Source organism: Neogemmobacter tilapiae (genome assembly GCF_014652215.1).
GTDB classification, from domain to species: Bacteria; Pseudomonadota; Alphaproteobacteria; order Rhodobacterales; family Rhodobacteraceae; genus Neogemmobacter; species Neogemmobacter tilapiae.
Genome location: NZ_BMYJ01000002.1, coordinates 55719 through 108794, shown reverse-complemented (window position 1 = coordinate 108794; position 53076 = coordinate 55719). Strand labels below are relative to the sequence as shown.

Sequence of the window (53076 nt, the reverse complement as noted above, 5' to 3'; positions counted from 1 at the left end):
TTTAGGCGGATGATGGGCCGATCGCCCATCCTAGATCACCTGTTCACACCCGCCGGAGACGGATCACCACATCGACGCGGGCCAGTTCGGTGCCTTCGGGCAGGTCGGGCAGGCGGGCAAAGGCCAGCTGTTCGGCCGGGGCATCGGTCAGGGTGCCGGTGTCTTCCCAGAAGAAATGCGGGTGATCATCCATCCGCGTGTCGAAATAGCTTTTCGCGCCATCGACCACGACCTCTTGCATCAGCCCTGCCTCGCAAAAGGCGCGCAGCGTGTTGTAGACGGTCGCAAGGCTGACCCTTTCGCCGCAACCTTCCGCCGCCGCAAACAGGCTTTCGGCGGTGACATGGCGGTGACAGCCGTCGCCCACCAGCAGATCGGCCAGAACCAGCCGCTGACGGGTGGGCCGCAAGCCGCCGCGCATCAGCCATGTTGCGCCTTGCCTGCCTTGATCTGCCTGCGGGTGGGTCATCGGTCTTCCTTCGTGCTGGCAGGCAATATAGGCCAGCCCCCGGCCCGCGACAATGGAAATGCGCCCGGCCTTGCCAGCCCTTTGGCGCGGGTGATAGACGAAGGGAAAAGCAGGGGACAGCAGCACATGGCCGGATTTCCGAACCACTTTGACCGGGACGATCTTTTGAAATGCGCGCGGGGCGAGCTGTTCGGGCCGGGGAACGCGCAACTGCCGGAACCGCCGATGCTGATGATGGACCGGATCACCGATATTTCGGGGGATGGGGGCGAATTCGGCAAGGGCCATGTGGTGGCCGAATTCGATATTCATCCGGACCTGTGGTTCTTTGCCTGCCATTTTCCGGGCAATCCGATCATGCCGGGCTGTCTGGGTCTGGACGGGCTTTGGCAGTTGACGGGGTTCAACCTGGGCTGGCGCGGCTGGCAGGGGCGCGGCTATGCCTTGGGCGTGGGCGAGGTGAAGCTGACGGGGATGGTTCGGCCGGACCGCAAGAAGCTGACCTATTACGTCGATTTCACCAAGGCGATCCAGACACGGCGGCTGACGATGGGCGTGGCGAATGGCCGGGTCGAGGCGGATGGCGAGGTGATCTATCAGGTGACGGATATGAAGGTGGCGCTGAGCGAGGCTTGAGGCTTACGGTTGCATAACCGATCCGGCCCCGATGCGCGGCCTACGGCGCAGGGGTCAGCTTTTGCCCGCCCCTACCGCCCTGTTTCCCACGCCGCATGTTCCAGCCCCCACGTCCCCAAGGCATCCAGCGCCGGGATCAGCGTCCGGCCATAGCGCGTATAATCATATAGCACAAAACTCACCCCGCCCCGCAGCTCTGCTTGGCCTTGGATCAGCCCATCCCTTTCCAACTGCTGCAACTGTTCCGCCAGAACCTTGGCCGACACCCCCGGCAGCCGCCCCTTCAGTTCGCCAAAATGGTGCGGTCTTTCGCGCAGCAGCCACAGCACGCGCGTCTTCCATTTGCCTGCAATCACACGGGTCGCCACCAAGGCGGGGCAGTGCAGCAGCTTTTCGTCGGGGCGGGGACTCGTCACCTTTTGGTAACTCCTTGTCGGGCGCAGGAAGCGCCATTAGCTTGCCAGGCAAGGGAGAAAACCATGCCAGCGCCCACACTCTATGATTGGATCGGCGGGATTGAAACGCTGGAACGGCTGACCGCCGAATTTTACCGGCGCGTGCAGCAAGATGCTGAACTCGCCCCAATTTTTGCGGACATGAATCCGGACCACCCCGCCCATGTGGCGGCCTTTATCGCCGAGGTTTTTGGCGGACCGAAGACCTATTCCGAACAGCATGGCGGCCATCCTGAAATGGTGCGCCACCATCTGAACCGCCATCTGACAGAGACCCAAAGGCGCCGCCGGATCAGCCTTTTGCTGGATTGCTACGGTCAATCCGACGCGCCGCAAGACCCGGAATTTGCGTCCGCCCCTGTCGGCTATCTGGAATGGGGCTCACGGCTGGCCGTGATCAATGCGCAGCCGGGGGCCAAGGTGAACCCACATGCCGAAATGCCGCGCTGGGGCTGGGGCGAAACGGGCGGGCCCTATATCCCGAAAGGAACAAAATGATCGTCGAATATCTGCGCTATGCCATTCCCCCCGAACAGGTCGCAGCCTTTGTGCAGGACTATGACAAAGCGGGGCAGGTTCTGCGGCAATCGCCCTTCGCCTTGGGTTTCGAAATCAGCCAATGCGTGGACGATCCGTCGCAGTTCATCCTGCGCATCGAATGGACATCAAAACAGGACCATCTGGAAGGCTTTCGCGGCAGTGCTATTTTCAGGGAGTTATTGGGCCATATCCGCCCCTACATTCCGATGATTCAGGAAATGCGCCACTATCAGCCGCTGCCGGGCAACCAAGAGGCATACGCGCGCCCTGCCTATCCGCTTGCCCCCTCGCCGCCACTCGCCTAAACAAGCCAAAATGATCTTGTGGAGGCCGCCATGCGCCGCGTCGTCATCACTGGGATGGGTATCGTTTCGTCCATCGGCAACAATGTCGCCGAGGTAGAGGCGAGCCTTCGCGCCGGCAAGTCGGGCATCGTCTTTGCCCCAGACTATGCCGAACATGGGTTCCGCTGTCAGGTTCACGGCCAGCCGCAGATCGTGTTGGAAGACAACATCGACAAGCGCGACCTGCGTTTCATGGGCGATGGCGCGGCTTACAATTTCATCGCCATGCGGCAGGCGATTGAAGATTCTGGGCTGGACCCATCGGATATCTCCAACGAACGCACCGGGCTGATCATGGGGTCGGGTGGGCCTTCGACGAAGTCTTTCTTCAAGGCGCACAACATCGTCCGCGAAAGCGGTGCGCCGAAACGGATCGGGCCTTTCGGCGTGACCAAGGGCATGTCGTCGACGAACTCGGCCTGCTTGGCCACGCCGTTCAAGATCAAGGGTGTGAACTATTCGATCACCAGCGCCTGTTCCACCAGCGCGCATTGCATCGGCAACGGGACCGAACTGATCCAGATGGGCAAGCAGGACATCGTCTTTGCGGGCGGGGGGGAGGAACTGGACTGGACGCTGTCCTGCCTGTTCGACGCGATGGGGGCGATGTCGTCGAAATACAACGATGCGCCGACGACCGCGAGCCGGACCTATGACGCGACACGCGACGGTTTCGTGATTGCGGGCGGCGGCGGTGTGGTGGTTCTGGAGGAGCTGAACCACGCGCTGGCGCGGGGGGCCAAGATTTACGGCGAGGTGACGGGCTATGGCGCGACCTCGGACGGGTATGACATGGTTGCTCCCTCGGGCGAGGGTGGTGAACGGGCTATGAAGCTGGCGCTGTCAACGCTGCCGCGGGGCCGCAAGATCGACTATATCAACAGCCACGGCACCAGCACGATGGTCGGCGACGTGACCGAGGTGGAAGCGATCCGCCGCGTCTTTGGCAAGGGGAACACCCCGCCGATAGCCTCGACCAAGTCGCTGACGGGCCATGCCTTGGGTGGCGCGGGCGTGTGGGAGGCGATCTATTCGCTGATCATGATGAACAAGGGCTTTATCGCGGCCTCGGCCAATGTCACCACCTTGGATCCGGCGCTGGACCCTTCGGAAATCGTGACGACGATGCGCGACGGGGTCGATATTGACAGCGTTCTGTCGAATTCCTTTGGCTTCGGCGGCACCAATGCGACCTTGGTGATGAGCAAGTATACGAATTAAGGGGCAAAGCATGACAAGTTCCATGCAGGGCAAACGCGGGCTGGTCATGGGCGTGGCCAATGAACGGTCCATCGCCTGGGGCATTGCGAAAGCCTTGGCCGATCAGGGGGCCGAACTGGCCTTTTCCTATCAGGGCGAGGCGTTCGGCAGCCGGGTGCAGCCCTTGGCGGCTTCTGTCGGGTCGAATTTTCTGGTCGATGTCGATGTGAACAATGATGAATCCTTGGGGGCCTGCTTTACGGCGCTGAAGGACCGTTGGGGCAGCATCGACTTTCTGGTCCATGCCATCGCCTTTTCCGACAAGAACGAATTGACGGGGCGTTTCATCAACACAAGCCGCGAGAATTTCAAGAATTCACTGACGATTTCCTGCTTTTCCTTCATCGACGTGTCGCGGCGGGCGGCGGAGCTGATGCCGAACGGCGGCAGTCTGATCACGCTGACCTTCCAAGGGTCGAACCGGGTGACGCCGAATTACAATGTGATGGGCGTGGCCAAGGCCGCGCTGGAATCCTCAGTGCGCTATCTGGCGAATGATCTTGGGCCACAGAATATTCGCGTGAACGCGATCAGCCCCGGCCCGATGAAAACGCTGGCGGGCGCGGCCATTGGTGGCGCGCGTGCGACCTTCCGACATACCGAAGCGAATGCGCCGCTGCGGGCCAATGCGACGCTGGAGGCGATTGGCGGGACGGCGGTTTACCTTGCGTCGGATGCGGGGGCCTGCACAACGGGCGAGGTGATCCGGGTGGATGGAGGGTTTCATGTTCTGGGCATGCCACAGGCGGACAATCTGTAGTTGACCCTTATCCGGCAAGCCGTGGCGGCAGATGAAGCGGTTTTGCGCCGCTGTGTCGAAGCCGCCTTTGCGCCCTATGTCGAACGGATCGGGCGCAGACCGGCCCCGATGGATGCTGATTTTGCCGGGCAGATCGCGGCGGGGCAGATCCGGGTGGCGACCGATCCCTTGGGCCATGTGGTGGGCTATGTCACGTTTTTCCCGCAGGGCGACCAGATGCTGCTGGATGCGTTGGCCGTTTTGCCCACAGCGGCGGGGCGGGGTGTTGGCAAAAAGCTAGTCGCCTGCTGCGAAGATAAGACGCGGGCCGAGGGGCTGGCCAAGGTGACGCTTTGCACCAATGCAAAGATGGTGGAAAACTTGGCGATCTATCCGCACCTTGGCTATGTCGAGACGGGGCGGGGTGTTGAGGACGGGTTTGATCGGGTGTTTTTCGAGAAAAGCTTGGCCCCGGCCTAAACCACGTCGCCAATTGGTTAACTTTCAGATGACAGTTTTGCCATCTCGCCGTAGAATTACGGCAGTAGTAGTCTTGATACGCCAATAGCTTTTCAACCAATATGTAAGGAGCCATAATCATGGCCGTCATCCGTTACTTCTCCCCAGCCGCGGGCCAAGGGGCCAATACCTTTACCTTTCTGACGGCGCTTTTCGGCGGCGTCACCGCCTTCCGTTTGACTGACACCGCCCTGACGATCACATCATCTCAGGTCAAATCGACGCTTGCAGGAACAGAGCTGGGATATGCCTTTGAGGCAGGCTATCCCTTTCCAGTCCCTTTCAAGGGCGACCTAGACAGCCTCACGATGAAGTTGAACGACAGCAGCAACAAGATCATCTTCACTATTGAAAACTGGGACGCCAAAGCCAAAAGGATGTTCGATGCCTTCGAGGATGAGGACGAATTGGCGTTCTTCAACGTGTTTCTGGGCGGCAATGACCGTATCTTTGGAACGGGGTTTTCGGACGCACTGACCGGGATGAGCGGTCACGACATCATCAAAAGCGGTAAGGCCATAGATGCCGTTTCCGGTGGCAATGGGAACGACAGTTTGTACGGCGGGGCCGGCAATGATCAGTTGGCAGGCGAAACGGGCAATGACCTCTTGGTCGGCGGCGCGGGGGGCGATGTGATGAACGGCGGCATCGGGTCAGATCGCTTCCTGTTCAACACAGCCGCCATTGACGGCGTGCTGGACAACATCGGTGATTTCAACACGGCGGCGGACAAAATCTTGCTGGACAATGATGCTTTCGCGGCTCTTGGAGCGGCGGGGACTTTGCGCGCCGGGCAGTTCCGGCTGGGGACCGATGCGACGACCTTGAGCCAACGGATCGTCTACGACGCGGCTTCGGGCCATCTATATTATGATCGCGACGGATCCGGCGCTGCGGCCAAAGTCTTGCTGGCGGCCATGGATGATGGCCTGGCACTCACCCGGGCACATTTCCAGATCCTAGACTAAACTCTCGGGATCAGCGCGCCTTTCCTTCAGCGCCGGCTGAACAAAGGCGCGCTGATTTTCGCGGGACTGGCGGGTTTTGCGAAAATCGGTCTCCGCCAGCTCATGCGGCGTCATCTGCAAGACGCTTGCCCCCCGGCAATGCCATTTGAACGGGCGAGGGTCTGGGCTTTGCAGGCCGATGTTCCCTGATGACAGTGTGACCACAATCCCCTTATTCTGCTGGGGCCTTCTTCGATCAAGTTTGATCATTTCTTCAGCGAGGAGCAAGCCATGCCCACCATCCGCTATTTTTCATTTGCCCCCGGTACAGGCGCAAGCAGTTCGGAATATCTTTCGGCGTTGTTTGACGATCTGGTGAATTTCAAGATGACGGCGACCAAGTTCACCGTCATCACCGACGCCACTGTGACGACGATGAGCGGGTCGGGGCTGACCTATGGCTTCAAGCCGGGTTTCCCCATTCCCTTCCCTGCGCCGATTTCGGGGGAGTTGGACAGCATGATCATGAAGCTCAAGGCGTCAGGGAACACGCTTTGGACCATCGACAACTGGAACCTTCAGGCAAAAGATCTGTTCGATGCGCTGGATGCTTCGGATCAGCAGGCTTTTCATAACGCCTTTTTGGGCGGCAACGACCGGATGCTGGGCACGGGCTTTGGTGACGTGCTGATCGCTATGAATGGCAATGACAGCGTCTATGGCGGCGGCGGGGGCGATACGCTGGCAGGGGATCTTGGGGCGGATCAGCTGTTCGGCGGCAAGGGCAACGATTCCGCCCTTGGCGGCCTGGGGCACGACAAACTGTTTGGTGCGGCGGGGGCGGACAATCTGCAGGGCAGCGATGGGCGCGACAGTCTTTATGGCGGGGCGGGGTCGGATCAGCTGTTCGGTGACAACAGCAACGACCTTTTGTCGGGTGGGGCTGGGGGCGACATTCTGGTGGGTGGGACGGGGGCGGATCGCTTTCTGTTTGCAACTCCGGCGGTTGACGGGGTGCATGACAACATTGGCGACTTTAGCGTCGCCGTGGACCGGATCCTTTTGGACAACGATGCCTTCACAGCCTTGGCCGCCCCCGGCAATCTGGCCAATGCGGCCTTTCGTTCCGGGGCCAATGCGACAACGGCGGCCCATCGGATCCTGTATGACGCGGCCACAGGCCAGCTTTGGTACGACCGCGACGGATCAGGCGCGGCCGCCAAGGTGTTGGTGGCGGTGCTGGACGATGGGCTGGCCATCAACGCCAGCCATTTCCAGATTGTGGGTTAGGGGCTAACCCAGCCCTACCATCACGCTTCCCGCCAGCCCGCTAGCGGGATCGCCGGTGATGGTCAGGGTTTGGGCCGCCAGTTGCTCGGGGGCGTTGTCGGCAAACACCATGTCGCGTGCCAGACCGCTGCGGGCCAGCCGGTCCAGACTGCCGCCATAACGCGCATCGGCATAGACGGCTTTGCAGGCCGTCTCGGGCATGGCCAGTTGAGCGGTCAGCAGGCTGGCCTTGCCGCTGATGGCGGCCTCGGGCGAGGCGAAGATTTCAAAATGCATATGGGGATAGCGGCCGTCATAGCAGCCGGGGAAGATGGTGGTGAAATGCGCCTGTCCCGCCGCGTCGGTCACACCGACAGCCCGCAGCCAGTTCTGATCGGGCACATCATAAAGTGAATAGCGCCCCGCCGTATCGCAATGCCAAAGATAGATCGCGCGGCCTGCGAGGGGGGCACAGGCGGCGTTTACATCGACAAGCGTCAGGGTCAGATCCAGAGCGACGCCATCGACGCCCCCCTTGTAGGGGCCAAAACTGGGTCGCATATCGACCCGCTGGACACCGCTTTCGGCCAAGGCATTCACGGTCTGGCCATCCCGGACATTGGTGCCATCGGCGGGATAGGGCCCGGCTGTTTCGGATGGCGGCTTGACGCAGACCAAACCATCGGCCCCGCTGGCCGACAAGACCTGTTCCCCCGCCAGACCGCGCGAAAGCCAAAGCCCGCCACCCGCCGCCAGAACACCCGCCGTCAGGGCCAGCATGCGCCGCCGCCCGATCATGCGGGGCAGATCATGGGCAAGGCCCTTGTCGTGGTCGTGGTCGTGGGAATCGTCCTGCATCGCTGGCCTCTTGGCTGGTTCAGCATTCAAAACGCGCCCAGCGGCGCTTTCCGTCGCAGGATAGCAGGATTTCCCGGATCAAGAGATCAAGTCTGGTTCAACAAAATCGGGATTGCGGCCTTATTCGTTCAGCTTTTCCAGAACGGCGGGCCTATAGATGCGGAATTTTTGGCTGCGGCCATCAACCCAAGTGCAATGCACCCGCTTGTGTCCCGTGCGGTCCCGGTCCAGATCGCTGACCGTCATCCAAGGCCCGCCCGAACGCAGTTGGACCACATCACCAATGTCCAATGTCGCACTCATGACATCCTCCAATTGAGACATAGGGAAATTGAAACACGTCCAGATTGCAAGTCAAGCTGGCAAAAAGTCTTACCCAGAACAGGGTGAGTGGAAGTTGAGAGGGATTTGGAGCGGGTGACGGGAATCGAACCCGTGTCTCTAGCTTGGAAGGCTAGGGTCTTACCATTACACAACACCCGCGCTGCGGGTCATATAGCCAGTGACGCGCCCCACCGCAAGCGGTCAGGCGGCGGCGCGTTCGGCGGCGGGATAGGCCCAGGCCATCGTTACCCCGCGTGCCAAATTCAGCACCATCAGCGCGGCCCAAAGCCCGTGATTGCCCAGCAAGGGCAGCAAGATCAGCAAAGAGGCGGCATAAATCGCGACGGCCAGCAGCATACAGCGGCGCATTTCGCGGGTCAGGGTGGCCCCGATGAACACGCCATCCAGAATCCAACTGGCAATGCCGATCAGGGGCGCTATGATCAGCCAAGGCAGATACTGCCGCGCTTCGGCCTGCACCTCGGGCGCTTTGGCCATCAGGTCAATGATCTGCGGGCCGAGCGCCAGAAAGACGACGCCCAAAAGCACCGCGCCCAGCGCGCCCCACTTTCCGCTGAGCACCGTCGCCTGCCGCACCTGTGACGCCCGTCGCGCGCCAACGGCTTGGCCCACCAGTGTCTCGGCAGCGAGAGACCGTCCAAAGCATAGGCGGTGATTTCTAGGAACTGCAAAAGCACCTGATTGGCGGCAAGGGTGACATCGCCGAACCCGGCGCCCAGAAACATGAAGGTGGTGAAACTGCCCTGCAACAAGACACTGCGCAGCATGAGATTGCCGTTGACCGCCCACATCTGCAAGAGGGCCGCCTTGTCCCCCAAACGCGCACGGGCGGGCCAAAGGACTGCGCTGCGAAAGGCGGAGCGGCAGAGGAACAGCGCCAGCAAAAGCCCGGAGTATTCCGCGATAAGCGTGGCAATGGCCACACCTTCGACGCCCCAGCCCAGACCCAGCACAAACCACAGGTCCAAGGCAATGTTCACGCCATTGGTCCAAAGTTGCAGCCAAAGGATTCCGGCCGTTCTTTCCCGTGCGACAAGCCAGCCGGTCAGGGCATAGGTGGCAATCGTGGCCGGGGCCCCCCAGATACGGATCGCCAGATAGGTCTGGGCCAGGCTTTCCACTTCGCCGCTCGCCGGGGCCAAGGCGAAAGCGCCCATGATCAAGGGGACTTGCAAAGCGATCAGTGCCAAACCGGTGACGGCGGCAATCATCAAGGCGCGCAGCAGAATGGCGACGCTTTCGACGCGATCCCCTGCCCCTTCGGCTTGGGCGGCAAGGCCTGATGTGCCCATGCGCAGAAAGCCGAACAGCCAATAAAGGCTGGCCAGAATGATGGCCCCCAGCCCCACCGCGCCAATGGGGGCGGCTTGTCCCATCTGGCCCACGACGGCGGTATCGACAGCGCCCAGCAGGGGGACGGTGGCATTCGAAAGGACAATGGGCAGCGCAATGCGCAAAACCCGCCGGTCGGTGAGTGTCTGATCAACCGGCGATGTCATCGGGCATCAGGAAATGGCCAACGGCCTGTGCGACGGGTCGGTCGCGGTTGTCCTGCCAGCATTCGACATGAACAGACGCAAACCGCCGTCCGGCGCGGGCGATGCGGGCGCGGGCATAAATGTCGCGCGGCAGGCCGGGGCGCAGATAGTCGATGGTAAAGTCGATGGTTTTCGGCAGGCGTCCGGCAAAGGGTTCCGCGCCGGTTTCCATCCGCTCCCAACCTTGGGTCCAGCCCAGTTGGACGACGGCCGCCACCTCCATAAAGGCAGCGATGGCCCCACCGTGTAGGGCGGGCACCATGGGGTTGCCCAGCACATGATCACCATAGGGTAGGATCGCCGTCAGCTCATCCCCTCGGCGGTCAAAACGGATGCCCAGAAAGGCAGCATAGGGAATGCCGTCGGTCAGCCGGGCCAAGGCGCCGTCGCGGCGTTCTTTGATCACTTCGACGGGTTCGGGCTTTCCACGGCTCATGGCGCACGCTCCACCGTGAAGGTCGCTGTGGCGGTGGCGACGGGGCGTGTTTCATCCGCGTCATAGGCCACGGCGCGGACAAAGGCGACATGGCGGGTGATATGGTGGCATTCGGCGCGGGCGGTGATGCGCTGGCCGGGGGTGGCAGAGCGCATATAATCGATGCGCAGGTCGATGGTCGCCGTCGAAAGCGGATGTTCCGGATGGGCCATAACCGCGCCGGCGCAGGTCGTGTCCATCAGGGCCGAGACCGCCCCGCCGTGAATGACGCCGGTCGCGGGGTCGCCGACAAAGCGCGTGTCATAGGGCATCGAGAGCGCGGCGCTGGCATTGCCAAAGCTTTCGACCCGCATCGACAGGGCGCGGGCATGGGGCAATTCGGTCAGAAAAGCGGTGATCCGCTGCAAGTCATGCGTCAAGGTCATAGCGGATTTGTGGGCTGAATCGGGCCTTTCTGCAAGGCCCAGCGGTTGATCGAGGCGGCTTGCCGCCCTATTTGCCCCGCATGACGCAATGGAACCCTAAACTGAGCTTTAAAGAGATGTGCGCGCGTTTCGACGTGACGCCGCGGACCTTGCGCTACTATGACGAGATTGAATTGCTGTCCCCGGAACGCGCGGGGCGGGCGCGGTGGTATGGCCCACGCGAAGTGGCACGGATGACGCTGATTTTGCGGGGGCGGCGATTTGGCTTTGGGCTGGAAGAGATTCGACGCTGGCTGGAGATGTATCAAAAGCGGGGCAAAAAGGTGCAGCTGCGCAGCTTTGTCGAAGGGGCGAATGAACGGATGTCGGCGATCGAGGCCGAGATTGCACGTTTGAACACCGATCTGGATGAATTGCGGCAGTTGCGCGCGACGGCGGTGGCTGAACTGCTGGCCGACGCGCCTAAACCCAAGGTGTAATGCGGGTTGCCCCCGGTTCCGTCACGGCAAGTCCTTTTGCTAGCCTGCCTTCACCCTTGAGCGAAGGATTTGGGACGCATGAATATGACGATACGCCCGGTTTTGACCGAGACAATGACAATCCGCGAAATGTGCAATCTGTATCAGGTGACGCCACGGACGCTGCGGTTCTATGAAGCAAAGGAACTGCTGTTTCCGCACCGGCAGGGGCAGAAAAGACTGTTCACCCGGCGGGACCGGGCGCGGATGACGCTGATTGAGCGGGGCAAGCGGCTGGGTTTCAGTCTGGAACAGATCCGGCAATTGCTGGAGGTCTATGACAAGACGCGGGATGAACGGTTGCAACTGGAAATGGCGCAGCGGCTGGCGACCAAGCGGCTGGCCGAGATGGAGCGGGACCGGACCGAAATGGAAGGGCGAATGGCCGAATTGAAGGCGCAGATCGCCTATGGCACCGAAATGCTGCGCGCATGCGCCGAGGCAATGGTGGAGCCAGGACAACCGACGGCTGCCTGAGGTGGTCTGGACCATCGCGGATTTGCCGCCTAGTCTGCCCGCCAAAGGAGATTTGCGATGGTCAATGCCCTCTTGGAACCTTGGAACAGCCCCTTCGGTCTGCCGCCCTTTGCCGCCTTGCAGGATGAGGATTTTGGCAGCGCCTTTGATCAGGCGCTGGTCGAGGCGCGGGCGGCGATTGCCGCGATTGCGGATCAGGCCGAAGCCCCGACATTCGCCAACACGATTGCCGCGATGGAACAGGCCGATGGTCTGCTGGACCGGGTTTCCGGGGTGTTCTACAATCTGGCCAGTGCCGACAGCACCGAAGCGCGCGAGGCGCTGATGCGGGAATTGGCGCCGAAGATGAGCGCCTATTCGTCCGAGATCACAAACAACAAGGCGCTGTTCCAGCGGATCGAATCGCTGTGGGAAAGCCGCGAGGCGCAGGGGATTGTGGGCGAGGAACTGCGGGTTCTGGAACTGTATCGCCAGATGTTCCTGCGGGCGGGGGCGCGGCTGACGGGGACGGAATCCGAACGGATGACGGCGCTGATGGCGCGGCTGGCGGTCTTGGGAACGGCCTTTAGCCAGAACCTTTTGGCCGAGGAACGCGGTTGGTTCATGGCGGTTTCGGACGCCGATCTGGCGGGTCTGCCGGGTTTCGTGGTGGATGCGGCCAAAGCGGCAGGGGCGGAGCGCGGATTGGGGGCCGTGATCACGTTGAACCGTTCGCTGATTACGCCGTTTCTGCAATTCAGCCCGCGGCGTGATCTGCGGGAAAAGGCATGGCGTGCTTGGGTCGCGCGCGGCGAAAACGGCAATGAACATGACAATCGGGGCATCGTGACCGAAATTCTCGCCTTGCGGGCGGAACGGGCAGCGCTGTTGGGCTTTGCCAGCTTTGCCGATTTCAAGCTGGAGCCGGAGATGGCAAAGACGCCTGCGGCCGTGCGTAATCTGCTGATGCGGGTCTGGGAACCGGCCAAGGCGCGGGCGAATGTGGATGCCGCGATCTTGGAAAAGATGTTGCACGCGGACGGGATCAGCGGCCCGCTGGAGCCTTGGGACTGGCGCTACTATTCCGAAAAGCGGCGGAAAGCAGAGCATGATCTGGATGAGGCGGCGTTGAAGCCGTACCTGTCGCTGAACGCGATGCTGGCCGCCCAGTTCGATTGCGCGAACCGGCTGTTCGGGTTGGAGTTTCGGGAATTGGACGGCCCCTTCTATCATCCCGACGTGCGGGGTTGGGAAGTGACACGCAAGGGGGAGCATGTGGCGGTGTTCTTGGGCGATTACTTTGCGCGGTCGTCGAAACGTTCCGGCGCTTGGTGTTCAGCCATGCGGTCACAGCGGAAACTGGGCGGTGATCAGCGGCCCATCGTGGTGAATGTCTGCAACTTTGCCAAAGGTGATCCCTGCCTTTTGTCCTATGATGATGCGCGGACGCTGTTCCACGAATTCGGCCATGCTTTGCATCAGATACTGTCAGATGTGACCTATGGTTTCATCAGCGGCACATCCGTCGCCCGCGATTTCGTCGAACTGCCCAGCCAGCTTTATGAACACTGGTTGGAAGTGCCCGAAGTGCTGGCCCAACACGCCCGCCATCATGCGACGGGCGAGGCGATGCCCAAGGATATGCTGGACCGTCTGCTGGCCGCTGGAACCTATGACCAAGGCTTTGCGACGGTGGAGTTCGTGTCCTCGGCGATGGTGGATCTAGCCTTTCATGAGGGCCCCGCCCCCGCAGATCCGATGCAGAAACAGGCGGAGGTTCTGGCAGAAATGGGGCTGCCTAGGGCCATTCCGATGCGCCACGCGACGCCGCATTTTGCGCATGTCTTTTCGGGCGACGGCTATTCCTCGGGCTATTACAGCTACATGTGGTCCGAGGTGATGGATGCCGATGCTTTTGCCGCGTTCGAGGAGAGGGGCGATGCTTTTGACCCCGAAACCGCCGCCAAGCTGGAGAAATTCATTCTGTCGGCAGGCGGTTCACAGGATGCCGAGGCACTGTATCTACAATTCCGGGGGCGTATGCCGGGGGTCGAGGCGTTGCTGAAAGGTCGTGGCCTGCTGGCCCCTGTCTGAATTTATGCCGAAGGGGCTTGAGGATAGACGCCAAGTGAAGGATGGTCAGGGCCGAATGCAACGCCCTGACCGCCAAAGGTGCCCGATGAAACGTCTGAACCTTGTCATGACTTGTGCCTTTCTAGCCCTTTCGGCCTGCGGCTATCCCTATGTGCGGGTTTACGACGATGTGGACGACCCGTTCCATCTGCAACGCATGTCGGCGGACAGTATTTCGGGCCAATGGTTCGTGACCGCCAATATGCCCACAAGGCAGGATGACGGTTGCAGCCATATGACCGCCAATCTGGCAACGGTGGATGCGGGCCATGTCAGCATCACCTTCCAATGCGTCAAGAATGGCCAGACCATCCGCTTCGCCGGTATTGCCGATTTGGCGGGCTATCAGACATCGCGCTATGATGGGCTGATCCAATATGGCGATTACTGGGTGATTGATCGTTCGCCGGATGGGCGCACCTTGTTGATTGGCAACCCGGCCCGCGCTTCGGCCTATATGCTACACCGCGACCGGCGGGCAACGCCCGAAGAATATGATTGGGCGAAAGAGGTTCTGGGCAAGAACGCCTTTGACATCGCCGCCCTGCAACGGGTCAGCCATTGGTAGGCGAAGGCCCCAAGGTCCGCATCACCTATTGCAGCCAATGCAACTGGATGCTGCGGGCCGCCTGGATGGCGCAGGAGTTGTTGCAGACCTTTGGGCAGGATTTGGGCGAAGTGACCTTGGTGCCGGGCACCGGGGGAATTTACCTGATCCATCTGAATGGGGAACTGATCTGGGATCGCAAGGCGGATGGCGGCTTTCCCGAGGCGAAGGTGATCAAGCAAAAGATCCGCGATGTGATCTGGCCGGATCGTGACCTTGGTCATGTGGATCGGGCAAAGACCGAATAGCGACGGCTTTTGTCGCGGCTTGGCAAGGATAGCGGCGGCGCCCCGCTAAATTGGCGCAATGGAACAGGCCGACATCATCATCGTGGGTGCGGGCAGCGCGGGTTGCGTGTTGGCGAACCGTCTGTCGGAAAATCCCAAACTGCGGGTTCTGCTGATCGAGGCCGGGGGCACCGACCGCCGCTTTTACGTCAACCTGCCGCTGGGCTATGGCAAGCTGTTCTACAACCCTGCCGTCAATTGGATGTATCGCACGGAACCCGATCCGGGGCTGGCAGGACAAAGTGATCACTGGCCAAGGGGGCGGCTGTTGGGCGGCTCCTCCTCCATCAACGCGATGGTCTGGATCCGGGGGCACAAGGCCGATTACGATGATTGGGGTCAGATCGCCCCCGGCTGGGGCTGGGATGAGGTTCTACCCGCCTATCGCGCTTTGGAGGACAACGAGGCAGGCGCTGACGCTTGGCGCGGTCAAGGTGGGCCTTTGCACATCGCGGCGAACCGCACCGGGCTGCATCCGCTTGTGGGCAACTATCTTGCGGCTTGCGAAAGCGCCGGTCTGCCCCTGAACCCCGATTTCAACGGGGCCGAACAGGAAGGTGCCGGTCACTATCAGATGACAATCAAGGGGGCCCGGCGCAATTCCACGGCCCGCGCCTTTCTGCGCCCTGCAATGCGCCACCCCAATCTGCGGGTGATGACAAAGACGCAGGTGACTCGTTTGGTAATTGAACAGGGCCGCGCCACCGGGGTCGAGGTGCAGACGACGGCGGGGCTTCAAGTCATCCGCGCGAACGCCGAAGTGATCCTGTCGGGCGGGGCGATCAATTCGCCGCAATTGCTGCAATTGTCGGGCATCGGCCCCGGGGGGCTTTTGCAATCGCTGGGCATCCCGGTGATTCAAAACAACCCGAACGTCGGCGACCATCTCGCCGACCATCAGGGCATCAACTACACTTGGGAAATGACCGTCCCCACCTACAATCAGGCCCTGCGTCCCTGGTGGGGTAAGCTGTTGGCCGGGATGCAATATGTCTTCCTCGGCCAAGGCCCGCTTTCCAAATCCATCAACCATGCGGGTGGCTTTTTCCGCACCGAAGCCCACCTGCCCCGCCCCAATATGCAGCTGTACATGCAGGCCTTTTCCACCCTGCTGCCCAAGGCGGGGGAACGCCCGGTCCTAAGCCCCGATCCCTTCCCCGGCCTTTCCCTTGGCCTGTCGAACTGCCGCCCCACATCGCGCGGGCATATCCGCCTGAAATCCCCCGATCCGCTGGCCCATCCCACCATCACCGCAAATGCCTTTTCCACCGACCACGATATCGCCGAAATGCTGCTGGCGGTGAAATACCTGCGCCATCTGGCCGCCCAGCCCCCGCTGGCCCAGCTCATCAAACAAGAACTGCGCCCCGGCGCCGCCGTCCGATCCGACGAAGCCCTGATCGACGACTTCCGCCGCCGTTCCGGCACGGTTTATCACCCCTCCTGTACCGCCCGCATGGGCACCGATCCGGCAACATCGGTCACCGACCCAAGGCTGCGGGTTCATGGCATCCAAGGCCTGCGTGTCATCGACGCCTCGGCCTTTCCCACCCTCATCGGTGGCAATACCAATGCTCCGGCGATCCTGATGGGCTGGCGCGGGGCCGAGATGGTCGCCCAAGACTTATCCTGAGCATTTCTTCATTGACCGGATTAAGGCCCGAAACCGTCCCAAACCCATCGCATTTCGGCCATTTTACCCCGCTAAGTCGGCTCAGGGGATGTCTGAAAGCGGTAACAAGATGCAACTGGTCCGGAATTTCGCTGAAGATTCAATCTGGGTGGCCCGACCGATGCGGGTCGTTTATCTTTCCGCAGCCGACTTGTCCGAGATCGAAACAATGGCGATCCGGCTGTCGGGTCTAGGTGCCGGAATGAGCCATGCCGAAGATACCTATGCAGCGGTCGAAATGGTCATGGACCATCCGGGGGGCTTTGGTTTGCTTATCGCAGACTGCGACAGTTTGGGAGGTATCGAAGAAGGTGACAAATTGTTCCGAATGCTGGGCGAAAGCATTCAACAATTGCCTGTCATACTGACCGCGACAGATCTGGCCGAACAGGTCTTTCCCACCGACAAGAGCGCGCCAATCCGCTTGCGTGCCCCGCTGACGCCAGTAGCCCTACGCTTGGGCATAGAGCACGCCGCCCGTAGCCGCGAAGCCATGACGGCATGAAAAAGGGCGGCGCAAAAGCACCGCCCCCCGTCAGTACCACGGCCTGCTATCAGGCGATTGCCAGGTTCGTTGCGCTTTCGCGCCCGTCGCGGCTGGTTTCGATGTCGAACGTCACGGCTTGGCCATCAGCCAGCGAACGCAGACCAGCACGCTCCAGCGCGGTGATGTGCACGAAAACGTCTTTCTTGCCGCCTTCCGGGGCGATAAAGCCGTAACCTTTGGTGGTGTTAAACCATTTCACGGTGCCCTTAGCCATCGTGAATCTCCTCTATTTTCCGCCCGCGGAATTGCGGCGGACCGGCCCCGTCAGCGCAAGATCGAGCGTTGGCCAGATAGCAAACAGAGTCGATAGAGATAACGTCGCACTCGCCATATGGGGGCAGAACGTGAAAAAATCAAGAAAATTCGCGGCCTGCACCTTCTTGGCGGCAAAAAATTGGGTGCTACAAAGGGCTAACTTCGGCCTAACAAGGTCAACAACATCGATTGCTCAGGCAGCGTTAACGATTCGCTTACCAACAGCGTGGTTTACCAGTGAGATTGCAAGGACCAGTCAACGAGTCCAATGTGGATCAGACAATGAGGACGAAATGAGCACGGATTGGATCACCGAAGTTTTGCGCGATCTATTCCGCTTTGCCCAATTGAATCAGATGAACCGGCTCGCCCGCGATCTCGAATTGACGCTTCAAGGGCTCGAGGACGAGGCATCTTTGGCGACCCGGTCGAATATTGGGGCCGAATCAGAGACGGCCGAAGGCGAACCCCTCGATCAGCGCACGTGACACGGGCGGCGGGCCTTTCACCCGGCGCTTGGCTTGAGTATGTTGCACCCCATGCAACTGCCTGTGGCCACACTTTCTGACGATCAGGCGGAAGCCCATGACCGCATCAGCGCCGCGCTTTATGATGCGGGCATTGACCTTGAAGATTCGGCCCTGTCGCCAATGTCCGAAGGCAGCAGTCGTGTTCTGGCCGTGATGGGCAAGGCGGGTTCGGGCAAGACCTTGCTTTTGGCCGAGCTTTACAAGGCTTTGAAATCCGCCGGAGTTGATATCATTTCGGGCGATTATGAGGGTCGCCGGCGCAAGGACCGCCGCACGCTGGCCATTCTGGCCCCCACGAACAAGGCCGCCTCGGTCCTGCGGCTGCGGGGCGTGCCCGCAACAACCATTCACAGGATCCTTTATACGCCGGTCTATGACCCGGAGTATGAGCGCATTGCCGAATGGCTGACGGGCAACGGCACAAGGCCCGTGGTCGAGGGGCTGACGGATCTGGCGCTGGACCGGGCCAAGGCTTTTTACGATCAAGTCGCCTCTATCCCCGGCGCCCTAGCGGCAGCAGGCCTTCGCGGCAGCGATTTCATCAAGGGCTGGAAACGGCGCGAAGAGCCGCTGGATGTGGGCTTTGTCGATGAATCCTCGATGCTGGATGATCGACAGTTCGAAGATCTGAAAGAGATCTTCCCGACGCTGGTGCTGTTCGGCGATCCAGCGCAGCTGGCCCCGGTCGGGCAGTCAGGGCAGATGGTTTTTGAAAAATTGCCCGCCAGCAAGCGGCTGGAACTGCACCGCATCCACCGGCAAACGCAGGATAACCCGATTCTCGATCTGGCCCATGCCCTCTCTGACCCGGCCCTGGGCTTCGAGGAATTCGAGCGGATGGTGGAAAAGGCGGCGGCCAAGGATGACCGCGTTCTGGTGCAGGAACGGGTGGAAAGCGATCTGATGGCGCGCTCGCCTGTGCTGGTCTGGCGGAATGCCACACGGGTGCGGCTGATCACCGCCTTTCGTGCGGCCTTTGGGGCGCCGGAATTCGAACTGATCCCGGGCGAGCCCTTGATCTGCGACGGCATCGAACTGCCCTTGAAGCACAGGAAAAAGCGGATCGATCTGGAGGCCAGAGGACTGATCAAAGGGGCGCAAGTGATCTATCTGGGGCCTGGAAATCGGGATGGATTTGCCCGTCTGCATGTGATGGGTGCCGAAGACCCGCAGGTCAGCGCGGCATCCATTATCAAGATCGAAAAGCCGGACGAAGAAGAGCCGTTCATCCCGGCCGCGGCCAAGATGGGGGCGGCTTTTCTGCATGGGGCGGCGGTGACAATCCACAAGGCGCAAGGCTCACAATGGGAAACGGTCCAGGTCTTTGCGCCGGACATCTGGGCCGCCGCGGCGAGCGGTCGGGCCGAGGCGGGAATTGCCCTGTGGAAGCGGCTGACCTATGTGGCGATCACAAGGGCGGAACGGCGATTGATCTGGGTAACACGAAACCGCTTGGCAAAGCCTAGGGGCGGCCTGACGGTCGAAGACCTGCGCGCCGTGACGGCCCCCGCTCTAGCGCTTTCAGGGGGCGAGGAATAAACATGGAAAAGGGAGAACGGAAATGATCTGCGTCTTTGTCCAGTTTCGCTGCACGCCGGGACAGACCTATGCGGTGGCCGATGCGATCTATGACCGCGAGGTGGTGAGTGAACTGTACTCCACCAGCGGCGAATACGATCTAATAGCCAAGGTTTATGTGCCGGACGAGGCGGATGTCGGCCATTACCTGAGCGAGCGACTGTTCGACATTCCGGGGATACAGCGGACGCTGACGACGATGACATTCAAGGCGTTTTAGAACGGATCAATCAAATTCGATTGATTGGCTTTTTAGAGAACTGATTTTCCTTCCACCCAACTTAACGCTGCGGCGCTAGGCCGGTCCTGCACGGGCAGGAGGTTACATGCGAGTTCCGCAAAGTCACTGGTGGTTGTTGGATGGGCAGGGCGGAACGGGCCTTGCAGGGGCGTGGCTCCTGAGCCGTGGCATCGGTATCCGAGTGGGCATGATCGATGGGGGTGTTTGGTCAAGCAATCCCGATTTGACCACCCAAAAGCTGACAGCAAGCCCCGGCGATGATCATGGCACGCAAGTGGCCGGTCTGATCGTTGGATCGGATGCGAACGCGTTCGGCGGTATTGGCGGCGCGCCCGCCGCCGAATTGCAGGTAACCGCGCTCGATTTTGATCAACCGCTGACAATAGCCGATTTGGCGCAGGTTCTAGCCCAACAGTCAGCCGTTGACGTTTCGAACAACTCTTGGGGTTTTGTCGCGGCCTTGGCCGATAGCTTCACCGGGGCCGGGGTTGCGTTGTCTGAGGCTTTGGATCAAGCCCTGATGCAGGGGCGCGGCGGGCTTGGAACTGTGTTTGTCTTTGCGGCCGGTAATGGCACAGGCGATGTCGGCCTTCACAACCTGACTGGTGGGCGGCGCAGTATTGCCGTTGGGGCTAGTGATCAGGATGGAAAAATCGCACCGTTTTCGGCCAGCGGGGCCAATCTTTTCCTCACCGCGCCGGGGCAATGGCTGCTGACGTCCGATGGGCCAGATGGTCATGCCCAAGTGTCTGGAACCTCTTTTGCTGCCCCCTTGGTCAGCAGCGCGATTGCCCTGATGCTGGCGGTGAACCCGAATTTGGACTTTCGGGACGTCCAAAATATTCTGGCGCTGACTGCCCGTCCGGGTGAGGGTGCCGCCAATGCGGCAGGGCTGATCCACAGCGCGCAAATGGGATTTGGCCTGCTGGATGCAGAAGCGGCGGTGCGGCTCGCACGACATTGGACGGGTGGTCAGAGCCTAGCGAATCAGGAACAGTTTGCAGGCCTTCCAATCGACAGCGGCTTTCACGTCCGGTCGGGCATGCACTTGGAATGGGTAGAAATTGACTTGCATATCAAAGGAGAAGACCTTCGTGAGTTGCGGGTGTTTCTGATCTCGCCCAGCGGCCACGAAAGTCTTTTGCTGAACGGTGCGCCTGGCCTGACAGAATTCGATCACCTGTTTTCTGCCGCTGGCTTTCGCGGCGAAGACAGTGGCGGGCTATGGCGCATCCGCGTCGAAGGTGCCGCCGACGTCACTGTCGGGGCCTTGACGCTGTTCGGTCAGGTGGACAGCCCAAACGACGTGACCGTGTTGACGGATCGTTTCGCTGCACGAGTCCAAGCCGAGCCCAAACATCGCATGATTGTCGACTCGGACGGTGGTCGGGACATGCTCAATATGGCCGCCGCCAAAGGTGGGGCGCAAGTTGATCTGCATCTTGGCCGAGGGAAGTTGGGGAGCGTCACATTCGGGCTGAGTGGCTACGAAGACCTAATCGGCACGGCAGATGCGGATCGACTTGCAGGCGACAGCAGGCAGAACAGGCTGATCGGTGACGATGGTCGGGACTGGCTCTCGGGACGCGGCGGGGCGGATCGGCTGGAAGGGGGGGGTGGCCGCGATATCCTGATAGGGGGCCAAGGGGCCGATGTTTTTGTGCTAACGGATGGCGGGGCTGATCGCCTTGTCGATTTTGATCCAAAGGAGGACCGCCTTGCCCTGCCCCGAGGACTTCTTTGGTCTCTGAATGAACAAACAGGGCGGCTTTGGCTTTCGGACGGCCACGAGCGATGGCTGGCTGCTTTTTTGCCCGTGCAAACCCATTTGTCCGGTGACAGCATATTATGGTTATAGAAAGGGCCGGGTTTTGCCCGGCCCTTGGCATTTACTTCACCGTGATACGCCCATCGACGATAGGCGCATAGGGTCCAACCTTGGCCAAATATTCCGCTACCACGTCGGCCAGATCCGGACCAAAGTCGTAGGCATTGGCAGCACCGACGAACATCTTGAACCCGTCGCCGCCACCACGAACATAGTTGTTCGACACCAGCTTGTAAGTCGCCGCCGGATCAATCGGCCCCCAGGCATCCCCCCCGATCAGAACCTGCACATCGGAAATGCGGCTGCCCGCCGGGGCTTTCGGGTCCAGCGTGTATTTCAGACCCGCCACCTGCGCGAAACGCCCGGCACCTTCTTCCAATTGGCTTGCCCCGTTTTCCAGCGCCGCGACGACCGCCGCCCCGTCCACTTCGAAAGTGGACAGTGTATTCTGGAACGGCAGCACCGTCAGCACCTCGCCCATCGTCACCGGCCCGGTGTCAATGCTGGCCCTGACCCCGCCGCCGTTCTGGATGGCGATGGTCACGCCCTGATCCTTCACCCGGTCCAGCATCGCCTCGGCCACCAGATTGCCCATCGCGCATTCCACCGCCCGGCAGGTTTCGCGACTGCCGTCGATATCTGCGGTGCTTTCGGCGACCACCTTCGACTTCAACTCTTCAATCGGCCCACCCAGTTCCTTGACCCGCGCCTCAAGCTCGGCATCCGGCGTCACGCTGGCATCCAGCAGGATCGTATCCCCTTCGGCAAACTTCAGGTTCCCCGCATCGTCAAAGGTCAGAACCAGATGCCCCACATATTTCGAATAGGCATAGGCCTGCACCACAGGTACCAAGGCCCCGTTCTGCCCATCAACCCAGGTTGGATAAGGCCCGCCGCGTTTCGGATCGGTCGCTGAAAGAAGCGTATGCGAATGACCGCCCACCACCGCATCAATTCCTGGAACCGCCGCCGCAATCGCCATGTCCTTCACATAGCCCACATGGTTCAAGGCGATGATCTTGGTCACGCCTTCCGCCTCAAGCGCTGCTACATCGGCGGCCAGACTGTCGATCTCCGGGCTGAAAATCACCGCCTCGCCGGGGCTGGATGTTTCCGGCGTATCAATCGCAAGGGCCGAGATGATCCCGATCTTTTCGCCGCCCACCTCCAGCACGACATGGTTCTGGATCCGATCTTTCAGCACATTCGACTGGCTCACATCGATATTGCCGGAAATGATCGGAAAGCTGACCTTGTCCAGCAAAGGCACCATGCCTTCGGGCCCGTCGTCGAATTCGTGGTTGCCCACGGCCATCACGTCAAAGCCGATGTTTTCCATCAGCTCACCCACCAATTCGCCCTTATAGGTCGAATAGAACAGGCTGCCCTGATATTGGTCCCCCGCATCGACGACGATCACATTCTCGCCCGCCGCTTTCAGACCATCGCGCAATTCGTTGATCTTGGTCTTGACGCGCGCAATGCCGCCAAAGCATTTATTTTCAGCCGCTTCTTCAGCGGAGCAGGTGCTGTCAAAACCGTTGATCGCCTCAATCCGGCTGTGCAGATCGTTGATGTGAATAACATGCAGGGTGTAGTCAGCCTGCGCGGCCCCCGCCGAAAGCGCCAGAACAGCGGCTGTCGAATACCAGAAACGGGTCATGGAAACACTCCCTTGTTGGTTGATTGCGTCAACTCTGGAGCGCCCCGTTCACAGAGTCAAAAGCCTTTCCCCCTCGCTTCCCAAGTTTCTGCGACATGGGCGTGACATTGCCGAACCATTGACCAATGCCACGCTCCGGTGCATGGAAGGCCCATGCTGATCTACAAAATCTTTCGCCGCCCCGAATGGGATGCCTTCAAAGCCGCCGGGGAAACCCAAGGCGCGCCCATCGACCTGACGGATGGCTATATCCATATCTCGACCGCCCAGCAGGTGGCCGAAACGGCGGCGAAACACTTCGCCACCGAAAGCGATCTGGTTCTGGTTGCCTTGGATGATGCCGCCCTTGGCCCGGCCCTGAAATGGGAACCCTCGCGCGGTGGGGCCTTGTTCCCCCATCTTTACCGCAAGCTGAGCATGGCCGATGTCGTCTGGGACAAATCTCTGCCCTTGGGCGCCACTGGCCATATCTTCCCCGAAGGCCTGCTGTGACGACCTTGCTGGAAAAGGCGGGGCTGGCGCTCTTGCACCGGATCGACCCCGAACGCGCCCATCACCTGTCGCTTCTGGCTTTGCGCTCTGGCTTTATGCCTCTGCCCGGCCCCGTCACCAGCACCCGCCTTGCGACCACACTGGCCGGGCTTTCCCTGCCCAACCCCTTGGGATTGGCGGCAGGCTATGACAAGAACGCCGAAGCCCTGCCCGCCCTGATGCGCGCCGGTTTCGGCTTTGTCGAAGTCGGCGCCGCAACCCCCCGCCCACAGCCCGGCAACCCGAAGCCCCGCTTGTTCCGCCTGACCGAAGATCAGGCCGTCATCAACCGCTTCGGCTTTAACAACCAAGGGGCCGAGGCCATCGCCGCCCGTCTGGCCGCAAGGCCAAAGGGCGTGCCCGTCGGCCTGAACCTTGGGGCCAACAAGGACAGCACCGACCGCGCCGCCGATTTCGCCCAAGTGCTGACCATCTGCGGCCCCCATGTCGATTTCGCCACCGTCAACGTCTCCTCCCCCAACACCGAAAAGCTGCGTGATCTCCAAGGCCCCGCCGCCCTCACCGCCCTGCTGCAAGGCGTGATGCAGGCCCGTGCCGCCCTGCCCCGGCCCATCCCCATTTTCCTGAAGATCGCGCCCGACCTGACCCCGGCAGAAATCGAAGACATCGCCGACGTCGCCTTGGAAACCGGCCTTTCAGCCATCATCGCCACCAACACCACCCTGTCGCGTCAGGGTCTGAGCAGCATTCACAAGGACGAGACGGGCGGCCTCTCCGGCCAACCCCTGTTCCAGAAATCAACACGGGTGCTTGCGCAACTTTTCCAAGCCACAGAAGGGCGTATTCCGCTGATTGGTGTGGGTGGGGTTGGCAACGCCGAGCAGGCCTATGCCAAAATCAAGGCTGGGGCCTCTGCCGTGCAGATATACAGCGCTATGGTCTGGCAAGGGCTTTCGCTCGTCAAGGAAGTCGCAACGACTCTCGACCAACTTTTGGCAAGGGACGGACACAGCAGCATCCAAACAGCCATCGGGACCGAAAGTCACCTCTGGCTTTGATAATTCCATCGCTGATTTGGCGACATACGACAGAAACAACCCGCTCCGCATCGAAGCGTTGGATGCCGCTTGATGTCCATCCGATCAGGTGTTCAGCTTGGCCTCAATCGCCGCAAGCCGCGCGGCCAGCGCCGTATTTTCCTCGCGTGCCTTCGCAGCCATTTCCCGCACGGCATCGAACTCTTCCCGCGTCACGAAATCACGGTCGGCCATCCAGCGGTCGATCCAGCTTTTCATCGCCGTTTCCGCCTCGGTCTTGGCCCCCTGCGCCACGCCCATCGCATTGGTCATCAGTTGCGACATGTCGTCCAGAAACTTGTTGCGCCCCTGCATTGCGGCTCTCCCTATCACCTTTGCGCCAATATGGCCCTGATGCCCCCCACCCGCAAGGCAGGCCGGTTGACTTCCCCCCCTGCCCGCCCGAAAACCGGCGCAATCGCAGACGGCCCGGCGCAAAACAGTGGACAGCATGAACGGCATTCCCTTTCCGAACCTTTCGCCCGATTTGTTCGCCATTGACATCGGCGGTTTCCATCTGGCGCTGCGCTGGTATGCCTTGGCCTATATCTTTGGCCTGCTGATCGCCTGGTGGCTGATCGCCCGCGCTTTGCGTCGCACGCGGCTTTGGGCAAGCGACCCGCCGATGACCAAGGATCAGTTGGAACAACTGGTCACTTGGGCCATCGTCGGCGTCATTCTGGGCGGTCGCGTGGGATTCATGCTGTTCTATCAACCCGGCTATTACCTCGCCAATCCGGGGCAGATCCTGCAAGTCTGGAATGGCGGCATGTCGTTTCATGGCGGTTTTGCCGGGGTCGTTCTGGCCTGCTGGCTGTTCTTCCGGCGCGAAGGGATCGACCCGCTGAAAGGGGCCGATCTGATTGCCATGGCCACGCCCCCGGCCCTGCTGCTGGGGCGGCTGTCAAATTTTGTGAATGCCGAACTTTGGGGTCGCCCGACCGATCTGCCTTGGGGCGTGATCTTTCCGGGTGAAGCGGCGCAGAATTGCGCAGGCCTTGTCGCGGGCACCTGCGCACGCCACCCCAGCCAATTGTATGAGGCGGCATTGGAAGGCCTGCTTTTGGGCATCGTCCTGCTGTGGGCCGTCTGGCGCGGCGGCTTCCTGCGCTATCCGGGCCGCGTCATGGGGATGTTTCTGGCAGGCTATGGGCTGGCACGCTTTGCCGTCGAATTCGTCCGTCAGCCTGATCCGCAGTTCATCAGCGAAGGCAACCCTTTGGGTCTGGCCTTCCATCTGGGCGGCTGGGGCCTGACCATGGGGCAGATCCTGTCTCTGCCGATGATCCTTGTCGGCCTGTATTTCATTCTTAGGGCCAAGCATGACCCCGCTTGAGGATCTGCTGATCCGCCGGATCGCGGCCACCGGGCCGATGACGCTGCATGATTATATGGCCGAATGCCTACTGAACCCGGAGCATGGCTACTACACCACCCGCCAGCCCTTTGGTGCGACGGGCGACTTCACCACAGCGCCCGAGATCAGCCAGATGTTCGGCGAATTGCTGGGGCTTTGTTTGGCGCAGGCTTGGCTGGATCAAGGATCCCCCTCGCCCTTTACGCTGGCAGAGCTTGGCCCCGGTCGCGGCACGCTGATGGCCGACATCCTGCGCGCGACGCGGGGCGTGCCTGGCCTCCATCAGGCGGCCGAGGTCTGGCTGGTCGAGGCCTCGCCTGCCCTGCGCCAAACGCAGCGCCAAGCTTTGGGGCAACATCCGGCGCAATGGGCGGATCAGGCGGATAACCTGCCCGATCAACCCCTGTTCCTGATCGCCAACGAATTCTTTGACGCCCTGCCCATTCGCCAGTTCCACCGCGCTCCAGACGGATGGGAAGAAACGATGATGGGCCTAAAAGACGGCCAATTGACCCTTGGCCGCAACCCGGCCCTGCCCGTCGCAGCACTGGATCATCGGTTGGCGGATACGCAATCCGGGCAGATCGTCGAAATCTGCCCTGCTGCGCCCGCCATTCTGTCGGCCATCACCCGCCGCCTGGCCAAGGGCTTGGCCTTGATCATCGACTATGGCGATTGGCGGTCGTTGGGCGACACGGTGCAGGCTCTTGCCCGACATCAGAGGGTGCCTGTCACCCAAAGCCCCGGACAGGCCGACATCACCGCCCATGTCGATTTTCAGGCACTAGTGCCCCCGGGCCTAGCTTATCGCTACACCACCCAAGGGGCGCTGCTTTCTGCGCTGGGCATCGCCCAAAGGTCCGAAAAATTGGCAGCGAAACTGCATGGCCCCGCCCTTGAAAACCACCGAGCCGCAACCCGCCGCTTGACCGGGGCCACAGAAATGGGGACGCTGTTCAAGGCACTGGCCCTGTTCCCGGCCGACGCCCCGCCGCCCGCAGGATTTCCCGATGCTTGAAATCATCACCAGCGATGCCCTTTCGCCCATCCGCCACGGGTTCTTTACCCGCAAGGGCGGCGCTTCTTCGGGCATCTTTGCTGGGCTGAACTGCGGCACGGGATCTTCGGACCTTGCCGAAGTGGTGCAGATCAACCGCGCCCGCGTGGCCGAGGCTATGGGTGTTCCGCTTTCCCACCTAGCCAATGTGCATCAGGTGCATTCGCCCACCGTCGTCACCCTGACCGCACCGCAGCCCGAAGGCCTGCCGAAGCCACAGGCCGATGCCTTGGTGACGGCCACCCCCGGCATCGCCCTTGCCGTGCTGACCGCCGATTGCCAGCCGGCCCTGTTCGCTGATCCTGTCGCCGGGATCATTGGGGCAGCCCATGCCGGCTGGCGCGGCACGATGGACGGCGTGCTGGAGGCAACGGTGGACGCGATGGAGAAATTGGGCGCGCAGCGTGAAAACATCCGCGTGGCGATCGGCCCCACCATCAGCCAACGCGCCTATGAAGTCGGCCCCGAATTCGTCGAACGCTTTGTCGATGACGACCGCGACAACGCCCGCTTTTTTGCGCAAGGCAACGGCGACCGGGCGCTGTTTGACTTGCCGGGCCTTGCTCTGCATCGGCTGCGCGCCCATGGCGTCGGTCATGCCGAATGGACGCGCCATTGCACTTTTTCCGATGCCGAACGATTCTTTTCCTACCGCCGCACCACCCATGCCGGTGAGGCCGATTATGGCCGCCTAATTTCGACCATCCGGCTTTAGGCGTAAACGTTTCACAACTGCGGCACGCCCCTGCCCCAAGCTTGCCCCAAATCCCCGTGACAAGGGGATATCGAAATGGGGTGGGACCAGTGCAACAACTTTCCGTTAAACGCCGCTGGATGCGGTCAATCATCATCACCAGCCGCCGCAGCGTTGGCCTCACGCGCAGTCTGCGCCAGTCGCCCCGCAGCGACGAGGCCCATCCAGACCTCGCCGAAGCAATGCGCGAACGGCAAAAGCTGCGCCGCTTGCACTGAATCGGCGAAACCAACGACTTTCATCGCTTTCAACCTGTGCGTGAAAAGAAAACGTCGCTGATTTTCATCAAATTTTTGAACATTTGATCAGAATCAGAAATCTTTCAACAGTTTCAGAGCGTTGAAGGAATTTGACAAATCTGCCGCGGTCAAGCGGAATTTTGACAAATCTTAATCTTTCTGGCATACATGCCTGCGAAGGCTCTCGATGGTTGCTTTTCGGCCACGGGATCAGTGTCAGAATGGCGACCCCCGGTGCGATCCTCTGCGCACCATCTCAGGGGTCGCCTTTTCCGTTCATATCTGCCGTGCCGCTCTTGCCTCTACCACGTCGAAGGGAACGCCAGGCTCATCCTTGGCACAGCGGATCACGAGGCTGGTTTTGACGCTGGCAACATTCTCGGCCGATGTCAGTTTTTCGGTCAGAAATGTCTGAAAACTGGACAGGTCGGGGGCAACACATTTCAGAATAAAGTCGATCTCTCCATTCAGCATATGACACTCCCGGACCAGCGACCAAGAACGCGCCTGCGCCTCGAAGGCCATCAGGTCCGTTTCCGCCTGCGACTTCAGACGGACCATGGCGAAAACCCCAACCTCAAAACCCAGATCGCGGGCATTCACATCGGCATGATAACCCTTGATCAACCCGGCCTCTTCCAAGGCACGCACACGGCGCAGACAGGGCGGTGCCGAAATGCCCACCCGGCTGGCCAACTCGACATTGGTCATCCGACCATCGGCCTGCAATTCGGCCAATATCTTACGGTCGATGGCGTCGAGTTTCTGTCCGGGCATGAGGCTTTCCTTTTCAACAGCGTGTAGGATTACCTTTCTCGATCGCCAATCGCAAGAATGTTTCGCTGTCACGCAAGAAACGAACGTCATGCGCGGCAAGCATGACCGCAATTCCGGGGCTTTCGGGCGCCGCCCGGCTAACCTATATCGGATCAGCCAAAACGAAAGGTGCGCCCATGTCGACCCGCCACACCCGCCTGCTGATCATCGGTTCTGGCCCCGCAGGCTATACCGCCGCCGTCTATTCGGCGCGGGCAATGCTGAACCCGATTCTGGTGCAGGGCTTGCAACCCGGCGGGCAACTGACGATCACGACCGAGGTGGAAAACTGGCCGGGCGAGAGCCACGTGCAAGGCCCCGACCTGATGGAGCGGATGGAAGAGCATGCCAAGGCGATGGGGGCCGAGATCATCAGCGACTACATCACTAGTCTGGACCTGTCGGCGCGGCCCTTCACCGCGAAGGCCGATAGCGGCACGACCTATACCGCCGATGCGGTGATTTTGGCGACGGGGGCGCAGGCGAAATGGCTGGGGCTACCTTCGGAAGAGAAATTCAAAGGGTTTGGCGTTTCGGCCTGCGCAACCTGTGACGGGTTCTTTTACCGTGGCAAAGAGATTGTGGTCATCGGTGGCGGGAATACCGCTGTTGAGGAAGCGCTGTTCCTGACGAATTTTGCCAGCAAGGTGACGCTGATCCACCGGCGCGACAGCCTGCGGGCGGAAAAGATCATGCAGGACCGGCTGTTCAAACATCCCAAGGTCTCGGTGGTCTGGAATTCCGAAGTGACCGAGGTTCTGGGCGACACCGCCCCCCTCGGCGTTACCGGCGTTCGGGCGCGGAATGTCCAGACGGGCGAGGAAACGGTGATCCCCTGCGCCGGGTTCTTTGTGGCCATCGGCCATGCGCCGGCCAGTGAATTGGTGAAAGACCAGCTGGAGCTGCACAACGGCGGCTACGTCAAGGTCGAACCGGGCACAACCCGCACCTCGATTCCCGGTGTCTTTGCGGCGGGCGATCTGACCGACCATGTCTATCGTCAGGCCGTGACCAGCGCCGGAATGGGCTGCATGGCGGCGCTGGATGCGGAAAAATTTCTGGCGGGGCATTAAGAACATTTGCCGCCCAACACCCCGACCTGCGGCGCAGGTCGGGAAACTGACCTATTTTGCCTTCTGGGGCTGGAAACCCGTTCCAAATCCCCCATCGCCCCCGCATTTTCCGCCCTATTTCCGCCGATCCTTGCCGCCAGCGCTTGAAAACCCTGCAAAGTAAGGAGTAAACGCCCCGCCAAAGGCCCCTTTCGGGGCAGATTTGCATTCGTGAAAGGCACGACACAGATGGTTCCTTCCAACCACGCCCCGATTCCCGAACTTTACGTTTCACCCGAGGCCGCAAAGGCGCTCAAGAATGACGCAGGTGCGATGCCTTCGTGGGATCTGTCGGCCCGTCAGATCTGCGATCTGGAACTCTTGATGAACGGCGGCTTTTATCCGCTGAAAGGCTTCCTGACCGAGGCCGATTACAATGGCGTCGTCCACAACATGCGCACCGCGGACGGTACGCTTTGGCCGATGCCGGTGACGCTGGATGTGTCCGAGGCTTTTGCGGAAAAGGTGGAACCGGGCACCGACATCGCGCTGCGCGATGCCGAGGGCGTCATTCTGGCGGTGATGTCGGTCACCGACAAGTGGACCCCGAACAAAGCGATTGAGGCGGAAAAGGTGTTCGGGGCCGACGATCTGGCCCACCCGGCGGTGAACTATCTGCATAATCAGGCGGGCAAGGTGTATCTGGGCGGCCCGGTCAAGGGGCTGCAAGCGCCCGTCCATTATGATTTCCGTTCGCGCCGCGACACGCCGAACGAGTTGCGCGCCTATTTCAAGAAACTCGGCTGGCAGCGCATTGTCGCCTTCCAGACCCGCAACCCGCTGCACCGCGCGCATCAGGAACTGACCTTCCGCGCCGCCAAAGAGGCTCAGGCCAACCTGCTGATCCACCCCGTCGTCGGCATGACCAAACCGGGCGACGTGGACCATTTCACCCGCGTGCGTTGCTATGAGGCTGTGCTGGACCAATACCCGCAATCGACGACGCACCTGTCGCTCCTGAATCTCGCCATGCGCATGGGTGGCCCGCGTGAGGCGCTTTGGCACGCGATCATCCGCAAGAACCACGGGCTGACCCATTTCATCGTCGGTCGCGACCATGCTGGCCCCGGCAAGAACTCGGCGGGGAAAGACTTCTATGACCCCTATGCCGCGCAGGTTCTGGTGGCCGAACATCAGAAAGAAATCGGCATCGAAATGGTCGATTTCAAGCAGATGGTCTACGTGCAGGAACGCGCCCAGTATTTCCCGGTGGACGAAGTGCCGGAAGGCACCACCGTTCTGGACATCAGTGGCACCGAACTGCGCCGCCGCCTGCGCGAAGGTCTGGAAATCCCGGAATGGTTCAGCTTCCCCGAAGTGGTGAAACAACTGCGCCGCACCTCGCCTGCGCGTGACAAGCAGGGCTTTACCGTTTTCTTCACCGGCTTGTCGGGTTCGGGCAAATCGACGATTGCCAACGCGCTGATGGTCAAGCTGATGGAGATGGGGGGTCGCCCGGTTACCCTGCTGGACGGTGATGTGGTGCGTAAACATCTGTCCTCGGAACTGGGGTTCAGCAAGGAACACCGCGACATCAACATCAAGCGGATCGGCTATGTTGCGTCCGAGATCACCAAGAACGGCGGCATCGCCATCTGCGCGCCGATTGCGCCCTATACCGCAACGCGTCGCGCTGTGCGTGAGATGATCGAAAACTACGGCGCTTTCATCGAAGTGCATGTGGCGACAAGCGTCGAGGAATGCGAACGCCGCGACCGGAAGGGCCTGTATAAACTGGCGCGTGAAGGCAAGATCAAGGAGTTCACCGGGATCAGCGATCCCTACGAAATCCCGACCAAGGCCGAACTTGTGGTCGAAACGGAAAACGCCGAGGTCGACAACTGCGCCCAACAGGTGATCCTGAAACTGGAAAGCATGGGCCTGATCAAGGCCTGATCTTTAAAGAAGATGCAAAAGGCCGCCCTGTGACGTCGGGGCGGCCCTTGTTTTTTGGGGACAGCCGGGTCAGTGAGGAGCATGACTCGTCCGACCTACATCACTTTGTCTTCGATCCCGCCGCGCTTTCCCTTTTTGGGGCCAATTTTGCAGACATTGGTCGATCAGCAGGGGGCTAGTGCCCCCGTCCTGCTGTTCATACCCGAAAGCTATCGCCGCTTTCCTGATTGGGATGGAACCTTGCCGAAGGTGCCAGCGGGGGTAACGATTGTCCGCTGCGCGCAGGATCATGGTCCCGCGACCAAGGTTTTGCCGGCCCTGCAACGCTTTGCTGGACAAGAGGTAAACATCCTCTTTTGCGATGATGACAACCTATACCCCGCCGACTGGCTGGCCACATTTCTGCTCGCGGCCCAAGATCGCCCCGAAGTCGCGCTCTGCGCCCATGGAGCTGAACTGAACTCGTTGTTTGGTCGCACCCGGCCACCCCATCGCCTACCTCGGGCCGAGCGATGGGAAACCGACGAACTGGCGGCCCATCTGACTCAGAGCCGCCCGCCCCTGCCGCTGGCCAAACCTCTGTTCAAATCCAGTGGATTTACCGACACGCTGCTTGGCCGTGGTGGCGTTCTGATCTGCCCGAAATTCTTTGACTCGGGTATCTTTGATCTGCCGCCGGTGATCTGGACCGTCGATGATTTTTGGCTGTCTGGCCACTTGGAACTGCGCGACATCCCCATCTGGGTCGATCACCGCATTCCGAACCCCATGACCCATCCTTGCATGCATCTCGTGCGCCCGTTGCTGCACGATACCATTGAAAATCACGACCGTTGGGCAGCCAACAAGGCCTGCGTAAACTGGTTCCGCCAAGAAAAAGGTATCTGGCAACCAGGAGCACCCGATGAAATTTCTTCAGGGCGGCCCAGAACGACGATAAAAAAACCTAGGCCCAAACCTCCAACTCTCAGACAGCGTCTCAGACGCCGGCTGAAACGGCTGGTCAGTGGGCGTTAACGGGCGACAGATCATTCTGCAACGCTAGAGCAAAGGCCATCTGCCGGTCCACCACCAGTGCCAGACGTTCCCCATTCGGGCGATGCACCGAATACAGCGTATCGTGCCCCTCCGCCTGTTCCTGAATCTCTTCCGGCAGATCCGCGACTTTCACCGCCCGCACATAGACGATAGGGGCCTCGCCACCCGGAAGCGCGTTGAATTTCGTCTGCATGGTCTATCCTTTCTTGCCTGCGGAACGGATCGCGATGGTCTGCACCACCGTATCCGGCACCACCCGTTTCAGATCGACGTGCAACAGCCCGTGTTCGCTGAAGGCCCCTGCCACCTCAACCCCATCTGCCAGCACAAAGGCCCGCTGAAAGGCCCGAGCGGCAATGCCCCGATGCAGAAAGACGCGCCCCTGTTCATCCTCGCCCTGACGGCCGCGAATGACCAATTGACGATCTTCCACCGTGATCTGCAGGTCATCCTCGCGGAAACCGGCCACGGCCAAGGTGATGCGATAGGCGTTTTCGCTGACGGCTTCGATGTTGAAAGGAGGATAGCTGTCCCCCGAGGATTTGACCGCCCGTTCGACAAGGCGTTCCAGCTGGTCAAAGCCCAGCAGATAAGGATGGGCCCCGAAGGTCAATTTCGTCATGCGTGCGTCCTTGCATCAAGCGACTGTTCACGTCGGCCACCCGCTTTCCGGCATGACCTTGTCTTGAATATGGGGGGCGGATTTCAGCCGTGCAAGCCCGCATCCACTTGAATAGGGCCAATTAGACCCCAGATCATTTTCGCCACGGATCAAATTCCGCTATAGTGCATTTGCAAAGGGCGCGCCCTTTGCAATGTGCCAGCGATTCGGAAAGCCTGCCGCCATGAATGCATCGATGGAACTGAACCTGGAAGAGATGCTGCGCATCAAGCTGGAGGTTCTGCGCCGGGAACATCGTGATCTGGACGAAGCGGTCCACGCCCTTGAAACCTCGGGCCGCCCCGATGTGCTGACCCTGCGGCGGCTGAAAAAGCAAAAGCTGGCGCTGAAGGATCACATCGTCAAGATCGAGGATCAGTTGATCCCCGACATCATCGCCTGATCAGCCGCGCGCCGCCGCGCGCAAGACGCGATCCAGCACATCCAGAAACCTCGACCGGTCGGCCTTGCCAAAGGCTTTGCCACCGCCCTGCCTGAAAGGGTCAGCGCTGCGCAAGTCAGCCATCAGGTCGCGCATCGCCAATACATTCCCGATGTTCGCCCGCGTCAGTTCCTCGCCATTGTGCTTGACCACCCGTGCGCCGTTTTCCACACAGCGCGCCGCCAGCGGAATATCCCCCGTCACCACCACCGCGCCCGGCCGCGCCTGTTCGGCGATCCATTTGTCGGCCTCGTCCAGTCCAGCACCGACGAAAACACTTTCCACCAACGGGTTCGCCGAAGGCCGGATGCCGCCGTTCGACACTAGCACCATCCTCACGCCCAAACGCGTCGCCACCCGTTCCGCCTCGGCCTTCACCGGGCAGGCATCGGCGTCAATCAAAAGCACTGCGTCCATCATCCCCCGCCGATCAGCGCCCCCGCTGCAAAGACCAGTGCGCCCCCCAGAACCACCTGCAATGCCGCCCGCAGGAATGGGGTTTCCATATAGCGATTCTGGATCCATGCAATGGCCCAAAGTTCGACAAAGACCACCACCATCGCCACTGTCGTTGCGGTCCAGAAATCGGGGATCAGATAGGGCAAGGCATGGCCAAGGCCGCCCAGCATCGTCATGACGCCGCTGGCAAAGCCCCGTTTCCATGGGGAACCCCGCCCCGACAGCACGCCATCATCATGCGCGGCTTCGGTAAAGCCCATCGAAATGCCCGCACCCACCGATGCTGCCAGCCCCACCAGAAAAGTCGTCCAAGTGTTTTGTGTCGCGAAAGCGGTCGCAAAGATGGGGGCCAAAGTGCTGACCGACCCGTCCATCAGCCCTGCCAGACCCGGCTGCACCCATGTCAGGATGAACTGACGCCGCTCGCCCTGATCCTCTGCCGCGCGCGCACCCCCGTCCAGATGCTCACCCTCCAGCGCCTCGGCCCTTGTCTCATGTCCCGCCTCGGCTGCGGCCAGATCACCCAGCAGCCGCCGTGTCGCCGCATCGCTGGCCCGTGCCGCCGCTTGTTCATAAAAGCGTTGCGCCTGCACCTCCATCGCCCGCGCCTCGGCCCGGATCGCCGCCAGCCCAAGCGATTGGTTCAGCCAAACGGGACGGCGCGCATAAAACCCCGCCACATGTTCCCGGCGGATCAGCGGGATCACCTCACCGAACCGCGCCCGATGCAGGTCGATCAGCCGCTGCCGATGCCCGTCCTCCTCAGCCGCCATGCCGTCAAAGACCGCCGCCGAGGCTGGATACTCCTCCCGCAGCCTTTCCGCATAGGTGCGATAGATCCTTGCATCGTCCTCCTCCGACGAAATGGCCAAGGCCAAGACTTCCTGTTCCGACAGATCGGAAAAACGACGGCGTGATGCGAGACCGGGCAGCATTGAAACCTCTTAGAATGTTTCTAAGTTATACCCGTGGCCCAAAGCCGCAACCCCAATTCCGCAGCGGTAGGCTTGCCGCAACGGGTTTCACTCGCTACGCTCACGGGAAAGAGAGCAGATCATGACCGCCGTCGTCGAAAAAATCCATCGCGGACGCAAGTTCGATCAGGTGCTGCAAGGTGCCCGAACCGTGTTTTTGCGGGATGGTTATGAACGCGCTTCGGTCGATGACATCGCGCGTGAGGCCGGGGTCAGCAAGGCCACGCTTTACGCCTATTTCCCAGATAAGCGTCTGTTGTTCCTTGAGATTGCGCTGACGGAATGCACGCGCCAAACCGAACAGGCCGCAGCCGAGGTTGAAGACGACCGTCCCGCGCGCGAGGTTTTGCTAGAGGCCGCGCAGAAGATCGCCGAATTCAAACTGTCGGATTTCGGTTTGCAGATGTATCGAATCGCCGTCAGCGAGGCTGAGAAATTTCCTCAGATCGGGCGGGCGTTTTATGAGACCGGTCCGCAGGCGGGCTGCGGGTTGCTGTGCAACTATTTGCGGCAGGCGGTGGACCGCGGCGAATTGGTGATTGAGGATCTCGATTTGGCCGCGAACCAGTTTGTCGAACTGTGCAAGGCGGGGCTGTTCAACGAACGTCTGCTGGGGGTGGATCGCAAGACCACCGCCAAGGCCATCGAGAAAACGGCGAAAGCGGCGGTTGAGATGTTCATGGCGCGCTATGGTGCCAAGGTGGACGCCTAGGACCTCAAGCCTTGTCGCGCACGACAAGGCTGTTGCCGCTGCCCTGCTTCACCTCGAACCGACCCGTCTTTGTTAGAAGATCCGACAATTTGGCGCTGCCATAGGTGCGTGAATCGAAATCAGGCTTTGCTTTCACGATGAACTGGCCAATCTGCCCCAACCCAAACCATTCCTGATCCGGGTCAATTTTCTTCATCGCATCAAGAACTAAAGGGATAACCTTGGAAGGTGGATCTTTCTTCGGGGCTTCTGCCATTGGCACCTGAGTTGGCGCTTCGGCTTTTTTCTCCTGTCCCGCCGCAAGCTTCGGATTTGGCTTTGGCGGTGGGGACAATTCCTTCGGATGGTCATCCAAAGTCGTAATATTCTCAATCAACACAAAACGATTGCAAACATTTCGCAAAGATTCCGGTGTCTTCGCCTCGCCAATGCCAATCACCTCCAGCCCGTCTTCGCGGATGCGGCTGGCCAGTCGGGTGAAATCACTGTCCGAGGATACCAACACAAATCCATCCACCTTGCCCCGGTGCAGAATGTCCATCGCATCAATCACAAGGCCGATGTCGGACGCATTCTTGCCCTTGGTGTTGGCCGATTGCTGATGCATGACCAGCCCCAACTCCCGCGCCTGTTCCTTCCAAGCTGAAAGCGCGGAACTGGACCAATCGCCATAAACCCGCCGCAGGCTGGGTTCGCCAAAGGCCGTAATCTCACGCAGTATCGCCCCAGCATGGCGCGCGGGGACGTTGTCTGCGTCGATCAGAACCGCCAAGAGCTTGGCATCGGCCATGGCGGTCCCCTTCGCTTACTTCAATTCCGAGACGTTGCGGATCACAGTGCCCAGCAGCCCATATTCCTTGGCCTTGTCAGTGGTCAGCCAGAAATCGCGGGCGGTGTCTTTTTCGATCTGCTCAGGCGTCTGGCCGGTGGCTTCGGCGAACAACACATGGAAGCGGTCGCGCATCTGGCGGATCTGTTCGGCCTGAATGGCCATGTCGGAAACCTTGCCATAGATCCCGCCCGAGGGTTGGTGCAGCAGGAACCGCGTGTTGGGCAGACAATAACGGTTGGCCTTGTCAGCGCCCACAAAGATCAAAGCACCCGCACTGGCGACCCAACCCGAACCGATGGTGCGCACCGTCGGTTTGATGAACTTGATCATGTCATGGACCATGTCACCGCTTTCGACATGACCGCCGGGCGAAGAGATGAACATATTGATCGGCTTTTCGGCGTTGTCCTCGGCCAGGGCCAAAAGCTGCGAGGCGACACGGGCCGCCAGCTTGTCGTTGATTTCGCCGGTGATGACGATGGAACGGGTCTTGAAGAACATCGCCTCGGCCATGCCGGGCTTATCGTCCTTTTCATCCTTGGCGGGGGCGTCGTCGTCCATACGGTTGAACAGCATCGGTCAGGCCTTTCCATCGCGTGTTTCGGCTAAGCTAAGGGCTTTGCGGGGGAAGGTGAAGGGGGCATGACCCCCTTAGTAAACCACCACGCCCCGGATGCTTTCGCCGCGCTTCATCAGCTCGAACCCTTTGTTGATGTCGTCCAGCCCCATCGTATGGGTAATCATCGGGTCGATCTGGATTTTGCCGTCCATATACCAATCGACGATCTTGGGCACATCCGTCCGCCCCCGCGCGCCGCCAAAGGCGGTGCCTTTCCAGACGCGCCCCGTCACCAGTTGGAAGGGCCGGGTTTCGATGACGGCCCCCGCCGGGGCCACGCCGATGATGATCGACTGGCCCCAGCCGCGATGGGTGCATTCCAGGGCGTCGCGCATGACTTGCACGTTGCCGGTGCAGTCAAAGGAATAATCCGCCCCGCCGATCTGATCGAAGGGGGTCTTTGTCATGTTGACGATGTGTTGGACAACCGAGCCTTCGATTTCCCTGGGGTTGACGAAATGCGTCATCCCGAAGCGTTCGCCCCAGCCCTTGCGGTCATTGTTGATATCGACGCCGATGATCATATCGGCCCCGGCCAGCCGCAGGCCCTGAATGACGTTCAGGCCGATGCCACCCAGGCCATAGACCACGGCCTTGGCCCCAATCTCCACCTTGGCCGTGTTGATCACCGCGCCGACGCCTGTCGTCACGCCACAGCCGATGTAGCAGATCTTGTCGAAAGGCGCGTCTTCCCGCACCTTCGCCAGCGCGATTTCCGGCAGCACCGTATGGTTCGCAAAGGTGGAACAGCCCATGTAGTGGTGAATGGGTGTCCCATCCAGCATGCTGAAACGGGTGGTTCCGTCGGGCATCATCCCCTGACCTTGGGTTGCGCGGATCGCGGTGCAAAGGTTGGTCTTGCGCGACAGGCAGGACGGGCACTGGCGGCATTCCGGCGTGTACAGCGGAATCACATGGTCGCCCGGTTTCAGGCTGGTCACGCCCGGTCCGCATTCCAGAACAATCCCTGCCCCTTCATGCCCCAGAATGGCGGGAAACAACCCTTCGGGATCGGCACCCGACAGGGTGAATTCGTCGGTGTGGCAAATCCCAGTCGCCTTCACCTCGATCAGAACCTCGCCCCATTTTGGGCCCTCCAGATTCACTTCCATCACTTCAAGCGGTTTGCCGGGGGCAAGGGCGACGGCGGCACGGGTGCGCATGGGGCTGATCCTCCAAAGGTTTCCCAAGGGATGGGCGAAACCTCGCGGCTTTGCAACGCAGGAATCGACCTGATCCTTGCCAGACGCGCCCCGACCGTGGTGAACTGAGGAAAGATCATCAGAAAGGCCCGCCATGCGCCGATCCGTTTTCCTTGTCGCAGCCCTTGGTCTGGCGGCTTGCACGGCCACCGCTGAAACCCCACCCGACACTTGTGGGGCCGTCGCCCGCGCCAATCTTGTCGGCCAGCCGGGACGCCTTTTGGAAGAAATGTCGTCGATCCAAGGCACCGTCCGCTTGATCCCACCGGGTGCTGCCATTACCGAGGATTACAGCGAAACCCGGCTGAACGCCGATCTGGATGACCAGGGCCGGATTGTCCGGCTTTGGTGTGGTTGAAAGGAATTTCTATGCGCAAACTGTTTCTGGCCCTGCCCTTGGCCTTGGCCGCCTGTATGCCCGCGACGGGCGGCGACGAACCCGGTCAAACCCCTGCCACCCCAGGCGAGACGCCCGATGCTTGTGGTGCAAGCGGCCTGCAATCCCTGATCGGTCGGAAAGAGGCGGTGCTGGAAACCATGCGCTTTTCCCAGCCGATGCGGGTCATCCAGCCCGGCACGATGGTCACGATGGATTTTCAGGAAAACCGCGTGAACTTCAACATCGACGACACGGGTTTCATCACCAGCGTCACCTGCGGCTGAACGAACAGCCCCCGGCACCACAACAGGGCCGGGGGCCAAATCAAAGGGCGTTAATTCTGCGCGCGATACAGCGTATGGCAATCCTTGCAGGTGCCGCCAATCGCGCCCATGCCCGCACCGATGCCCTCGGCACTGGCCACATCCATCCCCTCAGCCGCGGCTTTCAAAGCGTCACCCTTGGCGACAAAATCGGCCCAATTCGTCCAGATCTCGGGCTTGGACTCGGTTTCCTCTCCCTCGGCAGGCGGCGCTTCAAAGGTGGCTGCGATCTTTCCCGCCCCTTCCACCAGCGCGAGTTTCGCCGCCTCAGCCGCAGCCTGATCATAGGCCACATCGCCGCCCGCCATCTGGCCCAAAGTCTTGGCCGCCGCGCCGAAGGATTTCATCAATTCCTCCCGCGGCGTATCGGCAAAAGCCGCCCCACCCGCAACAACACCGACAAGCACAAGGGATTTCAGCAGTTTCATTCTGGCTTCCTTTCAGGTGGCCCAAACATGGGCTGATCCTAAACAAAGCCGGGCCTCTCGCGCTACAGACCAAAGTCCGAACCGCATGATTTCACGCGATTGTCATCCGCTATCATGCTGCACTGAAAAATTCGGGAATTTTTTGGTCGGAGCGAGAGGATTCGAACCTCCGACCCCCTGCTCCCGAAGCAGGTGCGCTACCAGACTGCGCTACGCTCCGACCGTGTGGGCGGGTTAAACTGAACCTTCGCCCTTTGCAAGAGGGCTGCCACGCTTTTGCGGACGCTTGCCACCTGCTTTGCCCTGCTTTTTTGAACGGCCCAAAAGCAGGCTGATCCGAGGGAATGTCCCGCTTTCCATCCTTGTGCGCGATTGCAGCACCGGCGTGTTTTCCGACACGCTGGGTGTGCCTTCGCGCAAGACGATATACATGCCGCTGGCAATGATCACGGCCGTCCCGACCAGCGTATAGCTGTCAACCGTTTCATTGAAGAACAGATAGCCATAGATCGCCGCCCAGACGATCTGCGAATATTGCATCGGGGCCACGATGATCGCGGGGGCCGCCCGATAGGCGCGGATGATCAAAAGGCCACCACACATGCCGAACATCGCCAAGACCGCCGTCAGCCCCAGATCACGCGCCTCCATCGGCACATAGACGAAGGGCAGGGTCAGCCCCATGACCAGAAAGGTCAGCACCATCGGATAAAGCATCAGCACGACTGAGCGTTCATCCTGCCCAATCTTGCGCACCAGAACCGAGGTCAGTGAACCCGACAGCGCCGCCAGCAAGGCCGCCGCATGGCCCAGCGCCAGATCGGCACTGCCCGGACGCAACACGATGATCACCCCGATCAGGCCGACACCCACAGCAATGCCGCGCCGCAGGCCAACCTTTTCGCCAAGGATCGGAATGGCCAGCAGCGTGATCAGCAGCGGCATGGCGAAAAAGATCGCATAGCACTGCGCTAGGGGCAGTTGCGAAAAGGCATAAAACCCCGCCCCGCCGTTCACGACGGCCGAGATGGACCGCACCGCTGTCCACCACGGATGTTTCGGGATCAGGTTGCCGTCGGTCTTGTCCCCCATCAAAAGGAAGGTGACCAGTGGAAAGCTCATCAGGCAGGAAAAGAAGATGACCTGAAAGCTGGAATAATGCCCGCCCAGGAATTTCACGATGACATCGTGGGTCGCGTAAATGCCGAAAGCGGCCAGCGAAAACAGCGCGCCGCGCAGGTGGTGTGATTTGGTCATGATCATTCAGGCTCGCCCGGCCCCCACGGCCCGGCTTGCCCCTTTCTGGCCCAGTGTTAACGTTCCTGCAAGGGGAAGCCCGGAGCTTTTACCTCACGATTTCCTACAGAATCTGAAAGATTCCCGGCCATTCGTCACGCCTGATTGCCACCACCGCGCAGCTTGTTGAACAGCCACATCACCGGAATGATCAGCAAAAAGGCCCCTTTCTTCAGGAAGGCCAGAAGCACCAGCAAAAGGCCGGTCTTGGCGGCCACCTTGCCTGCGATCAACCCCCCGATGCCCACGGCGGCGACGGTATCCACACCTGGCTGGAAATCGGCATAGCGGTTGCCTTCGGTAAAGCTGACCATCTTTAGAACGTCAGGGGCAGCCTGCTTGACCTCGGGCAGTTGTTCCATCCCGGCGATGAAACTGACGATCAGCACGCCCTTGCGGCCCAATTCGCGGATGTCATAGTTCAGTGTATCGCTTTCGGCCCCTTCGAATTGCAAATGCTTGGCCCAATACAGCTCTTTGGTGGCCTTGTCGTAATGGGGCGGTTCGGCCCAGCCGACCAGCGTGATCCGCTCATAGCCGTTCTGAACCCGCCATTCGTTGCTATCCGCCGTGTCAGCCTTCATCGCCCCCAGCATTTCGTCATAGTCATAAGAATCGGCGTCTTCGTCCGAAACATAGCCCATGGGATCATAGCTAATCGGCACGCCCCAAGAACCCGACCAAGCCCAGCCATCACGCGGAAAGATCATCCCTGTTACCGATGGGTCCGGCGGATTGCCCCACATCTGCTCCAGCACAAGCTGGGCATCGGTGGCATCCAGAAAGTAATATTCCTCGGGAACCACCAGTTCGGCCATGCCGTCCCCGGTGGTCACCTTGCCCTGATGCAGATCCAACTGGTCGACCAGCTTGCGGTCTTCCTCGGTCAGCATGGCATAATCGTCAGGGAAGAAATCCTTGATGCCCTCGGCGCTTGCCATTTGGGCGGTCAGCGAAAGGCAGGTTAGCAGAATGGCAGGCAGAATGCGCATGGGTTCAACTCCGGGCTTCAATGACAACCGTTTATCCGGATCACAAAGCCGTTACAACCACAGGACGCAGAAACAGAAAAGCCCCGGCAAGCCGGGGCTTCTCGCAATGGTCGAAAGGTCAGAGACTGGCGTCCAGCGCGGCCAGAATCTTGTCACCCATGACGCTGGTCGAAACCGGGCTGCCGCCTTCGGGGCCCAGCAGATCCGCCGTGCGAACGCCGTCGGCCAGCACCTTTTCAACGGCCTTTTCGACGCGTGTCGCCTCGTCGCCCATGTCAAAAGAATAACGCAGGGCCATGGCGAAGGACAGGATGCATGCGATGGGGTTGGCCTTGCCCGTGCCTGCGATGTCGGGGGCCGAACCGTGGACGGGCTCATACAGGGCCTTCGGGCGACCGTTGGCCATCGGCGCACCGAGAGAGGCCGAGGGCAGCATGCCCAAGGAACCCGTCAGCATCGCCGCCGCGTCGGACAGAAGATCGCCAAACAGGTTGTCGGTCACGATCACGTCGAACTGTTTCGGCCAGCGGCAAAGCTGCATGGCGCCGGCGTCGGCGTACATGTGGGAAAGCTCCACATCAGGGTATTCCTTGTCGTGGATTTCCTGCACCACATCCCGCCAAAGGATGCCGGATTCCATCACATTGGCCTTTTCCATCGAGCAGACCTTGTTGCCGCGTTTCCGGGCTAGTTCAAAAGCCGACCGCGCGACACGGGCGATTTCGCTTTCGGTGTAACGCTGGGTATTGATGCCGACCCGTTCGTTGCCTTCCATGAAGATCCCGCGGGGTTCGCCGAAATAGACGCCGCTGGTCAGTTCGCGGACGATCACGATGTCCAGACCGGCCACCACTTCTTTCTTCAGCGAAGAAAAGTCGGCGAGGGCGTCGAAACATTGGGCGGGGCGGAGGTTCGAGAACAGGTCCATCTCTTTCCGCAGCCGCAAGAGGCCGCGTTCCGGTTTCACGCTGAAATCCAGCTTGTCATATTTCGGCCCGCCGACCGCCCCCAGAAGCACCGCATCGACTTCCTGAGCCTTGGCCATCGTGGCGTCAGTCAGGGGGGTTCCGTGGGCATCGTAGGCACAGCCGCCGACCAGATCTTCGGTCACGTCAAACTGGACGCCCCGCTTGGCCCCGAACCAGCCGATGATCTTTTTCACCTCGGCCATGACTTCCGGGCCGATGCCGTCGCCGGCGAGGATAAGAAGGGAAGGATTTGCCACGGAAATGCTCCTGTTCTGGCGGACGGCACGGGCCTAGCCAAGGACGGGCCGGGGGTCAAGGGCTGGCGGGTGGGGAGCCGGGGCTTTTCACGCGTGAAATTCCGACTAATATATTGCTATTAAATGATTTTCCTTGGAGGATTAACCGAATATTTACTGTGAGGCCCGCTTACCTGCCCACTCCTCTATCCGCAAAGACTGACTGGAGGGGCGGATCGGCCACGAGGCAAAATGGGATGAAAGGGGCATGTTTGGCTTTGACCTTAATCCCGAAAACCCAAGTGTCCTGAGGTCACGCTGCCAAGCCTCGGTCGATCTGCGCGCATAGGGCCGTGACCGCCGCGGGGGGTCGCTGCTGCGGCTGTTTCCCTTGATTTATGGTTCAGCCCCGAAAGAGGTCGCGCTTATGCCCAGCGTTGCAATCGCGACCGCCCGGGGGGCGGCGGTCGCGGTCCGGCTGGTCGCCGGTCGGGACGGGGGATCAGCGTGGTTCGTCAGGGTTTTTGTAGGTGGCCCATTCCGAGCCTTCCGGCTGCGGCAAGTCTTGGGGGGCGTGATCCTTGTGCAGATGCACCTTGGCCAGAAACAGCGCCGACACCGGGGCGGTGATGAAGAGGAAAATCAGCACCAACAGTTCCTCCCAACTCGGCTGGCCCTGCGTCCCTTTGTGGACAGCACTGGCCAGCAGCACGGCCCCGACGCCGACGGTGGAGGCTTTGGTGGGGGCGTGCAGGCGTTGCATCGGTTGGCGGAGTTTCCAGAGACCGAAGGAGCCGATCAGGCCAAAGACCGCACCGATGATGAGCAGAAGGGTGATGAGGATATCGGTCATTCGATGATGTTCCCGCGCAGAAGGAATTTGGCGAGGGCGACGGTGGAGACAAAGCCGGTCAGGGCGAAAAGCACGGCGATGTCGAAGGCCAGATCAGAGTCATTCTGGATGCCGTAAAGCACGATCAAGGCGATGACATTGACGACCATCGTATCCAAGGCCAGCACCCGGTCGGCCATGGTGGGGGCGCGGAGGATGCGAGCCATGGTGAGAAGGAGGCCTGCGGCAAAGCCTCCCATAGCGAAGGTCAGGGCGATGTCGATCATCCGAAGATCCTTATGAGGCGGGATTCGTAGCGGTTCTTGATGTCGTCGCGGATGGCGTCGGGGTCGGGGGCGTGGAGGGAATGAATCAGCAGGGCGCGGCCATCGGTGGAAATATCGGCGGTGACGGTGCCGGGCGTAAGGGTGATGGTGGCGGAGAGAAGGGCAATCGCCTCGGGCGTTTTCAGGTCAAGCGGCACGGTGATGAACCGCGACTGGATGCGATCAGGGGCCATGAAAAGGATGATCTTGGCGACGGCGATGTTGGCCAGAATGATGTCCCATGTGACGAGCAGGATATAGGGGATCAGCAGGAAAGGCCGGGCGATGGGGGGGCTGTCGGGCCAATAGGGACGGGTCAGCAGGGGAATGGTCAGGGCGAGGATCAGGCCCAGAAGGATGTTGCCAAGTCCAAGGTCGTTGACGAGCAGCAGCCAGACGATCAGCAGCGTGGCGGATAGGACGGGATGGGGGAGGATACGCTTCATGGCTTGGCCCCCATGGCGGGAAGGTCATTGGCCTGAACATAGGCGATGGGGTCGTGCAGGTCTTGGGCGATCTGTTGCAGGGCGGGGTGAATCTGGCCTGCAAAAAGGGTGAGGGCCACCAGCGACAGGATCAGTGCGACAAGGGCAAAGCGCGCCAAGGGTGGGATCTGGCCGGTGGGTTGTGCGGCGATCTCATACCCCTTCCAGAAAAGCAGGCTGCCAGAGCGGGCGAGGCCGAGCATCAGGAGGAGGGAACCCAGAAGGATGGTGGTCCAGACCGGCCAGACCGGAAGGGATTGGAGGATCAGCAGTTTGCCAAGGAAGCCGGAGAGCGGGGGCATTCCGGCGGTTGCAATGGCTGCGACAAAGAACAGGGCGGCAAGCGTTCCGGGCAGTGGGGGGCGGGCTTGCGTCAGATCGTCGCTGTTGCGCAAGGTTTGGACCTGATCGGTGATGAGGAAGAGGAGGGCCCCGGCGAGGGTGGAGTGGATCATATAGTAAAGCGTGGCGGCGGTGACGGCGGGGTCTAGGGCCGACAGGCCGATAAAGACAGTGCCCATGGAGGCGACGGCGGCAAAGGCGGCCTGGCGGGCAAGGCCTTTGGCCCCCAGAACGCCCAGCGCGCCGATGATGAGGGTCAGCATTCCGGCGGGGGCAAGGAGGGTGCCGAACAGCAGTTCGGTCGTGCCCTTGGGCAACATGACCGAGCCGAGCCGGAGGGTGGCATAGGCGCCAACCTTGGTCATGACGGCGAAAAGGGCGGCCACCGGGCCGGGGGCGAGGGCATAGGTGTTGGGCAGCCAAAGGTGGAGGGGGACAAGGGCGCCCTTGATGGCAAAGACAAGCAGCAGCAGGACGGCGGCGACACGGGTCAAGGCCATGTCGCCATCGGGCAAGGCGGCGATGCGCTGGCCAAGGTCGGCCATGTTGAGGGTGCCGGTCATGCCATAGACGGTGGCAAGGCCGATGAGGAAAAGGCTGGAGCCGACAAGGTTGTAGGTGACGTATTGGACACCGGCGCGGATGCGGTTTGTGCCGCCGCCGTGGACCATGAGGCCGTAAGAGGCGATGAGCAGAACCTCAAAGAACACGAAAAGGTTGAAGGCGTCGCCCGTCAGGAAAGCGCCGTTCAGGCCCATGAGTTGAAAGAGGAAAAGGGCGTGGAAATGGCGGCCCTTGCGGTCCCATCCGGTGCCAAGGACGTAGATCTGGACGGCAAGGGCCAAGAAGGCCGTCAGGATCAGCATGAGGGCGGCCAAGCGGTCCAGGACCAGAACGATGCCAAAGGGGGCGGGCCAGTCGCCAAGGCGGTAGAGCTGGGGGCCATCCGTGGCGATGGGCCAGAGGGCCAGCGCGAGGGCCAGAAGGGCGGCGGTGCCGCCAAGGCCCATGGCGCGCTGAGCGGCGGGATGGGCGCGGAAGAACAGCAGGGTGATGGGGCCAAGCAGGGCAGGCAGGACGACGGGGAGGATGATGAGATGGGTCATGGCTCGTCCCCTTCGGACATATCAACGCGGTCATGGCCTGCACCCAGCCAAGCGCCAAGGGCGAGGATGGTGATGACGGCGGTCATGGCGAAGGAAATCACGATGGCGGTCAGGACAAGGGCTTGGGGGACGGGGTCGGTATAGGTGGTGACGCCGGATTGCAGAATGGGGGGGGCGCTGAGGCGCAGCCCACCGCTGGCAAAGATGAACAGGTTGACAGCGTAAGAGATGAGGGTGAGGCCAAGGATGACGGGGAAAGAGCGGCCGCGCAGCAGCAGATAGGTGCCGACAGCGGTGAGCAGGCCGATGGCGGTGGCGAGATAAAGTTCCATCAGATCCTCCCCTCGCCCGAACGGATACCCAGACGGGCGATGGAGGCGATGGCGAGTTGGACCGCGCCCAGAACGGTCAGGAAAACGCCAAGATCAAAGAGGGCAGCGGTGGCGAGTTCGAATTTGTCAAGCGGCGGGAGGGTGACATAGCCGAAATGCGAGGTGAGGAAGGGAAGGCCCCAGGCCCAGGCCCCTGCCCCGGTGAGGCCCGCGATCAACACGCCCGCGCCGATGAGGGCGTGATGGTCGATGCGGAGGCGGCTTTGGGTCCAGCCAAAGCCGGAGGCCATGTATTGCATGAGAAAAGCGATGCCGACGACGAGACCGGCGATGAAACCACCGCCGGGCATGTTGTGGCCGCGCAGGAAGATGAAGACTCCGGTGAGCAGGGCCAAGGGCAGAAGGGCGCGGGTGACGGTGACAAACAGCAGGGGATGGCGGTCGCCGGCGTCGCCTTCGTGCGGGCGGAGGGACTGGAGGCGGTCGTTGGCAGGACCGGGGGAAAGAAGCTGGTCGATGAGGGCATAGATGACAAGGGCGGCGATGCCCATGACGGTGATCTCGCCAAAGGTGTCATAGCCGCGGAAATCGACGAGGATGACGTTGACGACATTGGTGCCGCCGCCCAGCGTCTTGGCATTTTCCAGATGGTATTCGGCGATGGACGGGAAGGCCATCTGACGGGTCATGAGGGCATAGATGAGGGCACCGACACCAAGGCCGGTGAGGGCCGCGATGGCCCCATCGCGGATGTGGCGGGGGATGGGATCTTCGCGCGGGGTTGCCTTGGGCAGGAAGTTGAGGGCGAGCATCATCAATAGGACGGTGACCACCTCGACCGTGAGTTGGGTGAGGGCGAGGTCGGGGGCGGAGAGATAGGCGAAGGCGGCGGAGACGATCAAGCCCACGACCGAGGTGAGGATGAGGGCCAGCAGACGCTGGCGGTGAAAGCGCAGGATGGCGAAACTGGCGGTGATCAGCACGAGCCAGCCGACGAGGGCCAACCCCTCGCTGGGGAGTGGGGGGCGGGTACCGGGCAGATGGGGGGCGGTGGAAAAAGCCCAAGTTCCGGCGGCCAGAAGGACGGCCAAGGCGATCATCAGGGCGCGGGTCTGCGCGCCGTTATGGATTAGGGCGGTGATCGCCTGCGACAGGCGGGCGGAGCCACCGATCAGATGGGCAAAGATGCGTTTGCCTTGCGGTTTGGGTGTGCCTTCCCACAGGGCCAGCAGGCGGGGGAAGAGGGACAGGGCCATGAGGCCCAGGCCGAAGGCCGCTAGGGACATCCAGAGGGCGGGGCTGTGCAGGCCATGCCAGTGGCTGATGTGGACATCGCCCCCCTGCCCTGTGACCGCCCCGGCGCTGGCATTGACGATCCAGCCTGTCATGGCCATTGGGGCGAGACCGATCAGCACGACCAGAACCACCAGCAAGGCGGGCGGCAGCCAAAGGCCGGGGCCGGGATCGTGCGGCGGATGGGGATAATCGGCGCGGTCGGGGCCAAGGAAGACATGGGCGATCAGGCGCAGGGAATAGGCGACGGACAGCCCCGCGCCCAAGGTGGCGAGCAGGCCGATGACCCAAGGGGAGACATGGGCGGCCTCTTCCAGCATCATTTCCTTGGACAGAAAGCCATTCAACGGCGGAACACCGGCCATCGACAGGCTAGCGATCAGCACCAGCGCAAAGGTCACGGGCATCAGGCGACGCAGGCCGCCCAAGCGGCGGATGTCGCGGGTGCCTGCCTCATGATCGACAATCCCCGCGGCCATAAAGAGGGCGGCCTTGAAGGTCGCATGGTTCACGATGTGAAAGACGGCGGCAATGGCGGCGGCTTTGCTGCCCAGCCCCAGAAGAAAGGTGATCAGCCCCAGATGGCTGACGGTGGAATAGGCCAGCAGCCCCTTGAGGTCGTGCTGGAAGAAGGCGACCTTGGCCCCGATCAGCATGGTGATCAGCCCTGCCCCGGCGACCAGCCAGAACCATTCTGGCGTGCCCGAGAGGACCGGCCAGAGACGGGCCATCAGGAAAATGCCCGCCTTCACCATCGTCGCCGAATGCAGATAGGCAGAAACGGGGGTGGGCGCGGCCATCGCCTGCGGCAGCCAAAAGTGAAAGGGGAATTGCGCGGATTTGGTGAAAGCGCCCAGCAGGATCAGGATCAGGGCAGGCAGATATAGCGGTGAGGCCTGAATCTCGGCGGTTTTGGTAAGGATCACGCTGATCTGGCTGGACCCGGCGATCTGCGACAGGATCAGCATTCCAGCGATCATCGCAAGGCCCCCGGTGCCGGTGACGGCCAAGGCCATGCGGGCCCCCTGCCGCCCTTCGGGCAGGTGTTTCCAGAAACCGATCAGGAGAAAGGAGGAAAGCGAGGTCAGTTCCCAGAAGATCAGCAAAAGCAGGATGTTGTCGGAAAGGACAATGCCCAGCATCGCGCCCTGAAACAGCATGAGATAGGTCAGGAAGGGGGCGAAGGCGTCTTTTTCGCACAGGTAAAAGCGGGCGTAGGTCAGGATCAGCAGGCCGATGCCCAGGATCAGCAGAGCGAAAAGCAGGGCCAGACCATCCAGCCGCAGGGTAAAGGACAGGCCCAGCGCCGGAAGCCAATCTTGCGCGTAGGTCGGGGCCTGCCCCGACATCACGGCAGGAATATCGCGGGCGACAAGGATCAGGGCCAGGGCGGTGAAACTGGCGGTCAGAAGCGTGAGTGGGCCACGCCCCAGCCGTGGGAACAGCGCGGGCATCAGCGCGCCCAGAAAGGGCAAGGCAGCGACAAGGGCCAGAGTCATGGGCGGTCTTCCGTTCTGTTGATCCCCGCACGCCGTCCGCCGCGCAGGGTTTTGCCTAAGATGGGCATGGGGCGGCGGAGGTCAACCTTTTTTGGATCATAAGGAGGCAGGTTTGTCCCTTGTCTTGGCCGTAGGCGGAGCCTAGGCAAGCTGCGGCTTTCTGGAGGCTTTCATGCTGGCAGCCCTACGCTTTGTCTTTGGTCATGCGCCGCTGCGGATTGCGGCGATCACCATCTTTTTCGTGGGTTTCACCAATGCGGCGATCCTGCCCTATCAATCGCTGATCGGTATCCGGCAGTTGGGTCTGTCAGAACAGGCTTTTGGTGCGCTGATGTTTGCGGCGGCGCTGTTTGCGACGCTTGGGCAGGTGGTGATCGGGCATTTTTCGGATCAGGCGCGAAACCGGAAACAGGCGGTGCTGCTGTCAATGGCGGCGGGGGCCTTGGGTTATGGGCTGTTCTGGGCCTTACCCAGCGTTCCGGCCTTTGTGCTGTGCCTGCTGGTCGTGGCCCCGGTGGCGAGCGCCAGCTATGCCCAGCTTTACGCGAGTGTGCGGGCCGAGACGTTGCGCGAAGGGTCGGGGCTGGTGGCGGCGGTGAATACGGTGATCCGGTCGATCTATGCCGCAAGCTGGATTCTGGTGCCGGGGCTGGTGGGGGCGGTTGTCGCGTTGACGGGGCAAGCCTCGGATGCCTTTGGGCTGGCGGCTTTGGCCTATCTGGCCTGCCTGCTGCTGTATGGCCTGTTCGGGGTGGGTGGCGGGCGGGCGGAGGCTGTGGCGGGCGGGCGCGTGGCGGGGCTGCTATTGGCGTTTCGGCTGGTGCTGTCGGGGCGGATTTTGCGGCCAATGCTGGCCTTGGCGCTGATCGGGGTGGGGCATCATGTGAGCAATGTGCTGTTGCCGCTGATCGTGACGGGGGAATTGGGTGGGCAGGAAACGCAGATCGGCCTTTTGGCAGGGTTGAAGGCGGGGCTGGAGATTCCCTTCATGCTGCTGGGGGCGGCTTTTGTCAGCCGCTGGCCGGTGGTCTGGCTGATTGCCTTGGGGGGTGGTTTGCACATCGTCTATCTGCTGGGGCTGACGCAAGCGACCGCGATGCCGCAGATCTATGGGCTGACGGTGTTGAGTGCGGCGGGCGATGCGGTGCTGCTGGCGCTGCATATCGGCTATCTGCAAGAGCTTTTGCCGGATCGTCCGGGGCTGGGGACGGCGCTGTTTTCGGTGCAATCGCTGATGATGAAGTCGCTGGCGGCGGGGATCGTGGCCGGGGTCGGGCTGGTCTTTGGGCAAGGCGGGGCCTTGGTTCTGGCGGCGGTGCTGGTGCTGGGCGGGACGGTGGGGATCCTTTGGCTGGACCGGCGTTGAGGGGTCAGACTTCGATCTGGCTGCTGGCGGGGTCAAGCAGGTAGCGTTGGGAAAGGGGGACGGCGGCCGCGCCAAGGGCGCGGGCGGCGGGGCCGACGGTGCCTTCGCGGATCAGGGGTGGGGTGACGCCGGAGAGGTCAAGGCGGTGGAGGGCTTTGGTGGTTTCGGCGACCATCATGGCGCGGACATCGCGGGGCATCCAGCCGTCGATCATGACGGTGTCGATCTCGATCAGGGTGGCGGCGGAAAGGATGGCGCTGGCAAGGCCGGTGGCGGATTCCTCAAGCCAGCCGCGCAGGACGCCGGAGCTGACGCGCCAATAGTCGGGCTCCTCCCACAGGGCTGCGGAATATTCGCCGGCGGCATCCATCGCCTCGGCCAGACGGTACATCGAGGCGAGTTCCAGAAGGCGGGTCATGCGGCCATCGGGGCCGGGGACGGGCATGGGGCCGACGCCGGCGGCATTGCCGGTCTTGCCGGTGAAAAGGCGGTTGTTGAGGACAAGGCCGCCGCCGATGAAATAGCCGAAGTAGAAGTAGAGGAAATCGCTGGGGCGGTCGCCCTTGCCGAAGACAAGCTCTGCCCCGCAGGCGGCGGTGGCGTCGTTCTGGATGGTGACGGGCATGCGGGCGATGGCCGCGAGTTCGGCACCAATGTCACGGGTGCGCCATTGGTCCATTTCGTCTTGGGGGGCGTGGATGTGGTCGATCCAGGCCCAAAGCTGGAAGGGCATGGCGATGCCCATGCCGCCGACCCTTTCGCGGGCGGCGGGGGGGAGGAGGGACAGGAGGGCGGGCAGCGCCTCGGTCACAAAGCGGACGACTTGGTCGGGGGTGGGGTAGCGATAGATCCAGCGGCGGGTGCCGACGACCTGGCCGAGAAAGTCAATGAGGGTGAGGTCGGCCGAGCGGCGACCGATCTTGAGGCCAAGGAAATAGGCCCCGGCGGCATTGAGGGACATGGGGACGGAAGGCTGGCCGATGCGGCCACGCTGGGGTTCGCCGCGCGCAAGGAAACCGTCCTGTTCCAAGGCGCGCATGATGACGGAAATGGTCTGGGCGGAGAGGCCAGAGAGGCGGGCGATGTCGGTTTTCGCCATGGCGCCATGCTGGCGCAGAAGGGAAAGGACGAGGCGTTCGTTGTGGGCGCGCATGCCGGATTGGTTGGATCCGCGCAGGCCGCCAACCGGTTCGGGCCCGGTTTTGTCTTGTGTCAGCTCTGCCCCTGCCCTGCCGTTCATCACACCCCAACAACACCTTTGCGCAGGATCACATTGGCATAAAGCGCCTGTTCGGAGGTCGCCACCACGCAATGCGCCGCCTTGATGCGCGGATACAGGTCGGCCCCGGCCAATGGCAAGACCTGAAACGATTTCGCTACTTGGCCGCAAAAGGCATCGAATTCGTGGTGGAACGGGCCTTTCTGCGCCGGATCATTGTGCAGCGCGGCGCGCATCAGGGCGGGCTGGTCGCGGTCCAGCGGCATGACCTGAAGGATGTCCGCCACCAAGGCCATGACGCCATGGCCATCGGCGCGGATCAGACGGCGGGCATGTTCCAGCGCCGGGTAGTTGCCATCCACAATGGCAATCTCATCGCCGTGGCCCATGGCGCGCAGGGTATAAAGCAGGTCTGGCCCCAGAAGGGGCGGGATTCCGATCAGCATGGCGGCTCCTCCGTCCGGGCAGACTGCGCGGGGGGCGGGGTTCTGTCAATATTAAATCAGAGTGATTTATTTATCTTGACCTGAATCGGGGAATCGGTTTGTTTGGGCGCTGTCACGATGGCCGGGAGGGTATGGCCGGGCATCGGGGCGGGGGCTTTGCCCCGTCAGTCCTAGGGAGGAAACAGGATGAAATTTGCAACAAAGGCCCTGATCGGGGCGGCGACGCTGGCGCTGATGTCCAGCACGGCGACGGCCCAAGAGGTTTCGGCCTGCCTGATCACGAAGACCGATACGAACCCCTTTTTCGTGAAGATGAAAGAAGGGGCGGAGGCCAAGGCGGCGGAACTGGGCGTGACCTTGAAAGCCTATGCAGGC

The 53076-nt window shown here is 61.2% G+C and carries 65 protein-coding genes, 2 tRNA genes and 1 pseudogene (2 of these 68 running past the window's edge); 34 read left to right on the top strand and 34 right to left on the bottom strand.

From position 1 onward, the window contains the following. Nucleotides 1-5, top strand: partial view of a glycosyltransferase family protein gene (locus IE095_RS03625; protein WP_229804473.1) — the 3' portion only. Its footprint begins 874 nt before the window's first position; only the last 5 of its 879 coding nucleotides appear in the window; its start codon lies beyond the left edge, outside the window; the stop codon is at nt 3-5. A 38-nt stretch (nt 6-43) separates the two neighbouring features. On the opposite strand, the gene irr is transcribed toward IE095_RS03625, so the two are convergent. Further along, nucleotides 44-469, bottom strand: coding sequence for a Fur family transcriptional regulator Irr (gene irr / locus IE095_RS03620; protein WP_189410262.1), 426 nt, complete (start codon nt 467-469; stop codon nt 44-46). A gap of 126 nt (nt 470-595) precedes the next feature. On the opposite strand from irr, the gene fabA reads away from it, so the two are divergent. After that, the gene (gene fabA / locus IE095_RS03615; protein WP_189410261.1) at nt 596-1105 is read left to right on the top strand and encodes a bifunctional 3-hydroxydecanoyl-ACP dehydratase/trans-2-decenoyl-ACP isomerase; all 510 of its coding nucleotides are present in this window, start codon (nt 596-598) and stop codon (nt 1103-1105) included. Nucleotides 1106-1176: 71 nt separating this feature from the next. Here fabA and IE095_RS03610 read toward each other — a convergent pair whose 3' ends face one another. Further along, nucleotides 1177-1521, bottom strand: a complete 345-nt coding sequence (locus IE095_RS03610; RefSeq protein ID WP_229804472.1) for a winged helix-turn-helix transcriptional regulator — start codon at nt 1519-1521, stop codon at nt 1177-1179. Between the two features lie 63 nt (nt 1522-1584). Here IE095_RS03610 and IE095_RS03605 point away from each other — a divergent pair, with 63 nt between their 5' ends. The 6 genes from IE095_RS03605 to IE095_RS18690 all read left to right on the top strand — a co-directional run bounded on the left by IE095_RS03605 (nt 1585) and on the right by IE095_RS18690 (nt 5930). Next, nucleotides 1585-2058, top strand: a complete 474-nt coding sequence (locus IE095_RS03605; RefSeq protein WP_189410260.1) for a group II truncated hemoglobin — start codon at nt 1585-1587, stop codon at nt 2056-2058. Beyond that, entirely contained in the window at nt 2055-2405 is a 351-nt protein-coding gene (locus IE095_RS03600; RefSeq protein WP_189410259.1) for an antibiotic biosynthesis monooxygenase family protein, read from the top strand. Before IE095_RS03605 ends, IE095_RS03600 begins: the two co-directional genes overlap by 4 nt. A gap of 30 nt (nt 2406-2435) precedes the next feature. Continuing rightward, nucleotides 2436-3665, top strand: coding sequence for a beta-ketoacyl-ACP synthase I (gene fabB / locus IE095_RS03595; protein WP_189410258.1), 1230 nt, complete (start codon nt 2436-2438; stop codon nt 3663-3665). Nucleotides 3666-3675: 10 nt separating this feature from the next. Further along, nucleotides 3676-4464: an enoyl-ACP reductase FabI gene (locus IE095_RS03590; protein ID WP_189410257.1), complete on the top strand. Its 789-nt coding sequence runs from the start codon at nt 3676-3678 to the stop codon at nt 4462-4464. Beyond that, on the top strand, nt 4465-4923 hold the full coding sequence (locus IE095_RS03585) for a GNAT family N-acetyltransferase (RefSeq protein WP_189410256.1): 459 nt from the start codon (nt 4465-4467) through the stop codon (nt 4921-4923). A gap of 119 nt (nt 4924-5042) precedes the next feature. Next, nucleotides 5043-5930, top strand: a complete 888-nt coding sequence (locus IE095_RS18690; protein WP_189410255.1) for a calcium-binding protein — start codon at nt 5043-5045, stop codon at nt 5928-5930. On the opposite strand, the gene IE095_RS03575 is transcribed toward IE095_RS18690, so the two are convergent. Then, entirely contained in the window at nt 5922-6197 is a 276-nt protein-coding gene (locus tag IE095_RS03575; protein ID WP_189410254.1) for a hypothetical protein, read from the bottom strand. The two genes, IE095_RS18690 and IE095_RS03575, sit on opposite strands and share 9 nt — an antisense overlap. Nucleotides 6198-6200: 3 nt before the next feature. Here IE095_RS03575 and IE095_RS03570 point away from each other — a divergent pair, with 3 nt between their 5' ends. Continuing rightward, nucleotides 6201-7199: a calcium-binding protein gene (locus IE095_RS03570; protein ID WP_189410253.1), complete on the top strand. Its 999-nt coding sequence runs from the start codon at nt 6201-6203 to the stop codon at nt 7197-7199. A gap of 3 nt (nt 7200-7202) precedes the next feature. Here IE095_RS03570 and IE095_RS03565 read toward each other — a convergent pair whose 3' ends face one another. The 6 genes and pseudogenes from IE095_RS03565 to IE095_RS03540 form a co-directional block, all read right to left on the bottom strand. After that, nucleotides 7203-8036: a dioxygenase family protein gene (locus IE095_RS03565; protein ID WP_189410252.1), complete on the bottom strand. Its 834-nt coding sequence runs from the start codon at nt 8034-8036 to the stop codon at nt 7203-7205. A 120-nt stretch (nt 8037-8156) separates the two neighbouring features. After that, nucleotides 8157-8339, bottom strand: coding sequence for a YodC family protein (locus tag IE095_RS03560; protein ID WP_189410251.1), 183 nt, complete (start codon nt 8337-8339; stop codon nt 8157-8159). A gap of 106 nt (nt 8340-8445) precedes the next feature. Next, a tRNA-Gly gene (locus IE095_RS03555) sits at nt 8446-8519 on the bottom strand. 42 nt (nt 8520-8561) lie between these two features. After that, nucleotides 8562-9880, bottom strand: a pseudogene (locus tag IE095_RS03550) (MATE family efflux transporter). Further along, nucleotides 9864-10355: a PaaI family thioesterase gene (locus IE095_RS03545; RefSeq protein ID WP_189410250.1), complete on the bottom strand. Its 492-nt coding sequence runs from the start codon at nt 10353-10355 to the stop codon at nt 9864-9866. The pseudogene IE095_RS03550 and the gene IE095_RS03545 overlap by 17 nt, the downstream one beginning before the upstream one ends. Next, nucleotides 10352-10780 (bottom strand): PaaI family thioesterase, encoded by a 429-nt coding sequence (locus IE095_RS03540; RefSeq protein WP_189410249.1) that lies wholly within the window; start codon nt 10778-10780, stop codon nt 10352-10354. The genes IE095_RS03545 and IE095_RS03540 overlap by 4 nt, the downstream gene beginning before the upstream one ends. A gap of 80 nt (nt 10781-10860) precedes the next feature. On the opposite strand from IE095_RS03540, the gene IE095_RS03535 reads away from it, so the two are divergent. The 7 genes from IE095_RS03535 to IE095_RS03505 all read left to right on the top strand — a co-directional run bounded on the left by IE095_RS03535 (nt 10861) and on the right by IE095_RS03505 (nt 16958). Next, the gene (locus IE095_RS03535; RefSeq protein ID WP_189410248.1) at nt 10861-11259 is read left to right on the top strand and encodes a MerR family transcriptional regulator; all 399 of its coding nucleotides are present in this window, start codon (nt 10861-10863) and stop codon (nt 11257-11259) included. Between the two features lie 114 nt (nt 11260-11373). After that, on the top strand, nt 11374-11775 hold the full coding sequence (locus IE095_RS03530; protein WP_229804471.1) for a MerR family transcriptional regulator: 402 nt from the start codon (nt 11374-11376) through the stop codon (nt 11773-11775). 57 nt (nt 11776-11832) lie between these two features. Beyond that, nucleotides 11833-13848, top strand: a complete 2016-nt coding sequence (locus tag IE095_RS03525; RefSeq protein ID WP_189410247.1) for a M3 family metallopeptidase — start codon at nt 11833-11835, stop codon at nt 13846-13848. Between the two features lie 85 nt (nt 13849-13933). After that, a complete protein-coding gene (locus tag IE095_RS03520; protein WP_189410246.1) occupies nt 13934-14455 on the top strand; it encodes a lipocalin family protein in 522 nt (173 codons plus the stop codon). Further along, the gene (locus tag IE095_RS03515; RefSeq protein WP_189410245.1) at nt 14449-14742 is read left to right on the top strand and encodes an Rdx family protein; all 294 of its coding nucleotides are present in this window, start codon (nt 14449-14451) and stop codon (nt 14740-14742) included. Before IE095_RS03520 ends, IE095_RS03515 begins: the two co-directional genes overlap by 7 nt. A gap of 58 nt (nt 14743-14800) precedes the next feature. Further along, a complete protein-coding gene (locus tag IE095_RS03510; protein ID WP_189410244.1) occupies nt 14801-16414 on the top strand; it encodes a GMC family oxidoreductase in 1614 nt (537 codons plus the stop codon). A gap of 88 nt (nt 16415-16502) precedes the next feature. Beyond that, nucleotides 16503-16958, top strand: a complete 456-nt coding sequence (locus IE095_RS03505; RefSeq protein ID WP_229804469.1) for a hypothetical protein — start codon at nt 16503-16505, stop codon at nt 16956-16958. 49 nt (nt 16959-17007) lie between these two features. On the opposite strand, the gene IE095_RS03500 is transcribed toward IE095_RS03505, so the two are convergent. Further along, nucleotides 17008-17214 carry a cold-shock protein gene (locus tag IE095_RS03500; protein WP_189410242.1) on the bottom strand — a complete coding sequence of 69 codons (207 nt, stop codon included), beginning with the start codon at nt 17212-17214 and terminating at the stop codon, nt 17008-17010. 334 nt (nt 17215-17548) lie between these two features. Between IE095_RS03500 and IE095_RS03495 the strand changes: the two genes are divergently transcribed. From IE095_RS03495 to IE095_RS03480, 4 genes are all read left to right on the top strand, one after another. Further along, nucleotides 17549-17743, top strand: coding sequence for a hypothetical protein (locus tag IE095_RS03495; protein ID WP_189410241.1), 195 nt, complete (start codon nt 17549-17551; stop codon nt 17741-17743). A gap of 51 nt (nt 17744-17794) precedes the next feature. After that, nucleotides 17795-19324, top strand: a complete 1530-nt coding sequence (locus IE095_RS03490) for an ATP-dependent DNA helicase (protein ID WP_189410240.1) — start codon at nt 17795-17797, stop codon at nt 19322-19324. A gap of 22 nt (nt 19325-19346) precedes the next feature. Next, entirely contained in the window at nt 19347-19583 is a 237-nt protein-coding gene (locus IE095_RS03485) for an Lrp/AsnC family transcriptional regulator (RefSeq protein WP_189410239.1), read from the top strand. Between the two features lie 106 nt (nt 19584-19689). After that, nucleotides 19690-21462, top strand: coding sequence for a S8 family serine peptidase (locus IE095_RS03480; protein ID WP_189410238.1), 1773 nt, complete (start codon nt 19690-19692; stop codon nt 21460-21462). A 31-nt stretch (nt 21463-21493) separates the two neighbouring features. Here the strand turns inward: IE095_RS03480 and IE095_RS03475 are convergent, their stop codons facing one another. Next, nucleotides 21494-23095, bottom strand: a complete 1602-nt coding sequence (locus tag IE095_RS03475) for a bifunctional metallophosphatase/5'-nucleotidase (protein WP_189410237.1) — start codon at nt 23093-23095, stop codon at nt 21494-21496. A gap of 153 nt (nt 23096-23248) precedes the next feature. Here IE095_RS03475 and IE095_RS03470 point away from each other — a divergent pair, with 153 nt between their 5' ends. Together IE095_RS03470 and IE095_RS03465 are read left to right on the top strand one after the other, a co-directional pair. Continuing rightward, complete coding sequence (locus IE095_RS03470) at nt 23249-23587, top strand: DUF952 domain-containing protein (RefSeq protein ID WP_189410236.1); 339 nt, start codon at nt 23249-23251, stop codon at nt 23585-23587. Then, nucleotides 23584-24645, top strand: a complete 1062-nt coding sequence (locus tag IE095_RS03465; protein WP_373295391.1) for a quinone-dependent dihydroorotate dehydrogenase — start codon at nt 23584-23586, stop codon at nt 24643-24645. The genes IE095_RS03470 and IE095_RS03465 overlap by 4 nt, the downstream gene beginning before the upstream one ends. 84 nt (nt 24646-24729) lie before the next feature. On the opposite strand, the gene IE095_RS03460 is transcribed toward IE095_RS03465, so the two are convergent. Then, a complete protein-coding gene (locus IE095_RS03460) occupies nt 24730-24978 on the bottom strand; it encodes an accessory factor UbiK family protein (RefSeq protein ID WP_189410235.1) in 249 nt (82 codons plus the stop codon). Nucleotides 24979-25114: 136 nt separating this feature from the next. On the opposite strand from IE095_RS03460, the gene lgt reads away from it, so the two are divergent. Genes lgt through pgeF form a run of 3 tightly spaced genes read left to right on the top strand, consistent with a single transcriptional unit; the run spans nt 25115 to nt 27792 of the window. Next, nucleotides 25115-25999 carry a prolipoprotein diacylglyceryl transferase gene (lgt, locus tag IE095_RS03455; protein WP_189410234.1) on the top strand — a complete coding sequence of 295 codons (885 nt, stop codon included), beginning with the start codon at nt 25115-25117 and terminating at the stop codon, nt 25997-25999. Continuing rightward, nucleotides 25986-27038: a class I SAM-dependent methyltransferase gene (locus IE095_RS03450; protein WP_189410233.1), complete on the top strand. Its 1053-nt coding sequence runs from the start codon at nt 25986-25988 to the stop codon at nt 27036-27038. The genes lgt and IE095_RS03450 overlap by 14 nt, the downstream gene beginning before the upstream one ends. Continuing rightward, on the top strand, nt 27031-27792 hold the full coding sequence (pgeF, locus tag IE095_RS03445) for a peptidoglycan editing factor PgeF (protein ID WP_189410232.1): 762 nt from the start codon (nt 27031-27033) through the stop codon (nt 27790-27792). Before IE095_RS03450 ends, pgeF begins: the two co-directional genes overlap by 8 nt. 125 nt (nt 27793-27917) lie before the next feature. On the opposite strand, the gene IE095_RS03440 is transcribed toward pgeF, so the two are convergent. Both IE095_RS03440 and IE095_RS03435 read right to left on the bottom strand, forming a co-directional pair. Further along, a complete protein-coding gene (locus tag IE095_RS03440) occupies nt 27918-28073 on the bottom strand; it encodes a hypothetical protein (protein ID WP_229804467.1) in 156 nt (51 codons plus the stop codon). Between the two features lie 273 nt (nt 28074-28346). Next, nucleotides 28347-28847, bottom strand: a complete 501-nt coding sequence (locus IE095_RS03435) for an Lrp/AsnC family transcriptional regulator (RefSeq protein WP_189410230.1) — start codon at nt 28845-28847, stop codon at nt 28347-28349. Between the two features lie 176 nt (nt 28848-29023). Here IE095_RS03435 and trxB point away from each other — a divergent pair, with 176 nt between their 5' ends. The 3 genes from trxB to IE095_RS03420 all read left to right on the top strand — a co-directional run bounded on the left by trxB (nt 29024) and on the right by IE095_RS03420 (nt 32911). Further along, nucleotides 29024-29959, top strand: a complete 936-nt coding sequence (trxB, locus tag IE095_RS03430) for a thioredoxin-disulfide reductase (RefSeq protein WP_189410526.1) — start codon at nt 29024-29026, stop codon at nt 29957-29959. Between the two features lie 228 nt (nt 29960-30187). After that, entirely contained in the window at nt 30188-31894 is a 1707-nt protein-coding gene (locus tag IE095_RS03425; RefSeq protein ID WP_189410229.1) for a bifunctional sulfate adenylyltransferase/adenylylsulfate kinase, read from the top strand. A gap of 81 nt (nt 31895-31975) precedes the next feature. Then, entirely contained in the window at nt 31976-32911 is a 936-nt protein-coding gene (locus tag IE095_RS03420) for a glycosyltransferase family A protein (protein WP_189410228.1), read from the top strand. On the opposite strand, the gene IE095_RS03415 is transcribed toward IE095_RS03420, so the two are convergent. Together IE095_RS03415 and IE095_RS03410 are read right to left on the bottom strand one after the other, a co-directional pair. Next, nucleotides 32898-33125 carry a DUF1150 family protein gene (locus IE095_RS03415; RefSeq protein ID WP_189410227.1) on the bottom strand — a complete coding sequence of 76 codons (228 nt, stop codon included), beginning with the start codon at nt 33123-33125 and terminating at the stop codon, nt 32898-32900. The two genes, IE095_RS03420 and IE095_RS03415, sit on opposite strands and share 14 nt — an antisense overlap. Before the next feature lie 3 nt (nt 33126-33128). Continuing rightward, on the bottom strand, nt 33129-33554 hold the full coding sequence (locus IE095_RS03410; RefSeq protein WP_189410226.1) for an Hsp20 family protein: 426 nt from the start codon (nt 33552-33554) through the stop codon (nt 33129-33131). 223 nt (nt 33555-33777) lie between these two features. Between IE095_RS03410 and IE095_RS03405 the strand changes: the two genes are divergently transcribed. Next, nucleotides 33778-33996: a YdcH family protein gene (locus IE095_RS03405; protein WP_189410225.1), complete on the top strand. Its 219-nt coding sequence runs from the start codon at nt 33778-33780 to the stop codon at nt 33994-33996. On the opposite strand, the gene IE095_RS03400 is transcribed toward IE095_RS03405, so the two are convergent. Continuing rightward, nucleotides 33997-34455 (bottom strand): YaiI/YqxD family protein, encoded by a 459-nt coding sequence (locus tag IE095_RS03400; RefSeq protein ID WP_229804466.1) that lies wholly within the window; start codon nt 34453-34455, stop codon nt 33997-33999. Beyond that, on the bottom strand, nt 34452-35429 hold the full coding sequence (gene mbfA / locus IE095_RS03395; RefSeq protein WP_189410224.1) for an iron exporter MbfA: 978 nt from the start codon (nt 35427-35429) through the stop codon (nt 34452-34454). Before mbfA ends, IE095_RS03400 begins: the two co-directional genes overlap by 4 nt. A gap of 121 nt (nt 35430-35550) precedes the next feature. Between mbfA and IE095_RS03390 the strand changes: the two genes are divergently transcribed. Beyond that, nucleotides 35551-36180 carry a TetR/AcrR family transcriptional regulator gene (locus tag IE095_RS03390; RefSeq protein WP_189410223.1) on the top strand — a complete coding sequence of 210 codons (630 nt, stop codon included), beginning with the start codon at nt 35551-35553 and terminating at the stop codon, nt 36178-36180. Nucleotides 36181-36184: 4 nt separating this feature from the next. Here the strand turns inward: IE095_RS03390 and IE095_RS03385 are convergent, their stop codons facing one another. The 3 genes from IE095_RS03385 to IE095_RS03375 form a co-directional block, all read right to left on the bottom strand. After that, nucleotides 36185-36970, bottom strand: a complete 786-nt coding sequence (locus IE095_RS03385; protein ID WP_189410222.1) for an NYN domain-containing protein — start codon at nt 36968-36970, stop codon at nt 36185-36187. Between the two features lie 15 nt (nt 36971-36985). Then, nucleotides 36986-37588, bottom strand: a complete 603-nt coding sequence (locus tag IE095_RS03380; RefSeq protein WP_189410221.1) for an ATP-dependent Clp protease proteolytic subunit — start codon at nt 37586-37588, stop codon at nt 36986-36988. A gap of 75 nt (nt 37589-37663) precedes the next feature. Then, on the bottom strand, nt 37664-38794 hold the full coding sequence (locus tag IE095_RS03375; protein ID WP_189410220.1) for an S-(hydroxymethyl)glutathione dehydrogenase/class III alcohol dehydrogenase: 1131 nt from the start codon (nt 38792-38794) through the stop codon (nt 37664-37666). Between the two features lie 133 nt (nt 38795-38927). Here IE095_RS03375 and IE095_RS03370 point away from each other — a divergent pair, with 133 nt between their 5' ends. After that, nucleotides 38928-39191: an I78 family peptidase inhibitor gene (locus IE095_RS03370; protein WP_189410219.1), complete on the top strand. Its 264-nt coding sequence runs from the start codon at nt 38928-38930 to the stop codon at nt 39189-39191. 11 nt (nt 39192-39202) lie between these two features. Continuing rightward, nucleotides 39203-39496 (top strand): I78 family peptidase inhibitor, encoded by a 294-nt coding sequence (locus tag IE095_RS03365; protein WP_189410218.1) that lies wholly within the window; start codon nt 39203-39205, stop codon nt 39494-39496. A gap of 50 nt (nt 39497-39546) precedes the next feature. On the opposite strand, the gene IE095_RS03360 is transcribed toward IE095_RS03365, so the two are convergent. From IE095_RS03360 to IE095_RS03310, 11 genes are all read right to left on the bottom strand, one after another. Continuing rightward, nucleotides 39547-39963 (bottom strand): c-type cytochrome, encoded by a 417-nt coding sequence (locus tag IE095_RS03360; RefSeq protein WP_189410217.1) that lies wholly within the window; start codon nt 39961-39963, stop codon nt 39547-39549. A gap of 143 nt (nt 39964-40106) precedes the next feature. Next, a tRNA-Pro gene (locus tag IE095_RS03355) sits at nt 40107-40183 on the bottom strand. Between the two features lie 14 nt (nt 40184-40197). Continuing rightward, nucleotides 40198-41220, bottom strand: a complete 1023-nt coding sequence (locus IE095_RS03350) for a DMT family transporter (protein ID WP_189410216.1) — start codon at nt 41218-41220, stop codon at nt 40198-40200. A 134-nt stretch (nt 41221-41354) separates the two neighbouring features. After that, the gene (locus IE095_RS03345) at nt 41355-42251 is read right to left on the bottom strand and encodes a DUF2167 domain-containing protein (RefSeq protein ID WP_189410215.1); all 897 of its coding nucleotides are present in this window, start codon (nt 42249-42251) and stop codon (nt 41355-41357) included. Between the two features lie 118 nt (nt 42252-42369). Beyond that, nucleotides 42370-43476: a 3-isopropylmalate dehydrogenase gene (leuB, locus tag IE095_RS03340; protein ID WP_189410214.1), complete on the bottom strand. Its 1107-nt coding sequence runs from the start codon at nt 43474-43476 to the stop codon at nt 42370-42372. Between the two features lie 481 nt (nt 43477-43957). Further along, entirely contained in the window at nt 43958-44308 is a 351-nt protein-coding gene (locus IE095_RS03335) for a Na+/H+ antiporter subunit G (RefSeq protein ID WP_189410213.1), read from the bottom strand. Further along, nucleotides 44305-44574, bottom strand: a complete 270-nt coding sequence (locus IE095_RS03330; protein ID WP_189410212.1) for a K+/H+ antiporter subunit F — start codon at nt 44572-44574, stop codon at nt 44305-44307. Before IE095_RS03330 ends, IE095_RS03335 begins: the two co-directional genes overlap by 4 nt. After that, nucleotides 44571-45059, bottom strand: a complete 489-nt coding sequence (locus IE095_RS03325; RefSeq protein WP_189410211.1) for a Na+/H+ antiporter subunit E — start codon at nt 45057-45059, stop codon at nt 44571-44573. Before IE095_RS03325 ends, IE095_RS03330 begins: the two co-directional genes overlap by 4 nt. Next, nucleotides 45056-46546, bottom strand: a complete 1491-nt coding sequence (locus tag IE095_RS03320; RefSeq protein ID WP_189410210.1) for a monovalent cation/H+ antiporter subunit D — start codon at nt 46544-46546, stop codon at nt 45056-45058. Before IE095_RS03320 ends, IE095_RS03325 begins: the two co-directional genes overlap by 4 nt. Continuing rightward, nucleotides 46543-46878, bottom strand: a complete 336-nt coding sequence (locus IE095_RS03315; protein WP_189410209.1) for a Na+/H+ antiporter subunit C — start codon at nt 46876-46878, stop codon at nt 46543-46545. The genes IE095_RS03320 and IE095_RS03315 overlap by 4 nt, the downstream gene beginning before the upstream one ends. Beyond that, nucleotides 46878-49670 (bottom strand): monovalent cation/H+ antiporter subunit A, encoded by a 2793-nt coding sequence (locus IE095_RS03310; RefSeq protein ID WP_189410208.1) that lies wholly within the window; start codon nt 49668-49670, stop codon nt 46878-46880. Before IE095_RS03310 ends, IE095_RS03315 begins: the two co-directional genes overlap by 1 nt. A gap of 172 nt (nt 49671-49842) precedes the next feature. Here IE095_RS03310 and IE095_RS03305 point away from each other — a divergent pair, with 172 nt between their 5' ends. After that, a complete protein-coding gene (locus IE095_RS03305) occupies nt 49843-51036 on the top strand; it encodes an MFS transporter (protein ID WP_189410207.1) in 1194 nt (397 codons plus the stop codon). Nucleotides 51037-51040: 4 nt separating this feature from the next. Here IE095_RS03305 and IE095_RS03300 read toward each other — a convergent pair whose 3' ends face one another. Further along, nucleotides 51041-52276, bottom strand: coding sequence for an ROK family transcriptional regulator (locus IE095_RS03300; RefSeq protein ID WP_189410206.1), 1236 nt, complete (start codon nt 52274-52276; stop codon nt 51041-51043). After that, on the bottom strand, nt 52276-52701 hold the full coding sequence (locus IE095_RS03295) for an RbsD/FucU family protein (RefSeq protein WP_189410205.1): 426 nt from the start codon (nt 52699-52701) through the stop codon (nt 52276-52278). The genes IE095_RS03300 and IE095_RS03295 overlap by 1 nt, the downstream gene beginning before the upstream one ends. 186 nt (nt 52702-52887) lie before the next feature. On the opposite strand from IE095_RS03295, the gene IE095_RS03290 reads away from it, so the two are divergent. Further along, on the top strand, nt 52888-53076 hold the start of the coding sequence (locus tag IE095_RS03290; RefSeq protein WP_189410204.1) for a sugar ABC transporter substrate-binding protein. It continues 831 nt past the right edge of the window; 189 of the gene's 1020 nt are visible here — the first part of the coding sequence; its start codon is at nt 52888-52890; its stop codon lies beyond the right edge, outside the window.

Excerpts from the sequence above, each read along its gene's own strand:
- IE095_RS03305 (WP_189410207.1), top strand. The coding sequence starts at position 49,843 with ATGCTGGCAGCCCTACGCTTTGTCTTTGGTCATGCGCCGCTGCGGATT.
- IE095_RS03470 (WP_189410236.1), top strand. The coding sequence starts at position 23,249 with ATGCTGATCTACAAAATCTTTCGCCGCCCCGAATGGGATGCCTTCAAA.
- IE095_RS03380 (WP_189410221.1), bottom strand. The coding sequence starts at position 37,588 with ATGCTGTTCAACCGTATGGACGACGACGCCCCCGCCAAGGATGAAAAG.
- IE095_RS03405 (WP_189410225.1), top strand. The coding sequence starts at position 33,778 with ATGAATGCATCGATGGAACTGAACCTGGAAGAGATGCTGCGCATCAAG.
- IE095_RS03480 (WP_189410238.1), top strand. The coding sequence starts at position 19,690 with ATGCGAGTTCCGCAAAGTCACTGGTGGTTGTTGGATGGGCAGGGCGGA.
- IE095_RS03560 (WP_189410251.1), bottom strand. The coding sequence starts at position 8,339 with ATGAGTGCGACATTGGACATTGGTGATGTGGTCCAACTGCGTTCGGGC.
- IE095_RS03570 (WP_189410253.1), top strand. The coding sequence starts at position 6,201 with ATGCCCACCATCCGCTATTTTTCATTTGCCCCCGGTACAGGCGCAAGC.
- IE095_RS03565 (WP_189410252.1), bottom strand. The coding sequence starts at position 8,036 with ATGCAGGACGATTCCCACGACCACGACCACGACAAGGGCCTTGCCCAT.
- IE095_RS03435 (WP_189410230.1), bottom strand. The coding sequence starts at position 28,847 with ATGCCCGGACAGAAACTCGACGCCATCGACCGTAAGATATTGGCCGAA.
- trxB (WP_189410526.1), top strand. The coding sequence starts at position 29,024 with ATGTCGACCCGCCACACCCGCCTGCTGATCATCGGTTCTGGCCCCGCA.
- IE095_RS03605 (WP_189410260.1), top strand. The coding sequence starts at position 1,585 with ATGCCAGCGCCCACACTCTATGATTGGATCGGCGGGATTGAAACGCTG.
- IE095_RS03505 (WP_229804469.1), top strand. The coding sequence starts at position 16,503 with ATGTCTGAAAGCGGTAACAAGATGCAACTGGTCCGGAATTTCGCTGAA.
- pgeF (WP_189410232.1), top strand. The coding sequence starts at position 27,031 with ATGCTTGAAATCATCACCAGCGATGCCCTTTCGCCCATCCGCCACGGG.
- IE095_RS03390 (WP_189410223.1), top strand. The coding sequence starts at position 35,551 with ATGACCGCCGTCGTCGAAAAAATCCATCGCGGACGCAAGTTCGATCAG.
- IE095_RS03490 (WP_189410240.1), top strand. The coding sequence starts at position 17,795 with ATGCAACTGCCTGTGGCCACACTTTCTGACGATCAGGCGGAAGCCCAT.
- IE095_RS03295 (WP_189410205.1), bottom strand. The coding sequence starts at position 52,701 with ATGCTGATCGGAATCCCGCCCCTTCTGGGGCCAGACCTGCTTTATACC.
- IE095_RS03475 (WP_189410237.1), bottom strand. The coding sequence starts at position 23,095 with ATGACCCGTTTCTGGTATTCGACAGCCGCTGTTCTGGCGCTTTCGGCG.
- IE095_RS03365 (WP_189410218.1), top strand. The coding sequence starts at position 39,203 with ATGCGCAAACTGTTTCTGGCCCTGCCCTTGGCCTTGGCCGCCTGTATG.
- IE095_RS03335 (WP_189410213.1), bottom strand. The coding sequence starts at position 44,308 with ATGACCGATATCCTCATCACCCTTCTGCTCATCATCGGTGCGGTCTTT.
- fabA (WP_189410261.1), top strand. The coding sequence starts at position 596 with ATGGCCGGATTTCCGAACCACTTTGACCGGGACGATCTTTTGAAATGC.
- IE095_RS03545 (WP_189410250.1), bottom strand. The coding sequence starts at position 10,355 with ATGAGCCGTGGAAAGCCCGAACCCGTCGAAGTGATCAAAGAACGCCGC.
- IE095_RS03330 (WP_189410212.1), bottom strand. The coding sequence starts at position 44,574 with ATGATCGACATCGCCCTGACCTTCGCTATGGGAGGCTTTGCCGCAGGC.
- IE095_RS03375 (WP_189410220.1), bottom strand. The coding sequence starts at position 38,794 with ATGCGCACCCGTGCCGCCGTCGCCCTTGCCCCCGGCAAACCGCTTGAA.
- IE095_RS03345 (WP_189410215.1), bottom strand. The coding sequence starts at position 42,251 with ATGCGCATTCTGCCTGCCATTCTGCTAACCTGCCTTTCGCTGACCGCC.
- IE095_RS03315 (WP_189410209.1), bottom strand. The coding sequence starts at position 46,878 with ATGGAACTTTATCTCGCCACCGCCATCGGCCTGCTCACCGCTGTCGGC.
- irr (WP_189410262.1), bottom strand. The coding sequence starts at position 469 with ATGACCCACCCGCAGGCAGATCAAGGCAGGCAAGGCGCAACATGGCTG.
- IE095_RS03495 (WP_189410241.1), top strand. The coding sequence starts at position 17,549 with ATGAGCACGGATTGGATCACCGAAGTTTTGCGCGATCTATTCCGCTTT.
- IE095_RS03300 (WP_189410206.1), bottom strand. The coding sequence starts at position 52,276 with ATGAACGGCAGGGCAGGGGCAGAGCTGACACAAGACAAAACCGGGCCC.
- IE095_RS03450 (WP_189410233.1), top strand. The coding sequence starts at position 25,986 with ATGACCCCGCTTGAGGATCTGCTGATCCGCCGGATCGCGGCCACCGGG.
- IE095_RS03485 (WP_189410239.1), top strand. The coding sequence starts at position 19,347 with ATGATCTGCGTCTTTGTCCAGTTTCGCTGCACGCCGGGACAGACCTAT.
- IE095_RS03500 (WP_189410242.1), bottom strand. The coding sequence starts at position 17,214 with ATGGCTAAGGGCACCGTGAAATGGTTTAACACCACCAAAGGTTACGGC.
- IE095_RS03520 (WP_189410246.1), top strand. The coding sequence starts at position 13,934 with ATGAAACGTCTGAACCTTGTCATGACTTGTGCCTTTCTAGCCCTTTCG.
- IE095_RS03530 (WP_229804471.1), top strand. The coding sequence starts at position 11,374 with ATGACAATCCGCGAAATGTGCAATCTGTATCAGGTGACGCCACGGACG.
- IE095_RS03425 (WP_189410229.1), top strand. The coding sequence starts at position 30,188 with ATGGTTCCTTCCAACCACGCCCCGATTCCCGAACTTTACGTTTCACCC.
- IE095_RS03320 (WP_189410210.1), bottom strand. The coding sequence starts at position 46,546 with ATGACCCATCTCATCATCCTCCCCGTCGTCCTGCCTGCCCTGCTTGGC.
- IE095_RS03420 (WP_189410228.1), top strand. The coding sequence starts at position 31,976 with ATGACTCGTCCGACCTACATCACTTTGTCTTCGATCCCGCCGCGCTTT.
- IE095_RS03590 (WP_189410257.1), top strand. The coding sequence starts at position 3,676 with ATGACAAGTTCCATGCAGGGCAAACGCGGGCTGGTCATGGGCGTGGCC.
- IE095_RS03370 (WP_189410219.1), top strand. The coding sequence starts at position 38,928 with ATGCGCCGATCCGTTTTCCTTGTCGCAGCCCTTGGTCTGGCGGCTTGC.
- IE095_RS03525 (WP_189410247.1), top strand. The coding sequence starts at position 11,833 with ATGGTCAATGCCCTCTTGGAACCTTGGAACAGCCCCTTCGGTCTGCCG.
- IE095_RS03385 (WP_189410222.1), bottom strand. The coding sequence starts at position 36,970 with ATGGCCGATGCCAAGCTCTTGGCGGTTCTGATCGACGCAGACAACGTC.
- IE095_RS03415 (WP_189410227.1), bottom strand. The coding sequence starts at position 33,125 with ATGCAGACGAAATTCAACGCGCTTCCGGGTGGCGAGGCCCCTATCGTC.
- IE095_RS03410 (WP_189410226.1), bottom strand. The coding sequence starts at position 33,554 with ATGACGAAATTGACCTTCGGGGCCCATCCTTATCTGCTGGGCTTTGAC.
- IE095_RS03535 (WP_189410248.1), top strand. The coding sequence starts at position 10,861 with ATGACGCAATGGAACCCTAAACTGAGCTTTAAAGAGATGTGCGCGCGT.
- IE095_RS03350 (WP_189410216.1), bottom strand. The coding sequence starts at position 41,220 with ATGACCAAATCACACCACCTGCGCGGCGCGCTGTTTTCGCTGGCCGCT.
- IE095_RS03460 (WP_189410235.1), bottom strand. The coding sequence starts at position 24,978 with ATGCAGGGGCGCAACAAGTTTCTGGACGACATGTCGCAACTGATGACC.
- fabB (WP_189410258.1), top strand. The coding sequence starts at position 2,436 with ATGCGCCGCGTCGTCATCACTGGGATGGGTATCGTTTCGTCCATCGGC.
- mbfA (WP_189410224.1), bottom strand. The coding sequence starts at position 35,429 with ATGCTGCCCGGTCTCGCATCACGCCGTCGTTTTTCCGATCTGTCGGAA.
- lgt (WP_189410234.1), top strand. The coding sequence starts at position 25,115 with ATGAACGGCATTCCCTTTCCGAACCTTTCGCCCGATTTGTTCGCCATT.
- IE095_RS03360 (WP_189410217.1), bottom strand. The coding sequence starts at position 39,963 with ATGAAACTGCTGAAATCCCTTGTGCTTGTCGGTGTTGTTGCGGGTGGG.
- IE095_RS03325 (WP_189410211.1), bottom strand. The coding sequence starts at position 45,059 with ATGAAGCGTATCCTCCCCCATCCCGTCCTATCCGCCACGCTGCTGATC.
- IE095_RS03510 (WP_189410244.1), top strand. The coding sequence starts at position 14,801 with ATGGAACAGGCCGACATCATCATCGTGGGTGCGGGCAGCGCGGGTTGC.
- IE095_RS03540 (WP_189410249.1), bottom strand. The coding sequence starts at position 10,780 with ATGACCTTGACGCATGACTTGCAGCGGATCACCGCTTTTCTGACCGAA.
- IE095_RS03310 (WP_189410208.1), bottom strand. The coding sequence starts at position 49,670 with ATGACTCTGGCCCTTGTCGCTGCCTTGCCCTTTCTGGGCGCGCTGATG.
- IE095_RS03440 (WP_229804467.1), bottom strand. The coding sequence starts at position 28,073 with ATGAAAGTCGTTGGTTTCGCCGATTCAGTGCAAGCGGCGCAGCTTTTG.
- IE095_RS03600 (WP_189410259.1), top strand. The coding sequence starts at position 2,055 with ATGATCGTCGAATATCTGCGCTATGCCATTCCCCCCGAACAGGTCGCA.
- IE095_RS18690 (WP_189410255.1), top strand. The coding sequence starts at position 5,043 with ATGGCCGTCATCCGTTACTTCTCCCCAGCCGCGGGCCAAGGGGCCAAT.
- IE095_RS03400 (WP_229804466.1), bottom strand. The coding sequence starts at position 34,455 with ATGATGGACGCAGTGCTTTTGATTGACGCCGATGCCTGCCCGGTGAAG.